This window comes from Bacillus sp. ES1-5, assembly GCF_022487605.1.
Classification (GTDB): Bacteria; Bacillota; Bacilli; order Bacillales; family Bacillaceae_G; genus Bacillus_A; species Bacillus_A wiedmannii.
Genome location: NZ_JAKVPU010000005.1, coordinates 403,699 through 456,897, shown reverse-complemented (window position 1 = coordinate 456,897; position 53,199 = coordinate 403,699). Strand labels below are relative to the sequence as shown.

Sequence of the window (53,199 nt, the reverse complement as noted above, 5' to 3'; positions counted from 1 at the left end):
TCCGGTTTCACTTCTGGTTCTTTCGGATCCTCCGGTTTCACTTCTGGTTCTTTCGGATCCTCCGGTTTCACTTCTGGTTCTTTCGGATCCTCCGGTTTCACTTCTGGTTCTTTCGGGTCTTCCGGTTTCACTTTTGGTTCTTTCGGATCTGGTTTCACTTCCGGTTTCTTCGGCTTAATGGAAACTGTCGGTTCAAGCGGCTGGTTTGTTGTATCTTCCACAATCGCTTTATTCACAATTTCCTCTCCGTTTTTAACAGTTTCTTTTACCTTCGCTTTAAAAATAATACTACGTTCTTTTCTATCCATAATGTCTAAATACGTAGCAGTTACTTTTCCAAACTCCATTTTTAACTCTATTGGATTTGGCTCAGCACCTTCAAATCTAAGACTATCTTGCACATATTCTAAACCGGCTGGAATTTCATCTTCTACCTTTACCACGGCTAATTTTCCGTTTTCTACCGTATTTTCAAAGCTAATTCGGTATTCAATTTCCTCTCCTAGCTTCGGTTCGGGATTACTTACTGTCTTCGTTGCTTTTAATTTACCATCTTTATATTCTGGCTTTATTGTCGCTGTCGGTTCCATAACGGGGTGGTTCGGATCATCCACATGAATAATCGCTTTATTTGTTATTTCCCCTCCAACTTTTACTGTTTCTTTTACCTTCACTTTAAAAATGATACTTCTTTCTTTCGTATCCATAATATCTGGATACTTCACTATTACTTTTCCATTCTCTACTGTAAGCTCTGTTGGTGCAGGCTTGTCACCTACAGCCTTCAAACTATCTTGCATATATTCTAAACCAGCTGGAATTTCATCTTCAATTTTCACATCAACTAACTTCCCGCCATCTACTGTGCCGTTAAAAGTAATTCGATATTCGATTTCTTCTCCTAGCTTCGGTTCATGATTACTTACTTCTTTCCTTGCCTCTAGTTTCCCATCTTTATATTGCGGTGTAATTGGTATAAGTGACTCAACTGGCGGAGTCGTCGGATTATTATCATCCACAATCGCCTTGTTTATAATCTCTTTTCCTACTTGTACCGTTTCTTGTACTCGCACTTTAAAGATGATGCTTCTTTTTTTCGTATCTGTAATTTCCGGATACTTTGCTGATACTTTTCCATTCTCAACATGAAGTTCTACTGGATTTGGTTCCGGCCCATTGGACTTTATACTATCTTGTACATATTCTAAACCAGCTGGAATTTCATCTTCTACTTTTACCTCAGTTAGTTTTCCGTTCTCTACCGTATTTTCAAAGCTAATTCGATATTCAATTTCTTCTCCTAACTTCGGTTCATGATTACTTACTGTTTTTTCTGCTTGTAATGCACCATCTTTATATTGAGGCTTAATAGCGATATTCGGTTGCTCTGGTGGATGTATTGTATCTTCCACAACCGCCTTATTCACAATTGCCTCTCCTACTTTAGCTTTTTCTTTCACCTTCACTTTAAAAACGATGCTTCTTTCTTTCGTATCCGTAATTTCTGGATACTCTGCAAGGACAATCCCGTTTTTCACTTTCACATGCAACGGTTTCGGATTCTCTCCCTCAGCTCTTTCACTACCTTCTACAAACTCTAAGCCACTTGGTAATTCATCCTTAATCTTCACCTTCGCTACTTTTCCATGTTCAACTACGTTACGGAAAGTAATTCGATACTCTACTTCTTCTCCTAATTTTGGAGCTTCGTTATTTACCGTTTTCTCAGCTTTTAGTTTTCCGTCTTTATACTCCGGTGTAATAATCGCTTCTGGTTTTTGCGGCGGATTCTTTGGATTATGATCATCCACAATTGCCTTGTTCACGATTGTCTTACCGACCTTTGCTGCTTCCGTTACTTTCACCTTAAAGTTAATACTACGCTCCGCTGTATCAGTGATATTCTCATACTTCGCTGTAATTTTTCCAGCTTCTTCTTTTAACTCTACTGGATTCGGTTCATTACCTTCTGCTTGTAAACTATCTTTCACATACTCTAAACCGGTTGGTAATTGATCCTCAATTTTCACCTCTGCTAGTTTTCCGTTTTCTACCGTATTTTTAAAACGAATTCGGTACTCTACTTCTTCTCCTAGCTTTGGATCCTTTTTACTTACCTTTTTATCAGCTTTAACTTTACCGTCTTTATAATCCGGTGTAATCTCCACTTCCGGTCGTTCTACTGGATTTTGTGAGTCATCCACAATCGCTTTATTCACAATTTCCTTGTCCACTTCCACATCATCTTTCACTTTCACTTTAAAGATAATGTTTCTTTCTTTCATATCAGTGATGTTTTCATATCTTGCGATAATTTTACCAGCTTCTTCTTTCAACTCTACTGGAGCTGGCTTATCACCTTCTGCTTTTAGACTATCCTTCACAAATTCTAAACCAGACGGAATTTCATCTTCTATCTTCACCTCAGCCAGCTTTCCATCTTTCACCGTATTACTAAATGAAATGCGGTATTCGATTTCTTCCCCTAGCTTTGGTTTATGATTATTTACTTTTTTATGAGCAGTAATTTTACCGTCTTTATATTGCGGTGTAATTTTCGCTGTCGGTTCAGTTATAGGATGGTTCGGATCATCCACATGAATAATCGCTTTATTTGTAATATCCTTGCCTATTGCAACTGAATCTTTCACCTTCACTTTAAAGACGATACTTCTTTCTCTCGTATCCGTAATCTCTGAATACTTTGCCATTACCTTTCCATTTTCTACTTTCAACTCCACTGGTTTTGGCTCTTCACCTTCAGCCTTTTCGCTTCCTTGTACGAACTCTAAACCAGCTGGAATTTCATCCTCTATCTTCACCTCTGCTAGCTTTCCATCCTTCATCGTATTATTAAAAGTCATTCGATATTCGATTTCTTCGCCTAGCTTCGGTTCGTGATTACTTACTTCTTTTCTCGCTTCAATTTTTCCATCTTTATATTGCGGTGTAATCGGTACATAAGGCTCTTCTGGCAGATTCTTTGTATCATCCACAACCGCTTCATTTACGATTTCTTCTCCTGCTTTTACGCTTTCTTTTACCTTCGCTTTAAAGACAATACTTCTTTCCTCTGTATCTGTAATTGTTGGATATTTTGCCATTACCTTGTTATTTTTCACCTGTAGCTCTACTGGTTCCGGTTTAGAACCTTCTGCTTTCACGCTGTTCTCCACATAATCTAACCCAGCTGGTAATGTATCCTTTATGTTTACCTCTGCTAGTTTTCCGTTCTCTACCGTGTTTTTAAAACGAATTCGGTATTCTACTTCTTCTCCTAGTTTTGGTTTATGATTATTCGCCACTTTCTGAGCAGTAATCTTGCCGTCTTTATATTGTGGAGTAATTACCACATGAGGCTTTTCTGGCTCATTTGTTGTATCTACTACGATTGCCTTATTGACAATTTCCTTACCTATTTCTGCCTCTTCTTTTACCTTCACTTTAAAGGCAATACTTCTTTCTTTTGTATCTGTAATTGCTGGATACTTTGCCATTACCTTGCCATTTTCCACTTTCAGTTCTACCGGACCCGGTTTAGAACCTTCCGCCTTCAAACTGTTCTCCACATACTCTAAGCCAGCTGGAATTTCATCTTCTACTTTAACCTCAGTTAGCTTCCCGTTTTCTACCGTATTTTTAAAACGAATTCGGTATTCTACTTCTTCTCCTAACTTCGGCTTCTTATTGTTTACAAACTTCTCAGCTTTCAGCTTACCGTCTTTATATTCTGGCGTGATCGTTACTTCTGAAGTCGTTGGATCTTTCGTATCATCAACAATTGCCTTATTGACGATTTCCTTGCCTACTTCCGCTTCTTCTTTCACCTTTACTTTAAAGACGATACTTCTTTCTTTCGTATCCGTAATATTTGCGTATTCAGCGATAACTTTTCCATCTTTCACATGTAACTTTACTGGAGCTGGTTTATCGCCTTCCGCCTTTTCACTATCTTTTACATACTCTAAACCGTTAGGGATTGTATCCTCTATTTTTACCTTTTCTAGTTTTCCGTTTTCTACCGTATTCTTAAAGCTAATTCGGTATTCCACTTCTTCTCCTAGTTTTGGTGATGAATTATCTACTGTCTTCTTCAAATCAATTATTCCATCTTTATATTGCGGAGTAATTCTTTCCTCCGGCTCAATCGGTGGATTTTTCGTATCATCAACAATTGCTTTATTGATGATTTCTTTACCTATTTTTGCTTCTTCCTTCACCTTTGCTTTAAAGACGATACTTCTTTCTTTCGTATCCGTAATATCGATATACTTAGCTTTAACTACCCCAGCTTCAACCGTTAATTTTACTGGCCCCGGTGCTTCTCCTTCAGCCTTAATACTATTTTCTACATATTCAAGACCTGTTGGAATTGCATCTTCTACTCGCACCTCTGCTAGTTTTCCGTTCTCTACCGTATTATGAAAGCTAATTCGATATTCGATTTCTTCTCCTGTCTTCGGCTTTTCATTATTAACTACCTTTGTAGCCGCAATTTCACCTTTTTTACTTTGCGGTGTAATAACAACCTTTGCATCAGCCGGATCATGTTTCGGATCTTTTGCAACTGCTTTGTTCACAATTGCTTCCCCTACTTTTGCCGTCTCTTTTACTTTCACTTTAAAAACAATACTTCTTTGTTCCATATCCGTAATTTCTGGATATGTTGCAGTTACTTTGCCATTCTCCATTTTTAGTTCTACTGGCTCTGGTTTTATACCTTCTGCTTTCAAACTATCTTTCACGTATTCAACACCTTCAGGCAACGTGTCTTCTATCATTACCTTTTCTAGCTTTCCGTTTTCTACCGTATTATGAAATGTAATGCGGTACTCCACTTCTTCTCCTAGTTTTGGTGTTTGATTCGTTACGCTTTTATCCACGTCTACTTTACCGTCTTTATAACCTGGCGTAATTTTTTCTTCTGGATGCTCAGACTGACCATTTGGATCGCCCACAATTGCTTTATTAACAATTGTTTCTCCTGCTTTTGCTTCTGCTTTTACTTTCACTTTAAAAGTGATACTTCGCTCTTTTGTATCCGTAATTTCTGGATATTTTGCGATTACCTTACCATTTTCTACTTTTAACTCTACTGGATTTGGTTCAGCACCTTCAGCTCTCTCACTGCCTTGAATAAATTCTAAGTTAGCTGGAATTTCATCTTCTATTGTAACTGCCTCTAGTTTTCCGTTTTCCACCGTATTTTTGAAGCTAATTTGATATTCAAATTCTTCTCCTAGCTTCGGCTTCTTATTTGTTGCTTTTTTCTTTGCATCAATCTTACCGGCCTTATGCTGTGGTGTAATCTTTTCTTCTAGATTCTTTGGTGGATTTGTTTTATCACTAACAATTGCTTTATTAACAATTTCTTCACCAATTTTTGCAGTTTCTTTTACTTTCGTTTTAAAGACGATACTTCTTTCTTCCATATCCGTAATTTCTGGATACTTTGCAATTACTTTGCCATTTTCAAATTTCAGCTCTACTGGCTCTGGTTTTGCACCTTCTGCTTTCAAACTATCTTTCACAAACTCAAGACTACTCGGTAATTCGTCTTCAATCGTCAATACATCTAGACGTCCATCTTTAAGAGTGTTTTTAAAAGTAATGCGATACTCTACCTCATCACCTAAACTCGGTGTTTTGTTAGAAGCTATTTTTGTCGCTTCTATTTCTCCAGGAACTTCTTTTGGAGTCGTAACCGTAATATTTGCATCGTCTTCACTCTCATACTTTACATCATCACTATCTTGTCCCTTTACAACAACGGTATTTTTCACTGTTGTATCTGATTGTATAGATTCTTTCACTTTCACCTTAAATGTAATAGTGGTACTTTCACCAGGCTGTAAAACACCACCGTCTTTAGCATCTGCCCCTTCACCAATACGGAAATCAATTTGATTATTTACAAACTCTGCTTCATCATCGTTTGCATCATCAGTTTTTTGTCCTTTATTGCTGCCAGTAACATATTGAATGGATCCCGGAACATACTCTAAGCGATTATCTAATTTATCAAATCCTTTTACATTAGATACCGGTGCTTGATTGTTCTTCGTATCATTTTTCACTTCAATTTGGTACGTAATTTCTTCGCCAACTTTAACTTCCTTAATTTCTTTTCCAGCACTATCTAATGCCTTTTTATCAACTTGTAAATTTGGCGCATTATGTTCTGTGACGAATGTGGTGTTGTTTAATACGTAAATGTCACCGCCACCACCATTTGCTCTAAAGCGCATTTTTCCTTCTTTTAAATCATTTTTCACTTGCTTTGGACCTTCAAGATGATACGTATGAATATCTGTACTAAATGAATTTGTCCAATCGGGGTTATATCCCGGATATTTTTTTGTAACAAACTCGTTAGTACCATCTACTTGTACTTCTGTCATAGACGAGTCATTAACATCATTGTCTTTACCGTTAATATTTTTAAACTTTTGATATCCTAATCCAAAGTCATACTCTCCATAATCATAGGCATATCCATCATTTTCAGCAGGATCACCTTGCGATGAAAAATAACTAAATTTAGCCTTAAAAGCCCCTTCTTTCGGTGTGTTTATTTTATTAACACTAATATCTGTCCAAGCTGTACTTTTTTGAGAAACTAAACCTTCCCAAACCTTTATATCTTTTACGGTTTCTTTATAGTTTTCATACACTAATATAAGATTCCAGTTACCCCAGTAGTAGCCGCCACCTGTTTCATCTTTAATTTGTGGGACATTAGCAACTGTCACTGTTTGAGAAATCCCTTGTTGTGCAATTACACTTGTTACATCCGCATATGCAACATAACCAGCACCACTACCTGAGTAATTAGAAATATACGGCAAATAATCTGCTTTTCGTATACTATCAGCACTTACCTCTGAGTATCCTTTATTTCCTATTTTTATTTTGACCGGTTGCCTTACTTGATCCTCGGTAACCTTTCTATCAGCGATATTTCCTGGTAAACCCATAGCCGCTGTCCAAAATAAATACGCCTTTTTCACTTTACTTCCAGCAGGTATTTTTGGAAATGCACCTGTTGATGAGTTAAAGTTGCCATCAACCTTATCGACATTAACAGTATATTTATCCGTCCTATATCCCAGGCTTTGTCTACCATATCGAGTCTTCTCATCAACTAAACCAAGCGTCGTATTACCAGTCTGCACTAAATTACCAGCAGCAATTGTAGAATACAGTGGATCTCCAAATCCTTGCTTATCTCCTGTTTGGATTTGAACCTGTGAAGCATTTTCTGATGCAGCTTGTACTTCTGTATCACTCTGTTTTGCCGCTACAGGTGATTGTTTTTTCTCTTTTTCTAGCTGCTTCTCATCTTTAGCTACCGGTTGTTTTTCCTTCTCTATCTCTGTTTTTAATACACGCTTATTTTTATCTTCCATAGATGCTTTTAGTTTTTCATCAGCTTTGTTAGTTGCATTATCAACTGGTGACCCGACTTCTTTCTTACTACTGTCAGCCTCATCATCGGCATTAGCTTCAACCTTGTCTTCAGAAGGAATCCCTTCAACATCTACAGACATGATTCCTATTTGTACTTGATCTTTTTGCACACTAATCTTTTGTTTGTATTCTTTATTGAAATGCTGCGTACGATTAGCTTTTATTAACACAGTCATTTTTTTATGTGATTTTAAATCTTGAATTTTAAGATTAGAAGAAAGAAGCTTTCCTCCCTTATCTTTTTCCTCTACATAGAAATCCGCTACTTTATTTTCAGGTAACTTCTCTCCGTTTACTTTCACAGATTGCGAAAGGAACGTAATTTCATTTTCATTATTTTGTTTAAGTACCAATTCTTGAATTGGTGTATTTCCCGTATTTTCAATCGTATATTGAAATACGTGCTCCCTCTCAGCTACTTCTCCCTTATATATTGCAGCATTCACTTGCTCTGCCTTAATTCTCACATCATTTCCTTGTAACTCATCCCAGCTCTTTTTATTTATCTCTGTAGCAAAAGCACTAGGTGAAGGTAATATGATGGATAGGAGAAGTGTGATCATCGTTACGACATTAAAACATTTCAACACTTTTTTCATATTTTCTACCTCTCTCCTTTCTATATATTTGCTATGCATCTACTTCACTTCAGTACCCATCTCATTTAGTAGTCAGGAACATAGCAATATACCCACTCGCAACAACCCGCCCTACGAAGATGCATCATTGAAATTCCTATTTCAACAATACAAACCTCATAGAATATTACTATTTTAATTTATCAAAAATAGCATATATATCGGGTACTTATATAAACCTATAAAACACCTTATGGTATAGGCCTATATAACAGTTTAAGGATACACAAAAAGCTTAACATATCCTTTAATCTATTCATACATACAATAGAAAATCTACCATTTTTAGTCATTTCAGTTTGTTGTTTATGATTAAAATTTTCAAAAAACAATAACCGTTACATGTAAAAATATGCTATATTAAACAAGAACGAACGTTCTAGTTAAAGGGAGGAATTTTTAATGATAAACGATCCTATTATTGTAAATAAAGAAGCTTTCCAAGCAATCGGCGTTTCGATTACGACGACAAATGAAATAGAGGCATCTACTGAAGGGAAAATTCCAGGGCTTTGGAACCAATACTTCCAAGAACAAATGATGCATCACATCCCAAATCAACAAACGAAAGAAACATTCGCGTTCTACTCAAATTACGAATCAGATGAAACTGGTACATATCAATTTACGATCGGTATGCCTGTTTCTTCATTAGAAGACGTTCCTGAAAATATGACAACTTTAACAATACCTGCCACTACATATGCGGTATTTACAACGAGAACAGGACCAGTTGCTGAAGTCGTTTGTGAGGCTTGGGAATATATTTGGCAATGGTCAAAAGAAAACAAACGTGCTTTTACAACAGACTTTGAGCTTTATGATGAAAAAGCAACAGATCCAACCAACGTACAATTAGATATTTATATTGCATTAGCCTGAACGACAAAAAAGAAGATACCATTTGGTATCTTCTTTTTTGTCGTTAAATAGCTACTGTGCAAACCCAACATTATTGTCTACAATGAGAAAGTGCAGTATAGAAATATTAGAAACTGTATAAAACGATTGTTAATAGGTTTTTTAGTTTAAATTTGTCACATAGAAAGGAAGCAATATGGAGGAACTACAACAAAATAAATCTGCTTTAAAAGAAAATGCGAAACCGTTATTAAAAAATACGAATTTCCTTTTCCTTTGGGCAGCTACACTCTTTTCAAGTTTTGCCTTAGCCTTTTTTACTTTTTCACAAACGTGGTACATAGCAAAAACATTAAACCTTGAGGCTTCACTCGGTGTTGTTTTCGTAGCTCTTAGTGTTCCAAGGCTTATTTTTATGATTATCGGCGGTGCTGTAGCTGATAAATTCCCGAAAAAAAACATTATGTTTTATTCTAATATTATTCGTGCTATTCTTGTCGCAACCATCCTTACATGGTTCATCGTAGGTGATGTAACACTATATACATTTGCTTTATTCGCTTTATTCTTTGGGCTTGCTGATGCTTTTTTCTGGTCAGCTGATGGATCTATCTTGCCTGAACTTGTAGAAAAAAGCCGTTTAACACAAGCAAACTCACTTACACAAATGTCAAATCAAGCATCGGTCATCTTAGGCCCTGTACTTGGCGGAATTCTTATCAAATTTACGAACTATGAAACGATCTTTTCGATCACGATTTTATTACTAATCGTCGCAGCCATACTCGTTCAAAAAATACAATTTACGATGCCAGAACAGCAAAATACAGACAAAGGCATGTTCACTTCTATTAAAGAGGGAATTTTATATGTAAAGGAATCACCATTCCTTTCAACTTTCCTTCTTTGTAGCGCCTTTTTAAACTTATTTTTAATCGGTCCGATGCAAGTTGGTTTCCCGCTTTTCGTTAAAAATGTTCTGCACGGTGACTCGCTCCAGTTCAGTTACCTAGAAGCATCTGTAGGAGGCGGAATGGCAATAGGCGCTGTCATTGTCGGTTTAAAAAATATTAATCGTAGACGCGGTCTATTTTGCATTATCATGATGCTACTGTCTGGTGTATTCTTCTTATCCATCAACTTTAGTACCGTACTTTGGCAAGCATTATTAGCTGGCATGTTTTATGGTATTACAATTGCAATGGCTATCGTTCCGCTTATGGCGATGATTCAATCGACAGTAAAAGAAGAAATGATGGGACGCGTAATGAGTTTACTTATGCTATCATCAATGGGCTTTATCCCGCTCTCTTATGCATTCACATCCATCGCACTTGCAATAGGAATTCCAATCGTAACCGTTATGAAAAGCGGTGCAATTGCTGTTATCGTCTTCGTACTATTTGTAGCGATTCGTGTTCCAGTTGTAAGAAAGTTCGACTAGATACTTGGAGTCATGTATTATACGCATGGCTCCTTTTTAAATGGATCAAATAACGCTATCCCCTTACTTCTTCTCATAGCTGCTCCCCATTCTAGTCCAACCTCTAAAAATAGATCCCGCACTGTACTATATAAAAGCGCCTTAACATTTTTACGGATTTCCCCGTATTTATACGCTCTCACAACACTCTTTACTCGCCAAATGAAATTTCCATACACTTCTTCATCAGCTAATATTTGCTCCAGTAAAACACCTTGCTCTAGTAAACCGCTCTTTTTATATGCAAGTTCCACCTTACTCCAAAATATATTAATCTTTTTCGGATTACGCGTCATTGGCACAAGTGCGTATATAAAAGGCTTCGGTATATCGTGACGGCAATACGTCTCATCAAGTTCGTACGTTTCTTTTCTATTCTCTTTTATTTGTGGAATGTTTTTAAAAAGAATTGTTTCCCCTTCACTTTTTTGCTCATTTTTACTACAGCCATCTACACGATCATCACTTTCACATGCGGACAGTTTCATACGGTCATCCATGCGGTCAATTGCAGATGGAAGAAATACATATAAGTTCGCACTATATCCGCCGCGCTTATGTCTTTCTTTTGTCGCAACACGCTTTATAATTCCTAGTTCCTCTAGCTTTGCAATGGAGCGGCGTACTGTACGAATACTTTTTCCAATATTCGTCGCGATCGTCTCCATTAACGGACAAGCAACTCCCACTGTTTTCTGTTTCTCATTCACCGCATACTTCCCTAAAAAATGAATGATGGTTGTATCCGTTTTATTTAATTCAAATCGATAGCACTTCAAAATTTGTCTTTGATATGTATTAAACTCTTCTTTACTTCGAAATTCACTATATGGTTTCATTAAGTTATATAAGCTTCCCATTTTTATCACCTCATTTATAGGTAAGAGTCAGGAAGAAAAATTGGCGTGATATTTTAAATTTTTTTGGAGGTGACAATATGATCGTAATTAGCGCTTGTTTAGGTGGTATCGCTTGTCGGTATGACGGCAATGACAATCTCGTTTCAAAAATAGAGGAGCTTCTGCAAAAAGAAGATACCGTCCTCATTTGTCCTGAAGTATTAGGAGGATTACCAACACCTCGTCCCTCAGCTGAAATTATTGGTGGGAATGGCGATGACGTTTTGGATGGAAAAGCAAAAGTGATGACAAAAGACGGTGAAGATGTCACAGAGGCCTTCGTAAGTGGTGCTTATAAAGCTCTAGAACAAATTAAAAATTTACACCCAGAATATATTATTTTGAAAGAACGCAGTCCATCTTGTGGTAGTTCTACAATTTACACTGGAAAATTTAACGGGAATAAACAAACTGGTTACGGGGTAACAACTGCTTTATTCAAAAGACATGGATTTACAGTCATTTCAGAAGAGGATTTTGAAAATAAAAAAAGGAATTGACCCTGTTCGTCAATTCCTTTTTTCTTTCTTATTTTGCACCTAATTTTTCTTTCACTTTCGCAGGAAGCTCATCTTTCTTTACTTCTTCCCAAGCTGATACACCTTTTTTATCTGAATGATATACACGTAGGAATGCATCTTTACGTAAGTTTTTTTGTGCAGTAAATTCTAATTCTTTCTCTTTACCTTCTTTATCAAATCCAGTTAACTTATATTCGTAATTTTTATACGGCTCACCATTATCAGATTTACCATTATACTCTTTTCCATCTACTGTAATTTGAACATAATACTCATCTTTACCCATACGATTTAAATCACAACCAACTAATAGGCTTGCAAATACAACTAAAATACTAAAAAGTGCAATATATCTTTTCATTTCCTTCACCTCATGTGTTTTTCTTATATTGTTATCTTAAAGCCTAAGCTTTAAAGAAGAAATTCAAAAACATGACATGAACATTACACTTTTGTAAGATAATAATTATTTCTTCACTTTAGAAACCGTCATCCCATCACTAATTGGAATGAGTATGGACTCTAAACTTGGATGAGTTGCTACTACTTCATTAAACTTCTTTATACATATAAACCAACCTCTAATTATACAAAAGACAACAATCGTAAGAAAATAGATGAAAAATAATAATTCCTTACTCAACCAACTAACGATTTCGTTTTCAATATGTGAAAAGGGATTTCTAAGTGATGGATTGAATATATACTTATTGTTTTCTAGCTTTTGACTGAAAGTTTTTTATTACCCACGTTTCATTCTGTCCTAATTTAAAGTTTTCGAGAGGTGAAATCATATGAACCCTATTTTATTAGATGTTCCGTTACAAATAGAAACAGACAGACTCATTCTTCGGGCACCACTTCAAGCTGGTGAAGGGAATATAGTACACGAAGCTATTAAAGATTCCATTAGTGAATTAAAGCAATGGCTGCTTTTATTCCAGTCAATTCCTACTGTTGAAGAAACGGAAATTCTCCTGAGAAATGCACATATAGATTTTTTGAAAAGAGAAAGCTTTCGCTACCTTATCTACCATAAAGAGACGAATGATTTTATCGGAACTGCTAGCCTTCACGCAATTGATTGGAAGGTTGCTAAATGTGAAATTGGATACTGGATTAACACGCAGTTTAGTGGAAATGGATACATGACAGAAGTAGTAAATGCGTTAATAAACTTTGGATTTCAGTTATTCAAATTTAGAAGGATTGAAATACGATGTGAACGTAATAATACGAAAAGTCGTGCAATCCCTGAAAAACTAGGTTTTGAGCTTGAAGGGACATTACGTAATGAAGATCTTTCAGCTGACGGCAAACAACTAATTGATACTTGCATCTATGCAAAGATAAATTAGATTTTAACATTCGTTGTGCAACATATCTTAAAGTCGGTTTCTAAATTGGGAAGGCGACGTTTTTGATTTTTTACGACAAAAGAAAAGACCTCCTTAACGATTTTATTTCATCGCTAAAAAGGTCTTTCTCTATTTCTGCTAAAAACTTAGCACTCTTCCGGCTTACCAGCATTCGTCGCTGTACGGAAAGATGATCCACATCCGCATGATGCGATTGCGTTTGGATTATCGATTGTAAATCCGCCGCCAAGCATAGATTGTTTATAATCAATTTTTACTCCTTTAACAATTGGAGCACTTTCTGTATCGATAACAAATTCAACACCGAAAAACTCAAGAACTGTGTCGTCTTCTTTTGGTTCTACTTCAAATCCTAAGCCGTAAGAAAGGCCAGTACATCCGCCGCCATGTACAGCAAGGCGCACGTACTTCTCTCCATCTTCAGCATCTTTTAACATATCTTTAATTTGAAAAGCTGCTTGTTCTGTTACTTCAATCATGAAATACACCATCCTTTCTGTTCTCATTCTATTATACATCTTTACGCTTCTATCTTGTACTCATACACTCCGTGGCAAATTACTTCTGCTGGTCCTTTCATTAATACATTGCCTTCTTCTGTCCATGCAATCATTAAATCGCCACCAGCTAAATGGACTATAATTTCCTTACCACGTTCCATTTTCCCATTTAAAATAGAGGCTACAACTGCAGCACACGCCCCTGTTCCACAAGCTTGTGTTACACCAGATCCACGTTCCCAAACGCGGAAGTTCATCTCTGCATCATTCAAAATCTCGATGAATTCAACATTTACTCGCTCTGGGAACATTTCATGTGTCTCTAGGACTGGACCAAGTGTTGTAAGAGGTGCTTGTTCTACATCATCAACAAAAATAACCGCATGCGGATTCCCCATTGAAACAGCTGTAAATGCATAGCGATGATTATTGTATAAGAAGTTTTCACGAATAAATGGTGTTTCACCTTCACCAAGCATCGGTATTTCTGCACGAGTTAAACGCGGTGCTCCCATATCGATTTTCGCTAATGTAACTTTCCCTTCTTCTACCGTTACTTCCGCTGTTACAATACCAGCTAACGTTTCAATTGTGAAAACTGTTTCTTCTACTAGTTTATGCTCATACGCATATTTCGCTACGCAGCGTAAACCGTTACCACAGCTCTTTCCTTCTGAACCATCATTATTAAACATGCGCATTTTCACCGGAGCTACGTCAGATGGACAAATTAAAATCATTCCATCTGCTCCAATACCAGTATTAATATTTGAAACCTTTTCCGCCACAAGAACTAAATTTTCTTCAGGAATTTGTTCTTCAAACATATTTACATATATATAACTATTGCCAAGACCATGCATTTTTGTAAAAGAAAATTGGCTCATTTGTATTCACTCCAAAAATAGTTTGTTATTTTAAGTATAAAATGCACGCTTTTAGAACACAATATGAATGTCCCCCGTTTCTCATATTTTACAACATTTGGCGATGAGCCATTCTTGCACAAATTGTGTAAGAAAAAAGCCCTTTTACAAGGGCCTTTTTTATTTATATACAATATTATCCTCCCCCGCGAAAGGAAATTTTATCTAATAGAAAAAGAAAAGGGTGCTGCTGATTGCAACACCTTAAAACATTGGATTTTCATCCAAATAATCATATACATTATTGACCAATTCTTCTACTGTAGCACCTTGTACTACTTCACCATTTACGAGTGCAAACGGTCCTTCAAAACAAATGCCACAATATCCTAAACAACCATACTCCATTACATCTAAATTCGGATCTTTTTCTAATTTCTCTAAAGCTGCTTGTGAGCCACTCGCAAGGTTACCTACACAAAATTCAATTAATGGTTTAATCAAAATTCTCCCCCCTGTACTACAAAACAAATTACCTTCTGACTCTATCTATTAAGAAGAAAACTAAGCTGCCTCTTGTTGTTTTCGTTATACATTCTAAACTATTTAGTTACTTCACTATTTCACTTCAAAGTAGATGGTCTTATTTTATATAACATGCTACTCGCAATGAAATAGTAACTAAAAAGGAAAAACAGTTTACTTTACTTTTCTTCTTATTGTACAACAGAGTATTCATTCATGCATTGTTATTTGTTCACAAATTCGATATAATTTGATTGAGTAAAGTCGAAATATTTTATTAATATAAAATTGTATGATTAGGGGATATTTCAACAGAAAAGGGGTAATCCATCATGAAACACCTCGTAATACTAGGTGGCGGCTACGGTGGAATGAGAATTCTGCAGCGGCTACTTCCAAGCAACCAACTTCCAGATGATGTACAAGTGACATTAATCGACAAAGTACCATATCATTGCTTCAAAACTGAATATTATGCATTAGTTGCGGGTACTATTTCAGAAACGCATATTCGTATACCGTTTCCCGAGCACCCACGCCTCAATATTCAATACGGCACAATAACAAATATTGATCTCGAAGAAAAAGCTGTTCATCTCGATGGCGGCGAAGCGATCCCATATGATGATTTAATTATCGGTCTTGGCTGTGAGGATAAATATCATAACGTTCCTGGGGCGAAGGAATATACACATAGCCTACAATCGATTGAACAAACACGTAAGACATATGAACAATTAAATAGTCTAGAACCAAACGCAACAGTAGCTGTCGTTGGCGCTGGATTAAGTGGCGTTGAAGTTGCAAGTGAACTTCGCGAAAGCCGTTCTGATTTAAAAATTCACTTATTTGATCGAAAAGATAGAATTCTATTCCCATATCCAGAGAAATTAAGTAGATACGTAGAAGAATGGTTCGTAAAACATAAAGTTACTATTATACGAAACTCTAACATTACAAAAGTAGAACCAAATATTGTGTACAACCACGATGAACCACTTGAATGTGATGCAATCGTCTGGACAGCTGGTATTCAAGCAAATGAAGTTGTTCGAAACCTTCCAGTTGAACAAGATGGTAGCGGACGGGTTATTTTAACAAAATATCACAATATTCCAAATAACGAGCACGTGTATGTTGTAGGGGATTGCGCAGCACTTCCACACGCTCCATCTGCCCAACTTGCTGAAGGTCAAGGAGAGCAAATTGTCCAAATATTATTAAAACGTTGGAATAATGAACCACTTCCTGACGAACTACCTGTAATTAAATTAAAAGGTGTTCTCGGCTCTCTTGGTAAGAAGCACGGCTTTGGTTTACTTGCAAACCAACCATTAATGGGACGTGTACCGAGATTATTAAAATCCGGTCTTCTTTGGATGTACAAATATCATAAAGGTTAATACTTTACAGACTGTCTACTAAATAGGCAGTCTCTTTTATGAGTTAAAATATAATTATCAGACACATCTTTCTCAATATGGATGATGATTTATTTTTCATTTTTATATTAAAAACTATTGATAAACAGTGTATGCTATTTATAAGTTGTTTTATTATTTCCTTTAAGACCGAAGTCATTCGGTCTTATTTTTTATGTTGTAAATACTTTTACAGGAGGTATTCCATTTCACTTATGAACTTAACAAAACTAAACGATCGAATAGAAGCGAAGAAGAAAGAATTGATCTATCTCGTTGAAAAGTACGGATTCACTCATGATAAAGTAATTTCTTTCAGCCAAGAATTAGATCGTTTACTTAACTTATTAATAGAACTCAAGACGAAGAAAAAACGTTGCTCTTTATAACCGTTATCTTCTCTTTTTTGATACGATATAAAGTGAAACTTTAATCAGTGGGGGTTTTGTTCATCCCCCACTGATTATTAGTTGAACCAATCGGGCTTTTACGGGCAGTTGATTCCCCACCTAACTTCTTTGCTTTCGCTGAATTTTGAGGTGGGGGGCTTACTGCCCGGTGAATAGCGGGATAACTAGAATCAGAAAGGAGCCATCTATGTTTATATTAAAAGACGTTACATATAAAGATATACTACACATTCCTTATTTACAGATTCAAAAAGAAAAAATCACATGTATTATCGGTGAGAGTGGGAGCGGAAAAAGTACATTGCTTCGCATGCTAAATGATTTACAATCTCCAACATCCGGTACAATTGAATACAACGGAAAGCTGATTTCTGATTATCCTCCTATTCAATTACGACGTGACGTAGTCATGCTTGGGCAAACTCCACCTATTTTTGATGGAACGATTAAAGACAATCTATTAATGGGACTTCGTTTTTCTGAAAAACCATTTCCAAATGATGATGCCTTGCGAAGTGCATTAACGACTGTTAGCTTAGAAAAAAATTTAGAAGACAACGCCGATTCATTATCAGGCGGGGAAAAACAACGACTTGCTTTTGCACGTATCGTACTTATGGATCCACCTGTTTATTTATTAGATGAACCAACCTCGGCACTAGATAGCGATACAGAACGCCGCGTTATGAAACAATTTACTATGCTAGCAAAAGAAAAGAAAAAAACAGTTATCTTCATTACACACTCACAACAACTTCCAGAAGAAATTGCAGACGATATTATTGAAATTAGTAAAACAAACGGTGCAACTAGAAAGGAAGTGCTCTCAGTTGAAGGGCGTTATTGAACTCCAAATTTGGCAACTTGCCGCTGCATATATTTTTATTCTTATTTTAATAGGTCTTGTAAAATTAAAAGGAATACCACGTGAAAAACAAATTGCGCTCGCGACATTCCGTATGACGATTCAGCTCGTACTTGTTGCATATATCCTTACATACGTATTTGAAAATAGTAATCCATTTTATACAATTGCTCTCATTACTTCTATTACTACCTTTGCAATTTTTAATATTTATAAACGAGTCAATATCCCGATGTCAAAAGACTTAAAACGAGTAGCCGCTCTTTCCATGGTTGCCGGATCAATTGGGCCACTTCTACTATTTATCTTTGTTATTATCGGGCATGATCCTTGGTATGCTCCGCAATATATCGTTCCTATTACGGGAATGTTAGTCGGAAATGCAATGACAGGTGTTTCTCTCGGTGCAAATACGTTCTTAAATAATATGAAATCGCAAAGAGGTCAAATTGAAGGAGCACTTATGCTCGGCGCAACACCGAAAGAAGCAACTGCTCCGCTCATACGTGACGCTTTTGACTCTGCTATTTTGCCAACAATCAACTCCATGGTCGGAATGGGAATTATAAGCCTACCAGGCATGATGACTGGTCAAATCTTAGCTGGTGTATCACCGTTCACAGCTATTCAATATCAAATTGCCATTATACTTGGTATTTCCGGAAGCACTGCCTTTGCTGTTATTATCTTCTTACAGCTTGGATATAAAACATTCTTTAATAAGCGGTGTCAGTTGAAAGAAATTGACTATAGTGCGCGATAAATGGTGCACTGTTCATGGTAAATAAAATTATATCGACTTACCGATAAAAAATGACAATAAAAAAGAGGAGGCTAATCGCCTCCTCTTTTTACTTACGCCTTCTTAACGAACTGTGATTTTAACTTCATAGCTCCGAAACCGTCGATTTTGCAATCAATATCGTGATCGCCATCAACTAGACGGATACTCTTTACTTTTGTACCGATCTTCACAACTGAAGAAGTTCCTTTTACTTTTAAATCTTTAATGACAGTAACAGCATCGCCGTCTTGAAGAACGTTTCCGTTCGCATCTTTTACAACTTTTGCACCATCATTATTTTCAGTTTCTGCTTCTTTGCCCCACTCATGAGCACATTCTGGACATACGAAAAGAACGCCATCCTCATACGTATATTCCGAATTACATTTTGGACAATTTGGTAAAGTAGCCATAAATTCATTTCCTCCGTTCATTATTTATACGTAAAAATCAAAATTGATGTTTACATCTCGATAAATAAAATTTGTATAGCATTTCTTTATAGTGCCATAGTCTTACGTTATTGACAACCCTACCTCAAATTCTCATTTTTTATTGTATTTTACAAAATTTCAATTCGTATGGTGTTTCCAAGTAAAAAAGAAGAACCCTCTCAAGATTCTTCTTTTCAAAATGAACGAGTTCTCACTATTCCGATAATTACCTGTTTGTTATTCCATTTTACTTTTAAATATATTAGAATACTTATGAATGATACGTTTAATACACTAAGTTAATCATTTTGTATATTTGATAATAAAATGTTTCACATGAAACTATCCATATTTCGTATTACCTTTCCTCTACACAGTACATGTAAATCCATTTCTACAAAATACGAAAGACGCCCTTTTTAAAAAGGCGTCTTTTTACAGTTGAAAATTTACTAATATAAAAAATGCATTATTTAATAAATGAATCCCCCATGGGACGAGTAAATTATTTGTTTTCTTATACGTATAAGCTAAACATATACCGCCACCAAAAATATATAAAACACCACCTAAAGTAAGTGGATGTCCTAAAGTAAATATAAAAGCACTTATAACAATACTAGTAAGTGTAGAAAAGCGCTGAGATAATTTCATAAAAAACATACCTCGGAATACAAGTTCTTCCCAAATCGGTGCGAAAATCGTGAGTACAACTACGTATAAAATGATTTCACTTTTAGTAGGCTCTATTACTATATTAGATTCATTCACACCAAGCCCATGTGGTAAAACTAAATTTAATACCGCAAGATATATAAGCAGTACGATCATCGTCATTACTATCGTTACATAATGCTTAAAATTATTGAACTGTATTGATTTTAATAAATGCACACAGTAATTTCTTGCGGGTGCATTTATTAAAATAATAGTAAGAAATGTTAAAGGTGGAATAAGATGATCTACATACCATGGATATAAGGAAGAGTCATATATAATGTTCAAAAAAACCACTCCATACATGACCCCAAAAATAATTACTATCATACTGATTACTTCGCGCATACTCATTTGTACATTCTTTTCTTTATATGTAACTAATTCCGTGTCCATCATATCCCCTCCAGTATAATTAAACCTTTTTAACCATTATATACCAAATGAAATATAAAAAAAGACAATACAACCAACTGTATTGTCCATTTTCTTCCCTACCATTTCTCTCTACACGTCTCAATTAAGTGAAGCAAATACTTCCTCGTCATATCAGCCCTTCTCCACCTTGAGAGCATTCGCTTTTCTTTTGGATTCTGTCGTATTCTCGCTACTTCTTTTAATAAAGGCTCCCATTCTTCCGCTGAACGTTCTAACAAGTATTGCAATCCTCTATCTTTCGAAACGATTGTTTTATGATCCAGTGTATATAAAATACGCCCCATCGTAACGACTGCTGATTCTACCCATTCTTCAACGAAAAATAAATATGGTTGCTTCGCTTTTTCACTCCAGTACTGTTCTACGTTGTATTTCATCGTATCGACTACATCATCCCACCTTATTTGAAACGAAAGATCTTCAGCTTCTTTCCCAGTAACTGTAATACCTTGATTTTTTAACGTCCACCATGTGACCGCATTAATATCCCAATGACCTATATTCGCTTTACCATCTGCACAATACACGTACTCATTCATTTCATCATTGTATTTCCCTAAATCAGCAAGCGGAATATACATACCATCCATTCTTTTACCTAACGTACTCTCACTAAGTTTCTTATGAAGTTCTACAAGTTGCTGTTTTTCAGCTTCATTCACAGAATCACTTATTACTGTAACAAAATCGACATCACTCGATTCTGCCTGAAATGCACCAAGTGCGATGGAGCCGTAAATATATACCCCGACTATTTTTTCGTCTAAAAAAATTTCTTTTAATTCTACTGTGTACCGCTCCATTAACTGTCGCACTTCCTTTGGTAACGCATGCTTCACTCCATTTTCCACATCTATCCCTCCATTAAAAAAAGCCTTCGCAAATTCGCAAAGGCTTCCTGTTTTATAAATATTTCTCGATTTCTTCGTAAACATCCTTCAAACGAGGATTTCCTTCTCCAACAACTTCTCCATTTACAAGAACGACTGGATAAAATAGATCTTCCTCCACTACGCGCTCTGCGAATGCTTTTTTATCTTCATCTTCTTGTTCTTCTTGAAAATCAATATACTCGAAATTAAATTTATTTTCTTGTCCTTCATATTTACGCCCAATTGCCGCTTGTAACCATTCAAACGTTTCTGTTGAAGATGGCATTCCAACACAGCTTGCACAAATTACTTTCGTCCCATACACTTGCACATTAATCATTTCTTCTCCCCCACTTCTTGTTTCAACAGTATATTCAGATGTCTTAGTACATAAGCACATCATTTTACAAACTTATTCCCTACCCCTATACTGAAAAAACACGTTATAAACATGATAAAAAATTTCGACATTAAAACAAGAACAGAAAAAATAGATTTTCCCCTCTATCTTGATTATAATAAAACTGATGAAAGGAGTCGATAAAAATGGAAAACCCACATATGGAAGAACAAGTACTAGAAGTATTAGATAAATTACGTCCATTCTTACTTCGCGATGGCGGAGACGTTGAATTAGTAGACATTGAAGAAGGTATCGTAAAATTACGCCTTATGGGTGCTTGCGGAAGCTGCCCAAGTTCTACAATCACACTAAAAGCTGGTATCGAACGCGCATTACTTGAAGAAGTACCAGGCGTTATTGAAGTAGAACAAGTATTTTAATCTAAAAGCGGAAGCGGCTCATTCAGAATCGCTTCCTAAAAAGAGACCCAAATGGGTCTCTTTTTTTATTCAAATAACACTTATCCTTTAACATCATAAAACAAAATTGGAAATCCTTCTCAAAAAATGCGATAATTAATACTATAGAATCGTTCACACATATACAGAAAAAAACATAGGGGGACGACACATGCCAAGAATGGGAAACACTTTTTTAACAATTCAAGAACTAGAAAAGAAAAAAGAGTATTTATTAGATCTTTCATCCGTTATACCAACATGGAATGCGAGTTATCAATTTTTATTTAAAGAAATCCAGCAAGAATTATTGAGTAAAGTAAATGAAAAAATCGAAAGACATCAATTCATTTTAAATATATGTGCAGATCAACAGGTAGGGGCATAATGTATTACATACAATTGTGATATATAAAAAAGAGACCTCAATCGGTCTCTTTTTTATATTTTAAGATAGCCAATCTAATTTCCTAATCCCTAACTTATCAACTGGTAAACGAAGTGAACCATAAAAGTGCTTCATAAATTGCTCAGAGCGGTTCACATCGTGTAAAATGGCTTCTAAGCGATCTCTATATATGCTTTTTTGTTCTTCATTTCCTGTTTGGTAATATCGTTCGACTGTTTCAAAGTAGTGAAGTGGGAACAGGAGCCTTGCAAATAATAGGCGCCAACCAAACGAAGATAGCGAATAATTCCGTTCATAATCTGTAACGAATTGAACGATTGTTTGCTCCCAGTCTTTCTTTTTTTCTATCATCATATAGCGAATTAATTCTGCCATATCTCGAGTTGGGTGATCATACACCCAATCGAAAGGAAGTTTGAGGCGCTTCGTTTGATGCCATAATAAAGGTGTGAATCGCTCTTGGCAAATTGTTGCTGCATCAGTCAGTTGCGGCGTATCATCCATCTCTGTATCGACAACATATTGAATTGCATTTTCTGCAACTCCTAAGTAATACGGGAAGGATTCAATAAACAATTGATCGAATACGTCTGTAGGGTGGTTCATCACTTGTGATTGCCAAAACTTTTCTAATTGATCGAGCCTTTTTTCCCATAACGCTTTCCATTCGCCTATGCGGCTTAATTGCTCGATTTCTTCTGGAAAGAATGCACCTCGTTTATGGAATATAGAAAGCTCACTTCCTAATGATGTAGCATGTCGTTCTAACGCACGCATACCTTTTAATAAGCAGTAATTTTGTTCTTCTATCTCACATACATAGTAGCCGTGTATAGTCGGAACGAAAGTCGCTACAGTTATATCCCCTTGCTGGTTCATATAGTCACTGAGCTTTTTCATCTCTACAAGTACTTCTTCCTCCATTTCCCCAATTGGAACAAGTACATAAATTTTGTTGCGAATCCAAAAGCTTTTATAGGGGCCAAGGGGGATTAATTCTTTAACATGCATGTGATAATGCTCATAAATATGATGAATCATCGCAGTCGCCACCTATGGTTTTTCTTTATATATATGAGCTTGTGCTCGCCTTTCATTCCTATGCACATGATAAAGCAACGAAACGTATACAAATACTAAAAAGAAAAAAAGGTGATAAACATGAAAGAATCAAATCAACTACAAGAAAGAGCATTACAACTATTACAAGAGCGCGGTGTAACAATTGACGATATTGCTGAGCTTGTTCATTTTCTTCAAAAAAAATATCATCCAAATTTAGAGATGTCAGAATGCCGTTATAACGTTGAGCGTGTATTATCAAAACGTGAAGTACAAAACGCACTGATTACTGGTATCGAACTCGATGTCCTTGCTGAAAAAGGAATGTTAAGTGAGCCGTTACAAGATATCGTAAAACGTGATGAAGGCTTATACGGAATTGATGAAGTGATTGCACTTTCTATCGTTAATGTGTACGGCTCTATCGGTTTCACGAACTTTGGATATATCGATAAATTAAAACCTGGTATTTTAGAATTCTTAAATGATAAATCATCTGGAAAGGTGCATACATTCCTTGATGATATCGTTGGCGGAATCGCTGCCGCTGCTTCAAGCCGCTTAGCGCACAGAGCTGAGCATTCGGAATAATAAAATATGAAAGACCGTCAGTTTCATACTGACGGTCTTTCATATTCCATGAGCATAAATTCTCTTCCGCGGCTTAAAAAAATAGGACCTTGTTGAAAACCTAAGTTTTCATATAGCGTAATCGCTCTTATATTAAATGTCGCTACACTAAGTCGAAACGTCTTCGGCTTATATTCTTTCGCTGCAAAGGCTATCCCAGCTTGAAAAAACATTTTTCCCAGCCCTTTCCCTGTTAACGCTGGCTTCATGCCAAGTCCGATATCAATTACATCTTCTCCAACATATAAATGAGCATCTCTTCCACCTGGTACTTGTGCATTTTTCCCAAAACAAAAATAGCCGATAAACTCTCCCTTATCGTCACAACAGCCATAATATGTCCCATCTAATAATTCTTCTATTGCTTCTTCCTCTCCTGAAAAACTATATAAATTATAAGGTTCTTCGTACGTCCACGTATTTATCTCATTTGCTTCTGCTACCGTTAACTTATGTATATCCATCCTTCTCTCCCCTAATCAAATATTCTATATATACTCATTCATTTTTCGCGCCTCATTTCCCTCTAATCAGAATATGCATAATTACATACGCACACCTATGAAACAAATGGTACAATTTATTTGAATCGCTGTTGCTACACTTCTTGATCAAAGAAAAGGCGTTAAAACGGATATTAGCGCCTTATCAAACTCAAGCAATTGGCACATTTTGTCATCATGAAAGACACTCGAAAGAGTGTCTTTTTTTTATAACTCACAAGGACTTACTCATTTCAAAGTATAAATACATAAAATAATGTAACTCTTTACACACATGAATCTTTTTCTAAAAGTTGTGAAGTAGACTCAAAATAAAAAAGCACTCTTGGCTAGAGTGCTTTTTACTTTCAAATAAGGAGGTTACATATATGGATAGTACCCTCGTATTTAACTTTGGCATTGGTATTGTCATCATTTTATTTGTCTTCTTTGTTCTTTGTATGAGCGGGGTATAGAAAGACGATTTCAGCCGTCTTTTTATACATACATATATCATTTGACTTCCGCAAAAGAAGTAACCATAATAGTTACATAAATAAACAAACTACTCACATATCCACAAATAGGAGGAAGAACAATGAAACATGTAATCGTTTATGCACACCCAAATACAGAAAGCTTCAACCATGCAATTTTAGAAACAGTAAAAAGTGAATTAGAAGAAAAAGGTCATGAAGTACGCGTTCGCGATCTATACGAATTAAACTTCAATCCAGTATTAGGCGCTTCCGATTTCATCTCATTTTCTCAAGGAAACACACCAGAAGATATTAAAGAAGAGCAAGAGCACATCTCTTGGGCTGATAGCATTACATTCATTTACCCAGTTTGGTGGGCGGGACTTCCTGCTATTTTAAAAGGATACGTTGACCGTGTATTTAGCCACGGCTTCGCTTATGCTTACGGTGAAAATGGTATCGAGAAGTTATTAAGCGGTAAAAAAGGCTTATTATTATCTACAATGGGAAATACAAAAGAAGCATACACAGCAGGCGGTATGTTTGACGCAATGAAGAAAACAGCTGATGTTGGTATTTTTGAATTTACAGGAATTGAAACAATTGAGCATACATTCTATACGAGTGTCCCTTCTGTGGATGATAATGTACGTAAACAATATCTTGAAGAGGCTAAAGATGTTGTGAATCGTGCATTTTAATAAAAAAGCTCCGGTTGTTAAAACCGGAGTTTTTTTATTTCATCATTAATTTCGGAATATATCTTTGAAGAATGCTTTCTAATTCATTCATATCTTCCTGTCTAATAAGTAAATTCACATTGTCATTCATTTTTTCTCGCCCGCGATATAAAAATATATTTTCTTTTAGATTTTCCCATGTTGATGTTTTATAGCCTTTCAATTCTTCATATGAATAAAAGTTTAATCCGTCTACTACACCTTTTTCATATATTTGTACACTTTTAATAAGATGGATGGCTATTAAAGTCATAAAACAACTTGCTACAGCATGAATACCTAGTTGAATGAGAAACTGTTCAACTGTATCAATATCACCACTTACGTACCGAACATATATATACATACATTGTCCAATGAAATATGCTGGTCCAAATAATGCAATCCACCTTCTTTTCATCCGAGGATACATTGCAATGAGTTTTCCTGCGCTTTTTTTCATTTCATTTATTTTATATATCTTCCATAGAACAAAAAATAAAACACATAATGTAAAAACAAACATAATACATGACATCCAGTACACTCTGATTCCCTCCCCTTAATATCATTACATATAAATTTTACATTTTATATAACAATAGCACATATGCAATTATGCATAAAAAAACAGGTAACCTCTTCCGGTTACCTGTTTTTCATTACATCTTCTCAATCCACTCCGTCAAGTTATGCACAACTTGCGTTGGTTGTACTTCATATTCTGTTAACTTCTCCACAGTTGTGACTCCAGTGTGGACAAGAAGCGTATGCATGCCAGCATTTATTCCCGCTAAAATGTCTGTATCGTAGTTATCCCCAACCATCAATGCTTCATTTTTTTCTATGCCCAGCACCTTTAGAGCTTGTTCCATAATGATTGATTCTGGTTTTCCGATAAAGATTGGATCCACACCTGTTGATACTGCTACAACTGATGTTAATGAACCGTTACCTGGTAATAATCCGCGCTCAGTCGGAATGGCAATGTCTCCATTTGTAGAAATAAACGTTGCGCCGTTACGCACAGCAAGACAAGCTTTTGCTAATTTTTCATATGTGATGTCACGATCTAAACCAACAACAACGAAATCAGGATTTTCATCCACAAGTTCAAATCCTTTTTCCACAAGTGCATCATGTAAGCCTTCTTCACCAATCATATATACAGTTGCGTCTTGTTTACGTTCATAAATGAAGTTTGCTGTCGCCATACTCGTTGTAAATACTTGCTCTGCTTCCGCTGGAATATCAAAACGAACAAGTTTTTCTGCCACTTGTTCTGGTTTACGCGTTGAATTATTCGTAACGAATAAATAAGGAATGCCGCGCTCTCCTAATGCTTTTACGAAGTCGCTCGCTTCTTCAATTTGTTCTTCTCCGCGATACATCGTACCGTCTAAGTCAATTAAGTAACCTTTATACATCATTATGTCTCTCCTTCTATGCTAACGTTCTCACCTTATCATACCACTCTTATTTTACCCGCTTTTTCCAAAGAAAAAAACGCTTTACCTTAAAGCGCCCCATAACGTTCATTTTTTCTCTTTTACTTGGTAAGAACAACTACAATCGCCCTCACACATGTTTGCTAACGTCTTTACATCTGCTCCTGCAAATAAACGCTTATACATCTCTTTTTCATCTTCGCATACTTGCGGGAATCTCTCTGCAATCTCTTTTAACGGACAGTTTTGTTTTTCAATTACGAAAGAGCTCTCTCCATCTCTCTTTATTTGAACCATATAACCATTTTTCTCTTGCATAGCTGCTATCTCTTGCACTTTATATGCTAAATTCTTTTGATTACTCACTCGCTTTTGCAACTGTTCTTCCATTCGCTTCGTTCTCTCTGTTAAAATGTAACGAAGTATTTTTTCATCACCCATCCGAGCTAAATCTTCTAGCATATCAATCGCAAATTGCTTATACTCCTTCGGGAATGTATCTTCTCCCTTTTCGCTTAATCCATACAAATAAGTTGGTCTTCCGACATGTTGCCTTACCATCTTGGAATAGATTAAACCATCTTTCTCAAGATTACTTAAATGTCTTCGAATTGCCATTTCGGTAATCTCTAAAACGTCAGCTAGTTCTGCTACCGTGTGCTCTCCCTTTACTTTCAACAATTGCACAATTTCATCTTTCGTCGTACGTGCTTCCCCCATACTTCACCCTTCTCCCTTTTCTTTCTCACATACAATATAAGATCCCCAAAAGATAGTCCTGGGGATCTTATAAGCATAATTATTCTGGTACAAATGCAGATACAGGTCCTAATTCCTTCTCTAAATAACTGCGAATATTTGCTGGGTATTTCTCTACCACTGCAATATGTTTTTGAATCGTCTTATATAATTCATCATGATTCATTTGAATATAATCTTGCGTAAGCATTTTTCGAAGAAGGATAATTTCTTTCATCCCTTGTCCTTCTTCTGCACTTATCACTCGCTCGTCCATCAAAATATCGATAATATCTTCATAACTTCCTGGATCGCGCATAATAAATCCATCAATCATCGCATTCCCTACATCTAATACACAATCAATAATTAGATGAGCTATACGTTCTAATGCGTAAAATTCAAACTCGGTTTCATATATCTTTTTCTCTTGAAATGTACTTGTTGCTCGTTCTAAACATACTAGCATTTGTTCTATTTTCTTTCTGTCTACAAAATACATGAATGTCACCTACCTGGAAATTAAAGCATTTACATTTTAATTGTAACGCTTTCTTCTGAAAAAATCGACAATTTTTCGAATTCACCTTTTCTCCGTTATTTGTTATAGTTATATTTGTATGATTTTTGAAATTGGAGGAATGGAATCTTGGAACGTGAACTCGCACTAGAAATTGTCCGTGTAACAGAAGCAGCAGCATTAGCATCCGCACAGTGGATGGGCCGCGGAAAGAAAAACGAAGCAGATGATGCAGCAACTACAGCAATGCGTGATATGTTTGATTCGGTAAACATGGCAGGTACAGTTGTAATTGGTGAAGGAGAACTTGATGAAGCACCGATGTTGTATATTGGTGAAGAACTAGGAACAGGTAACGGTCCAGAAGTAGATATCGCCGTTGACCCATTAGAAGGTACAAACATCGTTGCAAAAGGTCTTGCAAATGCAATGGCAGTTATTGCAATCGCAGATAAAGGAAACCTTCTTCACGCTCCTGATATGTACATGGAAAAAATCGCGGTTGGTCCAAAAGCAGCTGGTAAAATTAGCTTAGATGATCCAATTGAAAAAACAATTGAAATTGTAGCAGAAGCTAACAATAAAAAGATTCGTGATCTAACAGTTATCATTCAAGAACGTGAACGTCATCAAGATATTATTGACCGTGTTCGTGCAAAAGGGGCTCGCGTGAAATTATTTGGTGATGGCGATGTTGGTGCATCAATCGCAACAGCACTACCTGGAACAGGTATCGACTTATTCGTAGGTGTTGGCGGAGCTCCAGAAGGCGTTATTTCTGCAGCAGCATTAAAATGCCTTGAAGGTGAAATGCAAGCTCGCTTAGTTCCAATGAACGAAGAAGAAGAAGCTCGTTGTCGTGAAATGGGATTAGAAGATCCTCGTCAACTTCTTATGTTAGATGACTTAGTATCTGGGGATGATGCAATCTTCTCAGCAACTGGTGTATCTGCTGGTGAGTTATTAGACGGTGTTAAATTCCTTGGTGGAGATTTAGCTGAAACATATTCTATCGTTATGCGTTACAAAACAAGAACGGTACGATTCATTAAAACGCATCACCATTTAGATCATAAACCACACTTAAACTTAGATATTTAATAAAGGAGCCATGTGTATGGAAGAACGTTTCTTTCTGTACGACGATACAGTCGCTACAAGAACTCGTTTCGTTAGCTTTATGGGAGAAAATGAGCGTCATGATTTAGCACTTTTATACTCCGATCGTCATTACGGTAAAACAATTGTCCTTGATATGCAGCGCAATAGATTTGCAATCATCGGTCCTGACGATTTAAACGAACCAGGCTACTTAGAGCATGCATTTTCTATGACTGAAGAAATTGCAGAAGAACTACGCTCATTTTTATTTGAACTTATATAATTTATCGTAGACACCAGCTATTTTAGCTGGTGTTTTTTCACTGTAAGTATTTTGAATTTTCAAAACTTATGTTATAATTAAGAATAAATCTATTTGGATAGAAAGGACGTTATATACGTATGCCGACATTTATTTTGTAATGGACCAGCAATTGGATAGCATTACTCTCAAAAAAGCAACGTGCTTTTTCAAGGGAGTAGTCTGCCCATTCCCATTACAAAGGAACGTATTGCATCTGTAGTATGATGTTTACGGAGGTTCCTAGGGGAACCTCCTTTTATTTTTGTCTTTTTCCCATGTCTTCATACTACAAGACATCCCAATAGCTGTATTACGTTTCTTTGCCACTACTATAAGAGGTGAAGAAAAATGCAGAAAGTACAACTTTCTTGGAGTTTATATGAAAATGAACAAGGTACAATTGAAAAGTATTGTAAAAATTGCAGACGCACTACCCTATTTACTGACACGAATATTCGTAGGCATAACGCCAACGGAAAAAATATATATCGTTTTGCCATTTATAAATGTCCGAAAGATCATACGTGGAACCAAAAACTTCGTATTTATAAATCATTTACTGATCACGTTGAAACAGTCGACATGACGCAGCAAGATCAAAAAGAAACAACTACTACCATTTCCATTACACATCATAAAGAAAGTGGCGTAGCTGAAATTACAATCGTATTAGATATCGTTTTCGGTTCCCACCGAATCGATAAAGCTTTATCCACATATATTTCCGACTGGAGCCGTACACTCATTGTGGATAAAATTAAAAATGGGGATATTCAATTGAACGGACAACAAATGAAACCAAATGCAATACTTTCTGAAGGCGACTCTATTTCGATTTGTTTGTGAGCAAGTATAAAAAAAATCCTCTTACAATCGTAAGAGGATTTTTTTATTTCTTCACTTTTCGTAATACGAAGTGTGCACAACCGAAGTTACAGTACTCGTATAAATACTCCGTTAACGTACTAATTTTCGTATCATATGTCGAACGTTGATTACTGTCATCAAAGAAACCGCGCAATCTAAGTTGCTCATAACCCCAGTCCCCAACGATATAATCATATTTATTTAAAATTTCTGCATAACGCTCTTTAAATGCTTCTTCACTAAAACCGTCACGAAAGTTTTTAATTACTTCGTACTGCACATTATTAATGCTCACCGTAGCATGCATCTCTTGCTCTTGCTTTTGCTCCATCATTAACTTCCTCTCTAAGCATTCTTCTTTTTATCGTATCACAAAGCATACCAACCAACAATTTCAAATACAAAAAATTGAAAATTAGTGCATGCTATGGAGAAGGAGGTGATACATCGTGAAAAAACAAATTATACTCTCTCTCCTCACTCTTTCCTTATTTGCAGGCTGTCAATCAACGAATAAAGCCGAAATGGAACGTGAAGAAGGAAGTCGTGTTCTTGTTTCCAATAAAAACGACATGTATCATACGGAAAATACAAATACACGGCTTACAAGAGTCGGTTATTCATCTAAACAAAAACATGAAGTATCTAACAAACAAGTAGGAGCCATTAACCGCGAGAAAGTCGCTGAAATGATTACAAGCATGACAGTCAAACTTCCTGACGTTACAAACGCTGCTACGCTCGTTACTGATGATGAAGTATTTGTTGTATACCGTGCAAACACAACGGATCCAAAACTCGTAGCAGATCAAGTATATAAAGCTGCTTTGTCCATCGTCCCTCGCTATTATAAAGCATATGTATCAACAGACCAAAAGTTGATTTCTCAAATTCAAGGACTTCAATCTGGCGCTTTAAATGATACAGAATATACACAGAGCCTCGACATGCTAAAACGGGAAATGAGTAAAAATCCTCATTTGAACAATACGGGGGATCAGACTTTGAATGATATGATAAAAAAATAAAGAAGATGGAGAAAACCTCCACCTTCTTTATTTTTGACTATTTCTTACGATCCGCATAAACCTCCATCGCATCACACATAAACTGCGCTAATCCTTCGCCGAACTTATCGATATTTTTCGTGAAGCGCTCATCAGCCACGTACATTTGACCGAGTCCTTTAAAAGCATCTAATGAATATTCTCCGAAGTTTTGCAAGTAATCGTACCATACTCCAATTGCTTCTTGTGCCTCTTTAGAATCCGGTGCGCCGTGTCTAAGCGCCGCTAAATTTCTATAAATAGTATTAAACTCTTCTTGATTGTCTTTTGACATACCTTTCGCGTATTCATTCGCTTTATCTACAGCTGCGTCTCCCCATCTTTCACGCGCTTCTTCTTCGTACGGATTATGGCTGAAATCGAAGCCTTCAAATTTCTCTTTATTCGTCATTTCAATCTCTCCTTTTGTATGCTGCATTGTTTTATCAATCGTCGCAATCACTTTATCTAACCTAGCACGCTTTTCAAGAAGCATTTTCTTATGAAGCTGTAGAGCTTCTTCTCGGTCAAATGATGGACTCATGATAATTTCTTTAATTTTCTTTAAAGGGAAGCCTAGTTCTTTAAAAAATAAAATTTGCTGCAATGTCTCTAAATTTTCATTGGAATACAGACGGTATCCAGACTCTGTCGTCTCGTCTGGGGTTAATAACCCAATTTCATCGTAATGATGCAGTGTGCGCACACTAATTCCAACTAAATTAGCTACTTCTTTTACCTTCATTGTCATGTGTATCTCCCCCTTAGTACATACGATAAAGTATGACGCAACGTTAGAGTCAATAAGTACATTCATTTTTTGTTAAAAGTTTCATCTCTCCCATATTTCATGCATAATAGATATGTACATATATTAGAAAGCGGTGAAAGTATGGTTTCAAATACTGTAATTGCCAGCATCATATTTCAACTCGTTGTTTCGGTTCTGGTCCCAATTATTGTACTCGTTTATTTCCGTAAAAAATATAATATTAATTGGAAAGTGGTCGGCGTTGGTGTTCTTATCTTTATTGGATTTACCCAAATTCTCGAAACACCGTTCCACCTATTTATGCGTGGTAATCCAGCAATCGCTCCATTTTTAGAAAATCCGTTTGTCTTTGCAATTTATGGCGGACTAACTGCTGGTATTTTTGAAGAATTAGGACGCTTCGTTGCCTTCTTCTTCCTACTAAAAAAATCTCTAGAATATAAAGATGGCTTCGCTTATGGAATTGGTCATGGCGGGATTGAATCCATTTTAGTTGGTGGATTCTCTGCATTGCAGACACTTATATTCGCTAATGCTATTAACAATGGTAGCTTCGCTCAAATGGCAGAAAAACTACCACAATTAAATCTTGTAAAGGATATGTTAATAGAACAACCTGCTTATTTATACTTCCTTGGCAGCTTGGAAAGAATTATGGCTCTTGTATTACAAATTGCCTTTACAATGCTTGTCTTATACGCTGTAAAACAGAAGAAATATATCTTCCTTGTTTACGCTATATTATTCCACGCATTTGTAGACTTTTTCGCGGCACTTTACCAAACAAAAACAATTAACATCTTCGTTGCAGAAGGAATTACCCTTCTCTTCACAATTGGTGCTGTCATTCTTATTCGTAAAATGAAAGAAAAATTAATGAGTGTGCCGACGTAAAAATAACCCACCAGTTGGTGGGTTATTTTTTACCACGATTTTCGCAATGATGATAACTCTTGCCCGCTTGCAACTCCCTCTTTGTTTCTGCATCTATAACAATGTACTTACGAAATTCGTCTACTTCATTTTGAGAAAAGGAAGCGAAAAAATAAACTTGGCGATCAGGGTGAATAAAAGAATCTTGAAACACCACACTACTCCGACAACCCACGGCTGTTTTTTGTCTGGAAGAAAATTCTTCATCGGGCACTTCTTTAAATAAGATCTTTTTCCGAATACTATATGCTGCATTGTTGTATTCTTTATAGATTTTCTTATCTAACTGTTCGTAAAACACATCCTCACTCACAAACGATTTATTTCGATTGCTTGGATAATTTAATTTTTGATTGGATTCTGCATATGTTGTGGACAAGTGTATAAAAAAACAAAGACCGAATATAATACATATCATTTTTTTCATCATTACACCTCAAATATTCATTTATCCACATTACTTTTCCACATATTTAGATCAATATGCCGTTTCCAATAAAAAGGAATTTTTTCCACATTTGTCGAAGTATATAGCGTCAACTTGAAAGATGGGGATGAATTATGAAGAAATTGATTGTAATACGACATTGTTCAGCAACTGGACAAGAACGTGATGCCGAATTAACGATTGCAGGAAAAAATCAAGCAAACACTCTTGCTACATTCCTCTTAGAAAACCAACCACAAATAGATCATATTATTTCAAGCCCATTTGTGCGAGCTATCGATTCTATTCGGCCCTATGCGCTTCAAGCTAACTTGTCTATCCAAGAAGACGAACGATTAGCTGAACGCATATTAAGCGACGTTCCAATGGATGATTGGTTGCAAAAACTAGAATCTACTTTTACAAATATAGATATTGCCTTTTCAGGCGGAGAGTCAACAAAACAAGCGACGGATCGAGCTATATCACTTATCCAAGACGTTTTAAAGTTAAACCATACTACAACATTACTCGTTACACACGGCAACTTACTCACGCTCATTTTAAAGCACTTTGATCATACGATCGGCTTTATTGAATGGAGAGCTTTAACGAATCCTGATATTTACGAAATTACACTCGATAAACAATGTATCCTAAAACGATTATGGGGAGCACCGTCCAAGTAATATCTCTTTCCAACACATTCAGTTGACGCCACGAGAAGAAACTGTACTAACAATAGAAAGGGGTATCACTCCATATGTACGAAGATGTACTTGCTTTACTACATAAAACAAATGCTTCTTACGAAAAGTTTGAACACGAACCAGTACTCGATTATGAAACAGATCGTATCGTACGTGAAAGGCTTGGCTTACACGGCACTCCAAGTAAAAGCTTATTTTTAAAATCAAAGTCTGGAGATTATTACGTATTTTTCACGTTAGAGGGCACAAGGCTCAACCGAGGAGAGATGAAAGAAATAACAGGAGAAAGCTTATCTCTCTGTTCTCCTAATGAGCTAAGAGAAGAAACAGGCTGTACTCCAGGATGTGTAGCTCCTTTCGGTTATTCACAACATGTAACGATTATTGTGGATAGCGCTATTTATGCTTACGATAAAATTTTAATTACACCTGGTGTACCTGAATTTACAATTGAATTATCCACAGAGGAATTAAAGAAAATCTTATTAACATGCCCAAATACTGTTTTAGAATATAAACAAAAAGAGAGCTAATGATTAGCTCTCTTTTTTCATTATTTTGCTTCTGCTACTTTTTCTTTTGCAGAACGTACTTGCTCGTCCGCATGGTAAGAAGAACGCACAAGTGGGCCAGCTTCACAGTGACTAAATCCTTTGCTAAGCGCAATTTCTTTAAGCTCTGCAAATTCTGCTGGTGGATAATATTTAAGAACTGGTAAATGCTTCTTAGATGGTTGTAGGTATTGTCCAAGAGTTAAAATATCCACATTGTTTGCACGTAAGTCATCCATTGCTTCAATTAAATCCTCTCTCGTTTCACCTAAGCCCACCATAATGCTCGATTTAGTTGGAATATCAGGCTGCATTTCTTTTGCTCGACGTAAAAACTCTAATGAACGGTCATATTTTGCTCTAGCGCGAACTCGGTTAGATAATCGACGTACTGTTTCAATGTTATGGTTTAAAATATCTGGTTTTGCATCCATTAACATTTTTAAGTTTTCTTCTACTCCACCCATATCAGATGGTAATACTTCGATTGACGTAAATGGATTTTTGCGACGAACAGCGCGTACTGTTTCAGCAAAAACAGCTGCTCCCCCGTCTTTTAAATCATCACGTGCAACCGCTGTTATAACAACGTGCTTTAAGCCCATTTGTACTACAGAATCTGCTACGCGTTCTGGCTCTTGTAAATCAAGCTCAGTTGGTAAGCCTGTTTTAACCGCACAAAAACGACAAGCACGTGTACAAACCGCACCTAAAATCATAAATGTTGCTGTTTTCCTTACAGCCCAGCATTCATGAATATTCGGACATTTCGCTTCTTCACAAACTGTATGAAGATTCTTAGAACGCATCATTTTCTTCAAGCCTGTATAGTTTTCATTCGTGTTTAACTTAATTTTCAACCATTCGGGCTTGCGCTTATATTCTGTTTGTTTTGTCATGGTTATCAACTCCGCACAATATGAAATAGTTTACCGTGTTCGCTTCTTTCAATGTAACATATCTATTCTAACGTATGAAAGCGATTTGCTCAAATGAAGATTCTAAGATTTTTTCCAATCGTTCCCTATAATGAAATACTCCGTATATCCCACACTAAAAAGAGTGATGTTGTGAAAGGAGTCTATTTCATGCTTCGAAAAATTTCTCTTTTGCTTTTGCTTTCGATTTGCTTTCTTCTCCACCAAAACATCGCTTACGGTGAAGATAATCAGCAAAGCATATACGAAAAGCGCATGGCACTATATAAAGAAACCGAGCAATCTTCAGGCATTCCGTGGTATTACTTAGCTGCAATGGATCAATACGAAAGAAATATACGGAGCGTAAGAAAAGATATTCCGAAAAAACCAGATGCCATCATTTCCCTTTATTTCAAACCAGAAATATGGGCTGGACCCGTTAATGGTAACGACACTCTCCCCCATACAATTTCTCTATTTGGCGGATTGGGTTTAGATGGTGACAAAGATGGATTTGCAAACGCAAATAACGACCGTGATCTTCTGCATACAGCAGCAACGATTTTAAAGAAACAAGGAACGTCCGAAGACCGTATTCACATTATGCTTTGGGAATATTATAGACGTGCGAAAACAGTTGATTTAATTACCGAGTACGCCGGAATTTATAAACATTATGGGCGTATTAATTTAGAAGGAAATGCTTTTCCTCTTCCGATTCGTAGTGACCATAGCTACCGTAGTACTTTCGGTGCTGGAAGAAGTTTCGGGGGAAGAAGAGTTCATGAAGGAACCGATATTTTTGCTGGCTATGGCGTACCAGTAAGATCCACTTGCTATGGCATTATTGAAACAAAGGGCTGGAACCGTCTTGGCGGATGGCGCATCGGTATTCGCGACCTTCATAATAACTACCATTATTACGCTCATTTAGGTGGATTCTCAAAAGAAATACAGCTTGGACAAATTGTCGAGCCGGGAAAAGTAATCGGATTTGTTGGTAGCACCGGTTACGGCCCTCCCGGCACAGCTGGAAAATTCCCACCCCACCTACATTTCGGCATGTATAAAGACAATGGTTATACAGAATGGGCTTTCGATCCATACATGCATTTAAGTCTTTGGGAGCGAAAAGAACGCGCGAATACAAAACGATAACCGTAGCATATTGCTACGGTTATTTTTTTAATTCGGCTAACTATCCGTTTTCTTTTTATCGGGTACAACAACACTCCCGCTTCCATAATAAGTAGGTACTTCACCTTGAACAATGCGCGTTGCAATCGGAACGTCTTGCTTCACTGTTATTTCTTTCGTATGAAATGGAATAATCACTTGCAACGTTACTTCCATCTCCATAATAATTTGAATCGCTGTCGTATTGATCCCGTGCGGTTCAATTTTTTGTTTAATATCCGTATTCACATGACCAATCGTCGTGAAATCAATCGGAATATCGGGCCCTATATTTCCAAGAAGCGCATTATCTGTTACACGACCAAAAGGAACTGCCATCGTTGCCCCATTTTTTTCAGAAATACCTAGCCCCTTCAAATCACCTTGTTCTACTTGCTGTAAATATTTTTCTATGTATGTGGTCGTTGACGTTACGATTTCATTTACTTGCTTTGTATTTAAATTAATTGTGGATACTTTCCCGTTTTTATCATTTTGTACTTTCATTAATGAATCGACATCGAATCCTTCATTAATTCTATCTTTTACCGCCTTCGTCATAACCGCTGTCGCCATTTTATGCGCCTCTACTTCTCCATATTTAAGTAATGTCGGCTGAATACTACTATTCACAATCCATAATCCTTGCACGAGTAATATGACAAAAAGAATAAACGACATAAGCAGTATGTGCCGAAAGGAAATTGGTCCCCTTCGAAACCGCGAATTTTTCGAACGAAATATACTCATAAAAAAACCTCCTTCTTATATCATTTCTATGCAAGAAGGAGGGACGATATATGCTTATCTCATTTTTAATAATGCTTCTTTTCCGATTGTGCCTACCGTAATACCTAATGCTTCGGCTTCAATCGTTACTGATTCTAGCGGTGCTTCAAGAAGCTGTTCAATCGTTCTTACACCAACCGCACGGCCAGCAATAATACCTCGATCACCTAACTTCTCATTTAAAAGACCTACATCTAATGCACCGCACATAATATATCCTTTATCGCTCATTACAGCTAGCAAATTTGTCTTTGGAAGTTTGACGCTAACCGCAATAAACGTATAATTATCGATTATAATTGGCTCCACATTAACCATAGTTCACACTCCTCTCTTTCTTATCTGTATGACAAGAGAAAAATGAGTGTTACAAGTTAACTAGCCTATAGTTTGACAGAAGATGTATGAGTTATCAACACGTCTGTTAACACATCTCTGAGTAACTCTGGCATATAATATTGTTTGTCAGAAAGTGTGGATAGCTCTGGGTATAAGTATCCGAATGTAAACATATCAATCGTTCCTACCGTATATATACGATCTAATTCCAGCGATTCCCCGTTAATCAATACATCTTCCAGTAAAATTTTATTCCCAGGAATCGTATCTGGAATGACCTCTACACCAGCATAAATCATTTTTCCCATCACTTTTCCGCGAAATCCGAATCCTTTTACCTCAAGGTTCTCCATATTCGGGCGACGCGCTTTCAAAATAACTTCTCGTAACGTTTTTCCTGGCACTTTTAATAAACATGGATTAATTGGATGTGGACAAATTCTGTGAATATCTCCGCGCGTCACAACTCCTTCTTCTAATCCTTCAAGAAGTACACCAGCGTTCACCATGCCAATCTCTGCATCGCACCACATTTTCAGCGCATTTGCTAACATGTGAGAAAATGATGTCTCATGAAACCAATCGATCGGTAATGATTCCTTTAAATGAACGACAGGCTCTTCCATAATATGTTTACTTTCTTCCTGCAGCATTTCAATTGTGGATAACGGTTCGCTATAAGCACCTAAACGTTCTGTCTTAATCGCCCTACCGTCCTTTTTCAATAACTTCTTCGTCTCTTTATCCACAGTGAGCTGAACGTGCCCAACGTAACGTCCCCACTTTTCACAACAACAAAGTAAAGTATTATTCGTGAGAACGCCACGCTCAAATAAATGGTGCGTATGTGCACCTAAAATAACATCTATATCATAATGCTCTGCTATATACTCATCCATGCTTTTTCCAAGATGAGAAAGGACAACGGTAATATGAGCCTCATCTCGCACTTCTTCTAAAATAGACTCTAAATGGATAAGCGGATCTTCAATATGCCAATCGAGCATATGATAAAACTCTGTATACGCTACTGTTAATCCGATAAAGGCAATCGTAATTCCATCTGTCGTTGTATGTAATTTATAAGGCTTTGCCCACGCTGGACGTACACCTTCTTTTTCAAATAAATTCGCAACGAGCACCTCAAATCCAGCATCATCATATAGACGATTCAAATGCTCCTTCGCTAACGTAATTCCTTCATTATTTCCGATTGTTACATAATCATATAACGCCTCATTCAAAAGCTTCGTATTGCCAAGTCCATTCGTCGCTTCCGAAATACTATGAAAACGATCCACATGATCGCCGATATCAACCGTCAAAACGGTCTCTCCCGCTTCCTGTCTTCGCTTTTTCTCCCCTTGTACAAACCGAGAAATTTGCGGCCAATTTTCAAAATGACTATGTATATCGTTTGTATGATAAAGGTGGATGATTGTTTCTTTATTTATATTCAGAGAAAAAACCTCCTCTCAGTTCCTTACTGCCATTTACGCTACACGTACGCAATAATCCTGTAAATACTTTTCGTCTTTTCTTGCTATTTTACATTGTACTCGCATTATAAGAAAAAGCAAAAGATTGTCCTTTTCATATGAGAAACTTTATTTTTTAAATCTGTGGATCCATAGGTAGAACGGGGAGTTGTCAAAAAGTTTAACGTAGGGAATTTCCCTACAGGTTCTTTGCTGCATTTGTCAGTATCTTAGCCTAAATTACTTCCGTCGCCCTCTTTATGTATAAATGCTCCTTTCCTTTTTGAATGGTGCGGGTTATTCAGTCCTCTCGCTATGTCGTAATTTGTTAATAAGTCGATATCCCTTGTCGAATCGTCGATATATTGAAATAATCGCTGATATATTCCGAGTTATGGTCGATATATTTGAAAAATCGCTAATACATTTAACTGAACACCCACCTAGGTATCCTCTCCCAAGCCAAAACAAATCCGCAAAACAAAAAAGCGCCCTGCACAGCAGGACGCTTTTTTAATCTATTTAACCAATAGAACCTTCCATCTCAAACTTGATTAGGCGGTTCATTTCAACTGCGTATTCCATTGGAAGTTCGCGAGTGAATGGCTCAATGAAGCCCATTACGATCATTTCTGTAGCTTCTTGCTCAGAAATACCGCGGCTCATTAGGTAGAATAATTGTTCTTCTGATACTTTCGATACTTTCGCTTCGTGTTCAAGTGAAACGTAATCGTTTTTGATTTCGTTGTAAGGAATTGTATCAGATGTAGATTGGTTATCCATGATTAACGTGTCACACTCGATGTTAGAGCGAGAGTTTTTCGCTTTTGGTCCGAATTGTACGATACCACGGTAAGTTACTTTACCACCATGCTTCGCAATCGATTTAGAAACGATTGTTGAAGACGTGTTTGGTGCTAAGTGAATCATTTTCGCACCAGCATCTTGGTGTTGGCCTTTACCAGCAATCGCGATAGATAATGTTAAACCACGAGCGCCTTCGCCTTTTAAGATAACTGCTGGGTATTTCATCGTTAATTTAGATCCGATGTTACCGTCAATCCATTCCATCGTTGCGTTTTCTTCACAAACCGCACGTTTTGTAACTAGGTTGTATACGTTGTTCGCCCAGTTTTGGATTGTTGTATAACGGCAATATGCATCTTTCTTAATGATGATTTCTACTACCGCACTGTGAAGTGAGTTAGTCGTGTAAACAGGTGCTGTACAACCTTCTACGTAGTGTACGTGTGCGCCTTCGTCTACGATGATAAGCGTACGCTCGAATTGTCCCATATTTTCAGAGTTAATACGGAAATACGCTTGAAGTGGTGTATCCACTTTAATACCTTTTGGAACGTAGATGAATGATCCACCAGACCAAACTGCAGAGTTTAATGCAGAGAATTTATTGTCTGTTGGTGGGATTACTTTTCCGAAATGCTCACGGAAAATATCTTCGTTCTCTTTTAATGCGCTATCTGTATCTTTGAAGACGATTCCTAGAGCTTCTAGGTCTTCTTTCATGTTGTGGTATACAACTTCAGATTCGTACTGTGCAGATACACCAGCTAAATATTTTTGCTCCGCTTCAGGAATACCTAATTTATCAAATGTCGCTTTAATTTCCTCAGGTACTTCATCCCAAGACTTCTCAGATTTCTCAGATGGTTTTACGTAGTACGTAATTTCATCGAAATCTAAGTCGTTTAAGTCGCCGCCCCATTGTGGCATTGGCATTTCATAGAACTTATCCAGTGATTTTAAACGGAAGTCTAACATCCACTGTGGTTCTTCTTTCATACGTGAAATCTCTTCAACGATCTCTTTTGTTAAACCGCGTCCAGCACGGAAAATCGAAACGTCTTTGTCTTTGAAACCATATTTATAATCGCCGATATCTGGCAGTTGCTTCGCCATGTTGGTGTGTCCCTCCTTAGATAACCTCGTTTTTAGGAACCTTTAACATTACTTATCTTCGTTTAAGCCCTTTTCTAACGCTTTCCACGCTAATGTTGCACATTTAATACGTGCAGGGAACTTGCATACGCCTTGTAATGCTTCAATATCTCCTAAATCAATGCTGTCATCGTACTCTTTTCCTAGCATCATGTCAGAGAAAATTTTAGAAAGCTGAAGTGCCTCTTCAATTTTCTTACCTTTTACTGCTTGTGTCATCATTGAAGCTGAAGACATTGAGATAGAACACCCTTCTCCTTCAAACTTCGCCTCTTGCACAATACCTTCTTCTACTTTCATCGTAAGTTGAATACGATCGCCGCAAGTTGGATTGTTCAAGTTAACAGTAACACTATCTTCTAACACGCCATTGTTACGAGGATTCTTATAATGATCCATAATAACTTGACGGTATAACGTATCTAAATTATTAAATGACATTTGTGAAATACTCCTTTGTCTTGATTAGCGATTCAACAAATGTATCAATTTCTTCTTTTGTATTATATAAATAGAAGCTCGCACGTGCTGTAGAAGAAGCTTTCAGCCACTTCATAAGCGGTTGTGCACAGTGGTGTCCTGCGCGAACCGCAATGCCTTCTACATCTAATACAGTTGCTACATCATGAGGATGTACGTCTTCAATATTAAATGTAACAAGACCAGCGCGATGCTTTGGACCATAAATTGTAACGCCATCTACTTCTGATAGTCTTTCTAAAGCATATTGCGCTAATTCATGTTCATGCTTTTCAATATTATGAAGACCGATTTCTTCTAGGAAATCAATTGCCGCACCAAGTCCGATTGCATTACCGATAATCGGCGTACCTGCTTCAAACTTCCACGGAAGCTCTTTCCAAGTAGATTCTTGTAAATCTACGAAATCAATCATTTCACCACCAAATTCAATTGGCTCCATATTGTTCAGCAATTCTTTTTTACCATATAATACGCCGATACCTGTAGGTCCGCACATCTTATGAGCAGATAATGCGTAGAAATCACAGTTTAAATCTTGTACATCCACTTTCATATGAGGTGCACTTTGTGCTCCATCAACGATCATGATTGCACCGTTTTCATGTGCGATTGCTCCGATTTCTTTTACAGGGTTAATCGTTCCAAGTACGTTTGATACTTGCATAATAGAAACGATTTTTGTATTCGGTGTAACTGTTTGACGAACATCTTCTAAAGAAATTGTACCGTCTGGTTGAAGCGGAAGGTATTTTAAAGTTGCACCAGTTTTCTTAGCAACTTGTTGCCACGGAATGATGTTACTATGGTGCTCCATGTAAGAAATAACGATTTCATCGCCTTCTTTTACATTTTCAAGACCATAGCTAGCCGCTACTGTATTTAATGCAGTTGTCGTTCCGCGCGTGAAAATAATCTCTTCCATTGATTTCGCGTTAATAAACTTGCGAACTTTCTCGCGTGCACCTTCATACGCGTCGGTAGCTTTCGTACCGAGCGTATGAACACCGCGATGCACGTTAGAATTATATTCTTTATAGTAACGTTCTAACGTTTCAATGACTTGAATTGGTTTTTGAGAAGTTGCTGCACTATCGAAATATACAAGTTGTTTGCCGTTCACTTTTTGATCAAGAATTGGAAACTGTTTGCGTATTTCATGAATATTCATTAGCGAACTTTCCTTTCAATTACCTCGACAAGCTGTGCCTTTACTCCTTCAATTGGAAGCTCATTTACTACAGGTGCTAAGAATCCATGGATGACTAAACGTTCTGCTTCGCGTTTTGGAATACCACGGCTCATCAAGTAGTATAGTTGGTATGGATCTACGCGGCCTACTGAAGCTGCGTGACCTGCCATTACATCATCTTCGTCGATTAAAAGAATTGGGTTTGCATCCCCACGAGCTTTTTCATCTAACATAAGAACGCGAGAAGATTGTTGTGCATTTGATTTAGATGCACCGTGTTCAATCTTACCAATTCCGTTAAAGATAGATGTTGCACTATCTTTTTGTACACCATGTTTTAAAATCCAACCTTCAGAGTGTTTACCGAAGTGAACAACTTTAGTTGTAAAGTTTTGTGTTTGGTTACCACGGCCAATTGTTACTGTTTTCGTATCAGCATATGAACCGTCGCCCATTAAGTTCGTAACGTTCTCTGAAATTGTGTTTCCGTCATTCATAAGACCTAGAGCCCAATCAATGCGGCCGTCGCGTCCAACAACACCGCGGCGGTTAACGTAAGTTGTTACATCTTTTGCTAATAGATCAACCGCACCGAATTTCACTTGTGCGCCTTGTTCCACGATTACTTCTGCTACGATATTTGCAATACCTTTAGCATTTTCATTTGCAACGTAGTTTTCTACATAAGTTGCAGTACTGTTCGCATCAGCTACGAATAATACGTGGTTATATACGTTAGCTTCTTCGCCGTCTACTAAGAATACAGCTTGAAGTGGAGTTTCAAGAACAACGTTTTTCGGAACATATACAAATGCACCGCCGTTGATTAATGCAGCATGAAGTGCAGTTAGACGATGCTCGTCTACTTTCACGCCGTCTTTCATTAAATACTTTTGTAATAGTTCAGCATGCTCAGTTGCTGCTGTTACGATATCTGTGAAAATAACACCTTTTTCTTTTGCTTCGTCTGCTAAAGAAACGAATGCAGTTGTACCAGTACGTTGTACTAATACGCTGTTATTTTCATCGATTAAGTTTTTCACTGCTTCTGGAAGCTCTGTTAAAGAACTTACAGGCTCTTGCTTAGCAGCGTCGCCTTTTCCGATAAAGTCCCATTTTTCAATTTTCGTTTTATCAGGCGTTGGCATTGGAAGTTCAGTTGCTTGTGCAAGAGCTTGTAAGCGGAACTCAGTCAACCAAGCAGCTTCGTTTACTTCGCTTGCGCGCTGACGGATTGTTTCTTGATCGAAAGGTAATGTACCGATTGTCATGTTTATGCTCCTCTCTTACGCTTCTTGCTCTGCTGTTTCGTCTTCAATACCTAATTCTTTTTTAATCCAGTCGTAACCTTCAGCTTCTAGACGTTGTGCAAGCTCAGGGCCACCAGATTTAACGATACGACCGTTCATCATAACGTGAACGAAGTCTGGAGTGATGTAGTTTAATAAACGTTGGTAATGCGTAATCATTAGGCAACCGAACTCTTCGCCGCGCATTTGGTTAATACCTTTAGATACAACTTTTAATGCATCGATATCAAGACCTGAGTCGATTTCATCTAAGATTGCGATTTTTGGCTCAATCATCATTAATTGAAGAATTTCGTTACGTTTTTTCTCTCCACCAGAGAAACCTTCGTTTAAGTAACGTTGTGCCATTTCTGGATCCATTTCTAGGAATTCCATGTTTTTATCTAATGTACGGATAAATTTCATAAGAGAAATTTCATCGCCTTCTTCACGACGTGCGTTAATTGCAGAACGTAAGAAGTCAGCGTTTGTTACTCCGCTAATTTCACTTGGATATTGCATTGCTAGGAATAGACCTGCTTGTGCGCGCTCGTCTACTTCCATTTCTAATACATCTTCACCGTCGATGATGATGCTACCTTCTGTTACTTCATACTTTGGGTGACCCATAATCGCAGAAGATAAAGTTGATTTACCTGTTCCGTTAGGTCCCATAATTGCGTGGATTTCTCCACCTTTTACTTCAAGGTTTACACCTTTTAAAATTTCTTTGCCATCAATTGATACGTGTAAGTCTTTAACCGTTAATGTAGAACCAGCCATCTCAATACCTCCATTAATCCTATATATACATTTTAAAAATTCCTAAAACGTTCATATTCTCATTTTATTCTCATTCTAATCTTATATCAAATAAAATGATATCGCAAACGACGAAAAAAAGTAACAATTTTTTCACAAATGTATATAAGTATTTCCCTTGCATCCTTATATGATACACCTTTCTTCTTATTTATATAAAGAAAAAAGGACTGGTAATTTTCCAGTCCTTTCCTTGTGTTTATTCACTTACCGGAAGTACAGCACCTTTATATTCTTTATTAATAAAGTCTTGGATTTCTTTTGAATGCAGTACTTCTACTAATTCTTTAATTTCTTTTTTCTTCTCGTCACCTTTACGAACTGCAATAATATTTGCGTACGGAGAGTCTGATCCTTCAATCGCAATTGCATCCTTTGTTGGATTTAACTTCGCATCAATTGCATAGTTTGAATTAATGAATAAAGCATCGCCTTCATTATTTTCATACAGCTTTGGTGACAATCCAGGCTCTACATCTGTTTTAAACTTTAAGTTTTTCGGATTTTCTACAACATCTTTCACTGTTGCTTTAACAACATCTACACCGTCTTTTAATTTAATAACGCCGCCTTTTTGTAACAATGCGAGCATACGGCCACGCTCCGCTACGTTATTACTCATAATAACTGTTCCGCCATCTGGAAGTTCTTTTAAACTTTTATATTTCTTAGAATAAATGCCCATTGGCTCTAAATGGATTTTTCCTGCGTTTACAATTTTATATCCCTTTTCTTGAATTTCTTTATCTAAGTAAGGAATGTGCTGGAAGTAGTTTGCATCAATTTCCTTATCCGCTAATGCTTTATTCGGCAGAACATAATCTTGGAATTTTTTAATTTCTAATTTAATACCCTTTTTCTCTAATATCGGCTGTGCCTTTTCTAAAATAACAGCGTGCGGCACGTTAGAAGCTCCCACAACAAGCTTATTCTCATCTTTCCCCCCGCAAGCAGCTAATGTAAATACAGACAGTGCTGTAACAACTGACAGTAGAATCTTTTTCATATGATGTCCCCTTCTCCCTTATAGTTATGTAGTTAGAAAAAAGGACCGGCATACACCAGCCCTTTTTCAGCAATTATTCTTTTACAGGAACAACTGCTCCTTTATATTCTTTAGTAATAAAGTCTTCAATTTCTTTTGAATGCAATACTTCTACAAGCTCTTTAATCGCTTTTTTATCTTTATCACCTTTACGAACAGCTACTACGTTTGCATATGGAGAATCATTTCCTTCAATCGCAATTGCATCTTTTTCTGGATTTAATTTCGCATCAATTGCATAGTTCGAGTTAATTAAAACAGCGTCGCCTTCTTTATTGTTATACACTTGTGGTAATAGACCAGGCTCGATATCTGTTTTGAATTTTAGATTTTTCGGATTATCCGCGATTTCTTTTGGAGTTGCTTTAACTGGATCTACTCCATCTTTAATTTTTAAAATGCCTTCTTTTTGTAAAATTGCTAAACCGCGTCCATGGTCAGCAACAGAATTACTCATAATAATTGTTGCTCCGTCCGGAAGTTCTTTTAAGCTCTTATATTTTTGAGAGTACACACCAATCGGTTCTAAATGAATTTTTCCTGCTACTTCAAAGTCATACTTTTTATCTTTCATTTCTTTTTCTAAATACGGAATGTGCTGGAAGTAGTTGGCGTCTAACTCCTTATCCGCTAACGCTTTATTTGGCAACACGTAATCTTGAAATTTTTTCACTTCTAATTCAATGCCTTTTTTCTCAAGTAACGGTTTTGCCTTTTCTAAAATTTCAGCGTGCGGTACGTTAGAAGCACCAACAACTAGTTTCTTTTCATCTTTATCTTTCCCGCCACAAGCAGCTAACCCAAAAATTGAAGTTGAAATAAGTGCTGTAAGTAATAATTTTTTCATTTGAAACATCCTCCCGTTTTTTATTATCGTTTATCTATTCGAGTCGTTACACTATCACCAATCCACTGAATGAAAAATACAACTAGTAATACACAAATTGTCGCAACGATTGTTACATCGTTATTTCCTCGTTGGAATCCTTCTAAATAAGCAAGTGTTCCAAGGCCACCAGCACCAACAACTCCCGCCATTGCTGTATAGCCTACTAAAGCAATTGTCGTAACCGTAATACCCGATACTAATGCTGGTAACGATTCTGGAATTAACACTTTCAAAATAATTGTACTTGTTTTTGCTCCCATTGCTTTTGAAGCTTCAATTACACCTTTATCAATTTCACGAAGTGCAATTTCAACCATTCTTGCGTAAAATGGTGCCGCTCCAATAATTAAAGCTGGCAACGCTGCACTCGCTCCAAGAATTGTTCCAAGCAGAATCTTTGTGAATGGGATTAATAAAATGATTAAAATGATGAATGGTATCGACCGGAAAATGTTTACGAACGCTCCAATCCCCGTGTTAACCGCTTTGTTTTCCCATAAATTATCTTTCGCTGTCATAAAGAGTAACAATCCTAAAATTAGTCCTAAAACAAATGTGGCAAGAGCTGCGATTGCCGTCATATATAACGTTTCACCAGTTGCTTCTAACATTTGATTCCAATCAACATTTGCGATTAACTTATCCATGTGCAATCACCTCCAGCTCTACTTGATCTTGATGTATTCCCTCTATTGCTTGCTGAATCGCTGTTTCCTCACCATTTAAATGAACAACTAAACTACCGTAAGAGCCGTTATTTGTTTGGGCGATGTTTCCTTGCAAAATGCTAACTTCTATATCACTGCGTTGCATTAATCTTTGAAGTACTGGTCTTTCTACAGCTTCACCGATAAACTGCAAACGAACTACTTTACCATCTGGATACTTTTCAATTAAACTTTCAATCGTTTCATTTGTATCTTCAGAATCCGTTAACTGCTGTACAAATCGCTTTGTAATGTCTTTCTGTGGATTGCGGAATACATCAAGTACTGGACCTGTTTCTACAATCTTTCCTTTCTCCATTACCGCAACACGATTACAAATCTTTCGAATCACGTGCATCTCGTGTGTAATGAGCACAATTGTTAAGCCGAGACGCTTATTAATATCTAATAACAAATCTAAAATTTGATCTGTCGTTTCTGGATCAAGAGCTGATGTTGCTTCATCACATAAAAGTACTTGTGGGTTGTTAGCTAATGCTCTCGCAATCCCAACACGTTGCTTTTGTCCTCCGCTTAGCTGAGATGGATACGCGTCTCCTCTTCCTTCTAATCCAACAAGATGAATTAACTCATCCACTCGTTTTCTTCTCTTCGCCTTATCAACACCTGCAATTTCAAGTGGGAACTCGATATTTTCGCGTACAGTTCGTGACCAAAGTAAGTTGAAGTGCTGAAAAATCATTCCGATTTCTTGCCTTGCCTTACGAAGTTCACTCCCTGTAATTGCTGAAATCACACGATTTGCAATTGTAATTTGGCCAGAAGTTGGTTTCTCTAACTGATTGAATAATCTAATTAAAGAACTTTTCCCAGCACCACTATATCCGATAACACCAAATATTTCACCTTTGTCTATTTTTAAATTGGCATTATCTACAGCAGTGACATCACCGCTTTTTGCTTTATATATTTTCTTTACATTCTCTAATAAAATCATGGTGTATCACCCCTTTTTTTGTTTAGATCGACTCCGCAATTTTTTATGTTTAATGCGTGTAGTCCACCGTTATCACTACTTTTATTATTTGAATGTCCTCCACATTCAAACAACAAAAAAACCTTTCCGCTTTTAGAGAAGCAGAAAGGTTTATATGCGTATATAACAACATTATCCCTCTCTCTCATCTCTCAAAGCATTTGCTTTGCAGGAATTGGCACCATTTCAACATAAGTTGACGGTTGCCGGGCTTCACAGGGCACAGTCCCTCCACCTCTCTTGATAAGAGAAATCAGATTACATTTTCGTCTGATTTGTAATTTATGAAATTGTCTATATTTTATGAATTGAATTGTATCAATATCCATACGCCATGTCAACAGAAATTTTCGTAAAAAAAGAAACTTCAGACTTTTAAGCACCCACTGACATCGGCTTACATATATGAAACATCGATTCAACTAATAGCATCGTTCGATACGTTCCCGAATATTGTACACGTCCATCGTTCATTAACATTTGCAATCGTACATTGCCGTTCACCAATTGTTTTACATCTTCCTCATCTAAACAAACGATTTGCTCTGTTCCTCGTTCCTCATGTAGCAGCTCTATATAATCTCTTGAAATTTGTAGCGAACAACTTTCATCTCCAAAGCGGAAATTAACAGTTTTTTCTCCTTGTCTTAAAAGCGGCTCTAAATGATATTGACCATTAGCGTAATTTACAAATGATTGCAGCAAAGAATATAATTTCATCCTAAATCACATCCTTCATATCACTTTCTATTACACATACCATTCCCTCTCACTAAAGAGCAATCCTGTTACTTTCGCTCGACAAATACTGTAATCACCCTGCATCTCGACATATTTCCCGAGAAATATGTCGAGGCGGCAAAAACTTTGCCGCCTACTTTAATTCCGTATATAAATATTCAACCGAATGAAATGCATATATTTTCTTTATGAGTGTCCCATTTTCAAAAACAAGTAAACACGGTACACTTTCGATTCCATACTCTTTCGCTAAATGCGGAGCATAATTTAAATCTAACATTCCAATTTGGAGGTCTTCAATTGTCATCTCAACGACTGTTAACATCTTTTTTGCTAATTGGCATGTTCCACACATTGGAGTATATACATATAACACTGTTTTTTCTTCGTTCTCTATTAGGGCTGTAGCTTCGGCTCCTGTCCAATCAATCACTTCTATCATTCCTTACCGTAAATATTCTGTATAAACGTCAATGTCAGCTCCCCATAATACATTTGCTAAGTGTGAAGATGGCGCAGTTGCCACTTCTCGGTACGAGCGATCAATATAAATATGCTCTGCTTGCGGAAATTCTTTTCGAAACTGTTTCCTTAACTTTTCTCCAGCATCATCAGCATCCACTAGTACATACACTTCCTTATCAAAAAACTGATCAATGAGCTCATCCATTTTCGATAAACCAATTGTACCATTTGTACAAACAATTTCCACCGGTTCACGAATAATAGATTCAATCTTTCTTCTATCTGATTTACCTTCTACAATAATGACTTTTTCCACATAAATCATATGTCATCACCCGATCACCATATACTATACAACCTTTAACTTAGTATATAGTATATTCGTTATTTTCATGTTGTTTCCTGTTTATTTTTGCAAAAGAAAAGCGCAAGCGGCTCGTTCAGAACAAGAGGGCATTGGAACTCTTGAACTAGAGGCGCTTTTTGCCTCAAGTGAAAGAGTGAAATGACCGACTGTTCTAGCCGCTGGAGATGGATCATAAAGAAAAGCGCAAGCGGCTCGAACAGATTGTGAGGGGGATGGAGCTGCTGACGTAAAGGCGCTTTTTGCCTTGTGGGAAGAAGCGAAACCACCGAACAATCTAACCGCTGGAGATGGACAATAAAGAAAAGCGGCTCGACTAGAACAAGAGGACACCTGAACTAGAGGTACTTTTGCCTCAAGTGAAGGAGTGAAGTGACCGACTGTTCTAGCTGCTGAAGATGGACAATAAAAACTTAGACGAAAAAGTTTTTTCAAAAACGTTCTCCTACACGATAATTAGTATATGGTTCTACATTCATTATTTTACACAAAATAAAAAAGGACAGCACAAAGGCTGTCCTTTAGTCGACTATAATTAGTCTTGGTTTGTCATTTCTGCATATTTTTCTGCAGTTAATAACTTCTCAACTTGGCTTGCATCAGAAAGTTCGACTTTAACCATCCATGCACCCTCGTATGGAGATTCGTTAACAAGTTCTGGTTGGTCACTTAATTCTTCGTTTACTGCTACAACTTTACCACTTACAGGTGCGTATAACTCAGAAACTGTTTTAACAGATTCTACGCTTCCGAATGGCTCGTCAGCTTCGATTGTTGCACCTACTTCAGGAAGTTCAACGAATACGATATCGCCTAGCTCACCTTGTGCAAAGTGAGTAATACCGATAACAACTTCATTACCTTCAGTTTTTACCCATTCGTGTTCTTCAGAGTAACGTAAATTATTTGGAATGCTCATGACTGTACCTCCAGTGAATGTATTAATTATGTAAAAATACCTTATTGGTACTTTTTCCACACACTTTCAAACTGCTCTTCGTTAAAACCAAGTGTTACATTCGTTCCATTTGTTACGATTGGACGCTTAATCAACATGCCATCAGATGCTAAAAGTTCGTACATTTCGTCTTCACTTGCATCCTTTAACTTATCTTTCAGACCAAGTTCGCGGTAACGCATTCCACTTGTATTAAAGAATTTTTTTAATGGTAATTCACTTTTTTCATGTAAATTACGTAAATCTTCTTTTGATGGTGGATTTTCAACAATATGAATCATCTCATATGCTACATCGTTTGTCTCAAACCATTTCTTTGCTTTTTGACATGTGCCACACTTTGGATATGAATAAAATGTTACTGTCATAAATTCACCTACTTTTTTACTAACCTTTACCTTTATCATATAGAAAACGTTTTATTATTTCAAACGATTATTCGCTAAACTTTTACTTATTTCGTGATAATTTTTAATAATCCTGCAAATTTTTCTTATTTTTCCGCCATTTGTTAAGAAAAAATAAATATATAAATTTTTTTAGATTCTTCTCTCATCACTCGCCGAACATATATCTTAAACAAACGTTTGATTAACTCCCTATTTTTCTTTATTAGCTCTTGAGCTACATCGATTTCTTCCCACCGAACATACATCTTAAACAAACGTTTGATTAATTCCACATTTTTCTTTTTTAGCCCTTGAGCTACATCGGTTTCTTCCTACCGAACATACACCTTAAACAAACGTTTGATTAAACATAAAAAGGACCCTTTTACAGGCTCCCTCATCATCGACTTAAATAATCTGCAATTGTTCGAAATACTACGATATACATATTATGAATGCTTTCTTCAGTATTTCCACCATTTGATAAACCAACTGCCCATTGTTGCCCTTCACCACTTCCAATATTTGCAAATCCTTGCGTATACATAGCATTTACATCTTTTCGTGCACTGTTATACTCTATCCCTTTTGTAATAAACGTTGAATATGATTTATCTTGCAAACCGATAAAAAACACTGGTTTCTTTAACGATGAAAATACATTTTTATACTGCTCTGTTGAGGCTTCTTGAAAGTAATCTTTCATTATTAAGAAACCATCCACTTCCTTAGATTTCTTTTCCAGTTCCTCTAACTTTATTTCCTCAAACTTTATATTCCTAAACGTATCTTTCGGCTTTTCTCCAACAACTCCAATTACGAGTGCTCTTCCGTTATATTCTAATTTCTCTCCTTCTTTATCCTTTGCACACCCAGCACTCACTAGGCATATCAATATAAAAAATAAGAAATACGATAAACGCTTCATTTAGCACCCTCCCCTTCTTTTAAGTCAAGTGACGAAAACGTAAGGTTAATTCAAGAAAATGTAAGTAAAATCGATAGCTCAAATGACGTTTCTATATTATAATCAATTGAATTTACGTACATTACTACACATAGGAGATTATCATGAAGAAATTTAAACTTTCATCTTTTTTTCCGTTAAGTTATATACT

The 53,199-nt window shown here is 36.7% G+C and carries 60 protein-coding genes and 1 riboswitch (1 of these 61 only partly in view); of the genes, 21 read left to right on the top strand and 39 right to left on the bottom strand.

Features of this window, described 5'->3' with window-relative positions:
- Window positions 1-8,069 (bottom strand): isopeptide-forming domain-containing fimbrial protein (locus MKO96_RS19215; protein ID WP_240588370.1); only part of this gene is annotated, 8,069 nt, incomplete at its 3' end.
- Window positions 8,070-8,510: 441 nt separating this feature from the next.
- Between MKO96_RS19215 and MKO96_RS19210 the strand changes: the two genes are divergently transcribed.
- Together MKO96_RS19210 and MKO96_RS19205 are read left to right on the top strand one after the other, a co-directional pair.
- Window positions 8,511-8,990, top strand: a complete 480-nt coding sequence (locus MKO96_RS19210; RefSeq protein WP_240588369.1) for a GyrI-like domain-containing protein — start codon at window positions 8,511-8,513, stop codon at window positions 8,988-8,990.
- 175 nt (window positions 8,991-9,165) lie between these two features.
- A complete protein-coding gene (locus MKO96_RS19205) occupies window positions 9,166-10,413 on the top strand; it encodes an MFS transporter (protein WP_046953592.1) in 1,248 nt (415 codons plus the stop codon).
- A 17-nt stretch (window positions 10,414-10,430) separates the two neighbouring features.
- Here the strand turns inward: MKO96_RS19205 and MKO96_RS19200 are convergent, their stop codons facing one another.
- On the bottom strand, window positions 10,431-11,312 hold the full coding sequence (locus tag MKO96_RS19200; protein ID WP_240588368.1) for a helix-turn-helix domain-containing protein: 882 nt from the start codon (window positions 11,310-11,312) through the stop codon (window positions 10,431-10,433).
- A gap of 77 nt (window positions 11,313-11,389) precedes the next feature.
- Here MKO96_RS19200 and MKO96_RS19195 point away from each other — a divergent pair, with 77 nt between their 5' ends.
- Window positions 11,390-11,851 carry a 2-thiouracil desulfurase family protein gene (locus MKO96_RS19195; RefSeq protein ID WP_240588367.1) on the top strand — a complete coding sequence of 154 codons (462 nt, stop codon included), beginning with the start codon at window positions 11,390-11,392 and terminating at the stop codon, window positions 11,849-11,851.
- Window positions 11,852-11,879: 28 nt separating this feature from the next.
- Here MKO96_RS19195 and MKO96_RS19190 read toward each other — a convergent pair whose 3' ends face one another.
- Window positions 11,880-12,233: a YxeA family protein gene (locus tag MKO96_RS19190; protein ID WP_131931704.1), complete on the bottom strand. Its 354-nt coding sequence runs from the start codon at window positions 12,231-12,233 to the stop codon at window positions 11,880-11,882.
- A gap of 105 nt (window positions 12,234-12,338) precedes the next feature.
- Window positions 12,339-12,476, bottom strand: coding sequence for a methyltransferase (locus tag MKO96_RS29525; protein ID WP_369294525.1), 138 nt, complete (start codon window positions 12,474-12,476; stop codon window positions 12,339-12,341).
- Window positions 12,477-12,666: 190 nt separating this feature from the next.
- Here MKO96_RS29525 and MKO96_RS19185 point away from each other — a divergent pair, with 190 nt between their 5' ends.
- Window positions 12,667-13,230 carry a GNAT family N-acetyltransferase gene (locus MKO96_RS19185; RefSeq protein WP_240588366.1) on the top strand — a complete coding sequence of 188 codons (564 nt, stop codon included), beginning with the start codon at window positions 12,667-12,669 and terminating at the stop codon, window positions 13,228-13,230.
- Between the two features lie 146 nt (window positions 13,231-13,376).
- Here the strand turns inward: MKO96_RS19185 and MKO96_RS19180 are convergent, their stop codons facing one another.
- The 3 genes from MKO96_RS19180 to MKO96_RS19170 all read right to left on the bottom strand — a co-directional run bounded on the left by MKO96_RS19180 (window position 13,377) and on the right by MKO96_RS19170 (window position 15,121).
- Window positions 13,377-13,730, bottom strand: coding sequence for a HesB/IscA family protein (locus MKO96_RS19180; protein WP_000573830.1), 354 nt, complete (start codon window positions 13,728-13,730; stop codon window positions 13,377-13,379).
- Between the two features lie 41 nt (window positions 13,731-13,771).
- The gene (dapF, locus tag MKO96_RS19175; protein WP_240588365.1) at window positions 13,772-14,638 is read right to left on the bottom strand and encodes a diaminopimelate epimerase; all 867 of its coding nucleotides are present in this window, start codon (window positions 14,636-14,638) and stop codon (window positions 13,772-13,774) included.
- A gap of 243 nt (window positions 14,639-14,881) precedes the next feature.
- Entirely contained in the window at window positions 14,882-15,121 is a 240-nt protein-coding gene (locus tag MKO96_RS19170) for a YuzB family protein (RefSeq protein WP_000595025.1), read from the bottom strand.
- Window positions 15,122-15,474: 353 nt separating this feature from the next.
- Here MKO96_RS19170 and MKO96_RS19165 point away from each other — a divergent pair, with 353 nt between their 5' ends.
- The 4 genes from MKO96_RS19165 (at window position 15,475) to MKO96_RS19150 (ending at window position 18,601) form a co-directional block, all read left to right on the top strand.
- Entirely contained in the window at window positions 15,475-16,545 is a 1,071-nt protein-coding gene (locus MKO96_RS19165; RefSeq protein ID WP_087982817.1) for an NAD(P)/FAD-dependent oxidoreductase, read from the top strand.
- A gap of 233 nt (window positions 16,546-16,778) precedes the next feature.
- Window positions 16,779-16,952: an aspartyl-phosphate phosphatase Spo0E family protein gene (locus tag MKO96_RS19160; RefSeq protein WP_001054620.1), complete on the top strand. Its 174-nt coding sequence runs from the start codon at window positions 16,779-16,781 to the stop codon at window positions 16,950-16,952.
- Between the two features lie 208 nt (window positions 16,953-17,160).
- Complete coding sequence (locus MKO96_RS19155; RefSeq protein ID WP_240588364.1) at window positions 17,161-17,820, top strand: ABC transporter ATP-binding protein; 660 nt, start codon at window positions 17,161-17,163, stop codon at window positions 17,818-17,820.
- On the top strand, window positions 17,804-18,601 hold the full coding sequence (locus tag MKO96_RS19150; RefSeq protein ID WP_240588363.1) for an ABC transporter permease: 798 nt from the start codon (window positions 17,804-17,806) through the stop codon (window positions 18,599-18,601). The genes MKO96_RS19155 and MKO96_RS19150 overlap by 17 nt, the downstream gene beginning before the upstream one ends.
- Window positions 18,602-18,693: 92 nt before the next feature.
- Here the strand turns inward: MKO96_RS19150 and phnA are convergent, their stop codons facing one another.
- The 4 genes from phnA to MKO96_RS19130 form a co-directional block, all read right to left on the bottom strand.
- Window positions 18,694-19,035 carry an alkylphosphonate utilization operon protein PhnA gene (gene phnA / locus MKO96_RS19145; RefSeq protein WP_240588362.1) on the bottom strand — a complete coding sequence of 114 codons (342 nt, stop codon included), beginning with the start codon at window positions 19,033-19,035 and terminating at the stop codon, window positions 18,694-18,696.
- Window positions 19,036-19,491: 456 nt separating this feature from the next.
- Window positions 19,492-20,169: a CPBP family intramembrane glutamic endopeptidase gene (locus MKO96_RS19140; protein ID WP_240588361.1), complete on the bottom strand. Its 678-nt coding sequence runs from the start codon at window positions 20,167-20,169 to the stop codon at window positions 19,492-19,494.
- A 98-nt stretch (window positions 20,170-20,267) separates the two neighbouring features.
- On the bottom strand, window positions 20,268-21,146 hold the full coding sequence (locus tag MKO96_RS19135) for an aminoglycoside adenylyltransferase domain-containing protein (protein ID WP_240588360.1): 879 nt from the start codon (window positions 21,144-21,146) through the stop codon (window positions 20,268-20,270).
- Window positions 21,115-21,423, bottom strand: coding sequence for a YuzD family protein (locus tag MKO96_RS19130; protein WP_240588359.1), 309 nt, complete (start codon window positions 21,421-21,423; stop codon window positions 21,115-21,117). Before MKO96_RS19130 ends, MKO96_RS19135 begins: the two co-directional genes overlap by 32 nt.
- Before the next feature lie 206 nt (window positions 21,424-21,629).
- Here MKO96_RS19130 and MKO96_RS19125 point away from each other — a divergent pair, with 206 nt between their 5' ends.
- Both MKO96_RS19125 and MKO96_RS19120 read left to right on the top strand, forming a co-directional pair.
- Complete coding sequence (locus MKO96_RS19125) at window positions 21,630-21,866, top strand: NifU family protein (RefSeq protein ID WP_000431158.1); 237 nt, start codon at window positions 21,630-21,632, stop codon at window positions 21,864-21,866.
- Between the two features lie 190 nt (window positions 21,867-22,056).
- Window positions 22,057-22,272, top strand: coding sequence for a hypothetical protein (locus tag MKO96_RS19120; RefSeq protein ID WP_001137788.1), 216 nt, complete (start codon window positions 22,057-22,059; stop codon window positions 22,270-22,272).
- Window positions 22,273-22,332: 60 nt separating this feature from the next.
- Here MKO96_RS19120 and yutH read toward each other — a convergent pair whose 3' ends face one another.
- Entirely contained in the window at window positions 22,333-23,334 is a 1,002-nt protein-coding gene (gene yutH / locus MKO96_RS19115) for a spore coat putative kinase YutH (RefSeq protein WP_087982826.1), read from the bottom strand.
- Window positions 23,335-23,454: 120 nt separating this feature from the next.
- Here yutH and MKO96_RS19110 point away from each other — a divergent pair, with 120 nt between their 5' ends.
- Window positions 23,455-23,946, top strand: a complete 492-nt coding sequence (locus MKO96_RS19110; RefSeq protein ID WP_000665100.1) for a phosphatidylglycerophosphatase A family protein — start codon at window positions 23,455-23,457, stop codon at window positions 23,944-23,946.
- A gap of 23 nt (window positions 23,947-23,969) precedes the next feature.
- Here MKO96_RS19110 and MKO96_RS19105 read toward each other — a convergent pair whose 3' ends face one another.
- Complete coding sequence (locus tag MKO96_RS19105) at window positions 23,970-24,449, bottom strand: GNAT family N-acetyltransferase (RefSeq protein ID WP_240588358.1); 480 nt, start codon at window positions 24,447-24,449, stop codon at window positions 23,970-23,972.
- A 616-nt stretch (window positions 24,450-25,065) separates the two neighbouring features.
- Here MKO96_RS19105 and MKO96_RS19100 point away from each other — a divergent pair.
- Window positions 25,066-25,647: an NAD(P)H-dependent oxidoreductase gene (locus tag MKO96_RS19100; protein ID WP_240588357.1), complete on the top strand. Its 582-nt coding sequence runs from the start codon at window positions 25,066-25,068 to the stop codon at window positions 25,645-25,647.
- A 34-nt stretch (window positions 25,648-25,681) separates the two neighbouring features.
- On the opposite strand, the gene MKO96_RS19095 is transcribed toward MKO96_RS19100, so the two are convergent.
- The 4 genes from MKO96_RS19095 to MKO96_RS19080 all read right to left on the bottom strand — a co-directional run bounded on the left by MKO96_RS19095 (window position 25,682) and on the right by MKO96_RS19080 (window position 28,353).
- A complete protein-coding gene (locus MKO96_RS19095; protein ID WP_240588356.1) occupies window positions 25,682-26,212 on the bottom strand; it encodes an iron ABC transporter substrate-binding protein in 531 nt (176 codons plus the stop codon).
- 115 nt (window positions 26,213-26,327) lie between these two features.
- Window positions 26,328-27,092: a TIGR01457 family HAD-type hydrolase gene (locus MKO96_RS19090; RefSeq protein WP_033662784.1), complete on the bottom strand. Its 765-nt coding sequence runs from the start codon at window positions 27,090-27,092 to the stop codon at window positions 26,328-26,330.
- 108 nt (window positions 27,093-27,200) lie between these two features.
- Window positions 27,201-27,833, bottom strand: a complete 633-nt coding sequence (locus MKO96_RS19085; RefSeq protein WP_240588355.1) for a helix-turn-helix transcriptional regulator — start codon at window positions 27,831-27,833, stop codon at window positions 27,201-27,203.
- A gap of 79 nt (window positions 27,834-27,912) precedes the next feature.
- Window positions 27,913-28,353: a DUF86 domain-containing protein gene (locus MKO96_RS19080; RefSeq protein WP_000274003.1), complete on the bottom strand. Its 441-nt coding sequence runs from the start codon at window positions 28,351-28,353 to the stop codon at window positions 27,913-27,915.
- A 147-nt stretch (window positions 28,354-28,500) separates the two neighbouring features.
- Here MKO96_RS19080 and glpX point away from each other — a divergent pair, with 147 nt between their 5' ends.
- The 3 genes from glpX to MKO96_RS19065 all read left to right on the top strand — a co-directional run bounded on the left by glpX (window position 28,501) and on the right by MKO96_RS19065 (window position 30,622).
- Window positions 28,501-29,472: a class II fructose-bisphosphatase gene (glpX, locus tag MKO96_RS19075; protein ID WP_000439085.1), complete on the top strand. Its 972-nt coding sequence runs from the start codon at window positions 28,501-28,503 to the stop codon at window positions 29,470-29,472.
- Window positions 29,473-29,488: 16 nt separating this feature from the next.
- Window positions 29,489-29,755, top strand: coding sequence for a DUF3055 domain-containing protein (locus tag MKO96_RS19070; RefSeq protein WP_000392616.1), 267 nt, complete (start codon window positions 29,489-29,491; stop codon window positions 29,753-29,755).
- Between the two features lie 369 nt (window positions 29,756-30,124).
- Window positions 30,125-30,622: a cytoplasmic protein gene (locus MKO96_RS19065; RefSeq protein ID WP_240588354.1), complete on the top strand. Its 498-nt coding sequence runs from the start codon at window positions 30,125-30,127 to the stop codon at window positions 30,620-30,622.
- Window positions 30,623-30,665: 43 nt separating this feature from the next.
- Here MKO96_RS19065 and MKO96_RS19060 read toward each other — a convergent pair whose 3' ends face one another.
- Complete coding sequence (locus tag MKO96_RS19060; RefSeq protein WP_002008894.1) at window positions 30,666-30,977, bottom strand: YutD family protein; 312 nt, start codon at window positions 30,975-30,977, stop codon at window positions 30,666-30,668.
- A 115-nt stretch (window positions 30,978-31,092) separates the two neighbouring features.
- Between MKO96_RS19060 and MKO96_RS19055 the strand changes: the two genes are divergently transcribed.
- Entirely contained in the window at window positions 31,093-31,671 is a 579-nt protein-coding gene (locus tag MKO96_RS19055) for a YhcN/YlaJ family sporulation lipoprotein (protein WP_002191082.1), read from the top strand.
- Window positions 31,672-31,708: 37 nt separating this feature from the next.
- Here MKO96_RS19055 and MKO96_RS19050 read toward each other — a convergent pair whose 3' ends face one another.
- Window positions 31,709-32,440, bottom strand: coding sequence for a MerR family transcriptional regulator (locus MKO96_RS19050; RefSeq protein ID WP_240588353.1), 732 nt, complete (start codon window positions 32,438-32,440; stop codon window positions 31,709-31,711).
- A gap of 99 nt (window positions 32,441-32,539) precedes the next feature.
- On the opposite strand from MKO96_RS19050, the gene MKO96_RS19045 reads away from it, so the two are divergent.
- Complete coding sequence (locus MKO96_RS19045) at window positions 32,540-33,355, top strand: YhfC family intramembrane metalloprotease (protein ID WP_240588390.1); 816 nt, start codon at window positions 32,540-32,542, stop codon at window positions 33,353-33,355.
- A gap of 22 nt (window positions 33,356-33,377) precedes the next feature.
- Here MKO96_RS19045 and MKO96_RS19040 read toward each other — a convergent pair whose 3' ends face one another.
- The gene (locus MKO96_RS19040) at window positions 33,378-33,821 is read right to left on the bottom strand and encodes a hypothetical protein (protein ID WP_240588352.1); all 444 of its coding nucleotides are present in this window, start codon (window positions 33,819-33,821) and stop codon (window positions 33,378-33,380) included.
- Between the two features lie 134 nt (window positions 33,822-33,955).
- On the opposite strand from MKO96_RS19040, the gene MKO96_RS19035 reads away from it, so the two are divergent.
- Window positions 33,956-34,510 carry a histidine phosphatase family protein gene (locus MKO96_RS19035; protein ID WP_064469505.1) on the top strand — a complete coding sequence of 185 codons (555 nt, stop codon included), beginning with the start codon at window positions 33,956-33,958 and terminating at the stop codon, window positions 34,508-34,510.
- A gap of 74 nt (window positions 34,511-34,584) precedes the next feature.
- Window positions 34,585-35,064 carry a YbaK/EbsC family protein gene (locus tag MKO96_RS19030; protein ID WP_240588351.1) on the top strand — a complete coding sequence of 160 codons (480 nt, stop codon included), beginning with the start codon at window positions 34,585-34,587 and terminating at the stop codon, window positions 35,062-35,064.
- A gap of 20 nt (window positions 35,065-35,084) precedes the next feature.
- Here MKO96_RS19030 and lipA read toward each other — a convergent pair whose 3' ends face one another.
- Window positions 35,085-35,981 carry a lipoyl synthase gene (lipA, locus tag MKO96_RS19025; RefSeq protein WP_000166376.1) on the bottom strand — a complete coding sequence of 299 codons (897 nt, stop codon included), beginning with the start codon at window positions 35,979-35,981 and terminating at the stop codon, window positions 35,085-35,087.
- Window positions 35,982-36,170: 189 nt separating this feature from the next.
- On the opposite strand from lipA, the gene MKO96_RS19020 reads away from it, so the two are divergent.
- Window positions 36,171-37,160, top strand: a complete 990-nt coding sequence (locus MKO96_RS19020) for a M23 family metallopeptidase (RefSeq protein ID WP_240588350.1) — start codon at window positions 36,171-36,173, stop codon at window positions 37,158-37,160.
- 36 nt (window positions 37,161-37,196) lie between these two features.
- Here MKO96_RS19020 and yunB read toward each other — a convergent pair whose 3' ends face one another.
- From yunB to MKO96_RS18930, 18 genes are all read right to left on the bottom strand, one after another.
- A complete protein-coding gene (gene yunB, locus MKO96_RS19015; RefSeq protein ID WP_048561668.1) occupies window positions 37,197-37,928 on the bottom strand; it encodes a sporulation protein YunB in 732 nt (243 codons plus the stop codon).
- 54 nt (window positions 37,929-37,982) lie between these two features.
- The gene (locus MKO96_RS19010) at window positions 37,983-38,285 is read right to left on the bottom strand and encodes a YunC family protein (RefSeq protein ID WP_046954392.1); all 303 of its coding nucleotides are present in this window, start codon (window positions 38,283-38,285) and stop codon (window positions 37,983-37,985) included.
- 65 nt (window positions 38,286-38,350) lie between these two features.
- On the bottom strand, window positions 38,351-39,742 hold the full coding sequence (locus tag MKO96_RS19005) for a bifunctional metallophosphatase/5'-nucleotidase (RefSeq protein WP_369294524.1): 1,392 nt from the start codon (window positions 39,740-39,742) through the stop codon (window positions 38,351-38,353).
- Between the two features lie 564 nt (window positions 39,743-40,306).
- Entirely contained in the window at window positions 40,307-41,704 is a 1,398-nt protein-coding gene (gene sufB / locus MKO96_RS19000) for a Fe-S cluster assembly protein SufB (RefSeq protein ID WP_001118829.1), read from the bottom strand.
- 48 nt (window positions 41,705-41,752) lie between these two features.
- Window positions 41,753-42,184 (bottom strand): Fe-S cluster assembly sulfur transfer protein SufU, encoded by a 432-nt coding sequence (gene sufU, locus MKO96_RS18995; protein WP_000009525.1) that lies wholly within the window; start codon window positions 42,182-42,184, stop codon window positions 41,753-41,755.
- Window positions 42,174-43,394: a cysteine desulfurase SufS gene (sufS, locus tag MKO96_RS18990; protein WP_001020765.1), complete on the bottom strand. Its 1,221-nt coding sequence runs from the start codon at window positions 43,392-43,394 to the stop codon at window positions 42,174-42,176. Before sufS ends, sufU begins: the two co-directional genes overlap by 11 nt.
- On the bottom strand, window positions 43,394-44,686 hold the full coding sequence (sufD, locus tag MKO96_RS18985) for a Fe-S cluster assembly protein SufD (RefSeq protein WP_000152177.1): 1,293 nt from the start codon (window positions 44,684-44,686) through the stop codon (window positions 43,394-43,396). The genes sufS and sufD overlap by 1 nt, the downstream gene beginning before the upstream one ends.
- A gap of 15 nt (window positions 44,687-44,701) precedes the next feature.
- Window positions 44,702-45,487: a Fe-S cluster assembly ATPase SufC gene (gene sufC, locus MKO96_RS18980; RefSeq protein ID WP_000929162.1), complete on the bottom strand. Its 786-nt coding sequence runs from the start codon at window positions 45,485-45,487 to the stop codon at window positions 44,702-44,704.
- Window positions 45,488-45,725: 238 nt separating this feature from the next.
- Window positions 45,726-46,532: a methionine ABC transporter substrate-binding lipoprotein MetQ gene (gene metQ, locus MKO96_RS18975; protein WP_087986017.1), complete on the bottom strand. Its 807-nt coding sequence runs from the start codon at window positions 46,530-46,532 to the stop codon at window positions 45,726-45,728.
- 73 nt (window positions 46,533-46,605) lie between these two features.
- Window positions 46,606-47,418, bottom strand: a complete 813-nt coding sequence (metQ, locus tag MKO96_RS18970; RefSeq protein WP_240588349.1) for a methionine ABC transporter substrate-binding lipoprotein MetQ — start codon at window positions 47,416-47,418, stop codon at window positions 46,606-46,608.
- A gap of 23 nt (window positions 47,419-47,441) precedes the next feature.
- Window positions 47,442-48,107: a methionine ABC transporter permease gene (locus MKO96_RS18965; protein ID WP_142287541.1), complete on the bottom strand. Its 666-nt coding sequence runs from the start codon at window positions 48,105-48,107 to the stop codon at window positions 47,442-47,444.
- Complete coding sequence (locus tag MKO96_RS18960; protein WP_000601756.1) at window positions 48,100-49,125, bottom strand: methionine ABC transporter ATP-binding protein; 1,026 nt, start codon at window positions 49,123-49,125, stop codon at window positions 48,100-48,102. Before MKO96_RS18960 ends, MKO96_RS18965 begins: the two co-directional genes overlap by 8 nt.
- A gap of 181 nt (window positions 49,126-49,306) precedes the next feature.
- A riboswitch (SAM riboswitch) is annotated at window positions 49,307-49,414 on the bottom strand.
- Between the two features lie 125 nt (window positions 49,415-49,539).
- Window positions 49,540-49,884, bottom strand: coding sequence for a hypothetical protein (locus tag MKO96_RS18955; protein ID WP_000781215.1), 345 nt, complete (start codon window positions 49,882-49,884; stop codon window positions 49,540-49,542).
- Between the two features lie 154 nt (window positions 49,885-50,038).
- The gene (locus MKO96_RS18950) at window positions 50,039-50,347 is read right to left on the bottom strand and encodes a thioredoxin family protein (protein WP_240588348.1); all 309 of its coding nucleotides are present in this window, start codon (window positions 50,345-50,347) and stop codon (window positions 50,039-50,041) included.
- Between the two features lie 3 nt (window positions 50,348-50,350).
- Window positions 50,351-50,695 (bottom strand): toprim domain-containing protein, encoded by a 345-nt coding sequence (locus tag MKO96_RS18945; protein ID WP_000640866.1) that lies wholly within the window; start codon window positions 50,693-50,695, stop codon window positions 50,351-50,353.
- Between the two features lie 574 nt (window positions 50,696-51,269).
- Window positions 51,270-51,653 carry a glycine cleavage system protein GcvH gene (gene gcvH, locus MKO96_RS18940; protein WP_000026896.1) on the bottom strand — a complete coding sequence of 128 codons (384 nt, stop codon included), beginning with the start codon at window positions 51,651-51,653 and terminating at the stop codon, window positions 51,270-51,272.
- 41 nt (window positions 51,654-51,694) lie between these two features.
- The gene (locus MKO96_RS18935; RefSeq protein WP_240588347.1) at window positions 51,695-52,060 is read right to left on the bottom strand and encodes an arsenate reductase family protein; all 366 of its coding nucleotides are present in this window, start codon (window positions 52,058-52,060) and stop codon (window positions 51,695-51,697) included.
- 421 nt (window positions 52,061-52,481) lie between these two features.
- Window positions 52,482-53,009, bottom strand: coding sequence for a hypothetical protein (locus MKO96_RS18930; RefSeq protein WP_087982860.1), 528 nt, complete (start codon window positions 53,007-53,009; stop codon window positions 52,482-52,484).
- Window positions 53,010-53,152: 143 nt separating this feature from the next.
- Between MKO96_RS18930 and MKO96_RS18925 the strand changes: the two genes are divergently transcribed.
- On the top strand, window positions 53,153-53,199 hold the 5' portion of the coding sequence (locus MKO96_RS18925; protein WP_087982862.1) for a phosphatase PAP2 family protein. 601 nt of this gene lie beyond the right edge of the window; 47 of the gene's 648 nt are visible here — the first part of the coding sequence; the start codon lies at window positions 53,153-53,155; its stop codon lies beyond the right edge, outside the window.

Coding starts and splice junctions, on each gene's coding strand:
- MKO96_RS19210 (WP_240588369.1), top strand. CDS start 8,511: ATGATAAACGATCCTATTATTGTAAATAAAGAAGCTTTCCAAGCAATC.
- MKO96_RS19205 (WP_046953592.1), top strand. CDS start 9,166: ATGGAGGAACTACAACAAAATAAATCTGCTTTAAAAGAAAATGCGAAA.
- MKO96_RS19200 (WP_240588368.1), bottom strand. CDS start 11,312: ATGGGAAGCTTATATAACTTAATGAAACCATATAGTGAATTTCGAAGT.
- MKO96_RS19195 (WP_240588367.1), top strand. CDS start 11,390: ATGATCGTAATTAGCGCTTGTTTAGGTGGTATCGCTTGTCGGTATGAC.
- MKO96_RS19190 (WP_131931704.1), bottom strand. CDS start 12,233: ATGAAAAGATATATTGCACTTTTTAGTATTTTAGTTGTATTTGCAAGC.
- MKO96_RS19185 (WP_240588366.1), top strand. CDS start 12,667: ATGAACCCTATTTTATTAGATGTTCCGTTACAAATAGAAACAGACAGA.
- MKO96_RS19180 (WP_000573830.1), bottom strand. CDS start 13,730: ATGATTGAAGTAACAGAACAAGCAGCTTTTCAAATTAAAGATATGTTA.
- dapF (WP_240588365.1), bottom strand. CDS start 14,638: ATGAGCCAATTTTCTTTTACAAAAATGCATGGTCTTGGCAATAGTTAT.
- MKO96_RS19165 (WP_087982817.1), top strand. CDS start 15,475: ATGAAACACCTCGTAATACTAGGTGGCGGCTACGGTGGAATGAGAATT.
- MKO96_RS19160 (WP_001054620.1), top strand. CDS start 16,779: ATGAACTTAACAAAACTAAACGATCGAATAGAAGCGAAGAAGAAAGAA.
- MKO96_RS19155 (WP_240588364.1), top strand. CDS start 17,161: ATGTTTATATTAAAAGACGTTACATATAAAGATATACTACACATTCCT.
- phnA (WP_240588362.1), bottom strand. CDS start 19,035: ATGGCTACTTTACCAAATTGTCCAAAATGTAATTCGGAATATACGTAT.
- MKO96_RS19140 (WP_240588361.1), bottom strand. CDS start 20,169: ATGGACACGGAATTAGTTACATATAAAGAAAAGAATGTACAAATGAGT.
- MKO96_RS19135 (WP_240588360.1), bottom strand. CDS start 21,146: ATGTTTACGAAGAAATCGAGAAATATTTATAAAACAGGAAGCCTTTGC.
- MKO96_RS19130 (WP_240588359.1), bottom strand. CDS start 21,423: ATGATTAATGTGCAAGTGTATGGGACGAAAGTAATTTGTGCAAGCTGT.
- MKO96_RS19125 (WP_000431158.1), top strand. CDS start 21,630: ATGGAAAACCCACATATGGAAGAACAAGTACTAGAAGTATTAGATAAA.
- MKO96_RS19120 (WP_001137788.1), top strand. CDS start 22,057: ATGCCAAGAATGGGAAACACTTTTTTAACAATTCAAGAACTAGAAAAG.
- yutH (WP_087982826.1), bottom strand. CDS start 23,334: ATGATTCATCATATTTATGAGCATTATCACATGCATGTTAAAGAATTA.
- MKO96_RS19110 (WP_000665100.1), top strand. CDS start 23,455: ATGAAAGAATCAAATCAACTACAAGAAAGAGCATTACAACTATTACAA.
- MKO96_RS19105 (WP_240588358.1), bottom strand. CDS start 24,449: ATGGATATACATAAGTTAACGGTAGCAGAAGCAAATGAGATAAATACG.
- MKO96_RS19100 (WP_240588357.1), top strand. CDS start 25,066: ATGAAACATGTAATCGTTTATGCACACCCAAATACAGAAAGCTTCAAC.
- MKO96_RS19090 (WP_033662784.1), bottom strand. CDS start 27,092: ATGTATAAAGGTTACTTAATTGACTTAGACGGTACGATGTATCGCGGA.
- MKO96_RS19085 (WP_240588355.1), bottom strand. CDS start 27,833: ATGGGGGAAGCACGTACGACGAAAGATGAAATTGTGCAATTGTTGAAA.
- MKO96_RS19080 (WP_000274003.1), bottom strand. CDS start 28,353: ATGTATTTTGTAGACAGAAAGAAAATAGAACAAATGCTAGTATGTTTA.
- MKO96_RS19070 (WP_000392616.1), top strand. CDS start 29,489: ATGGAAGAACGTTTCTTTCTGTACGACGATACAGTCGCTACAAGAACT.
- MKO96_RS19065 (WP_240588354.1), top strand. CDS start 30,125: ATGCAGAAAGTACAACTTTCTTGGAGTTTATATGAAAATGAACAAGGT.
- MKO96_RS19060 (WP_002008894.1), bottom strand. CDS start 30,977: ATGATGGAGCAAAAGCAAGAGCAAGAGATGCATGCTACGGTGAGCATT.
- MKO96_RS19050 (WP_240588353.1), bottom strand. CDS start 32,440: ATGACAATGAAGGTAAAAGAAGTAGCTAATTTAGTTGGAATTAGTGTG.
- MKO96_RS19045 (WP_240588390.1), top strand. CDS start 32,540: ATGCATAATAGATATGTACATATATTAGAAAGCGGTGAAAGTATGGTT.
- MKO96_RS19040 (WP_240588352.1), bottom strand. CDS start 33,821: ATGAAAAAAATGATATGTATTATATTCGGTCTTTGTTTTTTTATACAC.
- MKO96_RS19035 (WP_064469505.1), top strand. CDS start 33,956: ATGAAGAAATTGATTGTAATACGACATTGTTCAGCAACTGGACAAGAA.
- MKO96_RS19030 (WP_240588351.1), top strand. CDS start 34,585: ATGTACGAAGATGTACTTGCTTTACTACATAAAACAAATGCTTCTTAC.
- lipA (WP_000166376.1), bottom strand. CDS start 35,981: ATGACAAAACAAACAGAATATAAGCGCAAGCCCGAATGGTTGAAAATT.
- MKO96_RS19020 (WP_240588350.1), top strand. CDS start 36,171: ATGCTTCGAAAAATTTCTCTTTTGCTTTTGCTTTCGATTTGCTTTCTT.
- yunB (WP_048561668.1), bottom strand. CDS start 37,928: ATGAGTATATTTCGTTCGAAAAATTCGCGGTTTCGAAGGGGACCAATT.
- MKO96_RS19010 (WP_046954392.1), bottom strand. CDS start 38,285: ATGGTTAATGTGGAGCCAATTATAATCGATAATTATACGTTTATTGCG.
- sufB (WP_001118829.1), bottom strand. CDS start 41,704: ATGGCGAAGCAACTGCCAGATATCGGCGATTATAAATATGGTTTCAAA.
- sufU (WP_000009525.1), bottom strand. CDS start 42,184: ATGTCATTTAATAATTTAGATACGTTATACCGTCAAGTTATTATGGAT.
- sufS (WP_001020765.1), bottom strand. CDS start 43,394: ATGAATATTCATGAAATACGCAAACAGTTTCCAATTCTTGATCAAAAA.
- sufD (WP_000152177.1), bottom strand. CDS start 44,686: ATGACAATCGGTACATTACCTTTCGATCAAGAAACAATCCGTCAGCGC.
- sufC (WP_000929162.1), bottom strand. CDS start 45,487: ATGGCTGGTTCTACATTAACGGTTAAAGACTTACACGTATCAATTGAT.
- metQ (WP_087986017.1), bottom strand. CDS start 46,532: ATGAAAAAGATTCTACTGTCAGTTGTTACAGCACTGTCTGTATTTACA.
- metQ (WP_240588349.1), bottom strand. CDS start 47,418: ATGAAAAAATTATTACTTACAGCACTTATTTCAACTTCAATTTTTGGG.
- MKO96_RS18965 (WP_142287541.1), bottom strand. CDS start 48,107: ATGGATAAGTTAATCGCAAATGTTGATTGGAATCAAATGTTAGAAGCA.
- MKO96_RS18960 (WP_000601756.1), bottom strand. CDS start 49,125: ATGATTTTATTAGAGAATGTAAAGAAAATATATAAAGCAAAAAGCGGT.
- MKO96_RS18955 (WP_000781215.1), bottom strand. CDS start 49,884: ATGAAATTATATTCTTTGCTGCAATCATTTGTAAATTACGCTAATGGT.
- MKO96_RS18950 (WP_240588348.1), bottom strand. CDS start 50,347: ATGATAGAAGTGATTGATTGGACAGGAGCCGAAGCTACAGCCCTAATA.
- MKO96_RS18945 (WP_000640866.1), bottom strand. CDS start 50,695: ATGATTTATGTGGAAAAAGTCATTATTGTAGAAGGTAAATCAGATAGA.
- gcvH (WP_000026896.1), bottom strand. CDS start 51,653: ATGAGCATTCCAAATAATTTACGTTACTCTGAAGAACACGAATGGGTA.
- MKO96_RS18935 (WP_240588347.1), bottom strand. CDS start 52,060: ATGACAGTAACATTTTATTCATATCCAAAGTGTGGCACATGTCAAAAA.
- MKO96_RS18930 (WP_087982860.1), bottom strand. CDS start 53,009: ATGAAGCGTTTATCGTATTTCTTATTTTTTATATTGATATGCCTAGTG.